We start from the raw sequence: 45,569 nt of genomic DNA, 5'->3' as shown, positions 1-45,569 counted from the left end.
GCTTCAAGACGACAGCAAGTGCGAGTTCATCTGTGTGATCGATAACCAGTTCACTCGCTCCTGCGAGCTAGCGGATCTCGTCTTGCCCGACTGCACGACGGCGGAACGCTGGGACCTGGTTCCCAGCGAGTACACCGGCGACATGGCATACCTGATTGCTTGTGAGCCGGCCATCGAACCGCTCTACGATTCGAAGTCTGGCTACGACATCTTCACCGGTATCGCCGAGAAGCTTGGGATCAAGGAAGAGTTCACGGAAGGGCGCGATCTCGAAGGCTGGGCCCGCCACCTTTACGATGAGGGCCGCAAGGAGGTACCCACGCTTCCCGAGTCGTTCGACGACTTCGTTCAGAAGGGCGTCCACCGCTACTACGCCAACGAGGAGAACCCTGAGGAAGGCACCTACGTTGGGCTCAAGGAGTTCCGCGACGACCCCGTCGCCAACCCGCTGGACACACCGTCGGGGAAGATCGAGATCTTCTCCAAGGAACTGTGGGAGATGAGCAAAACCTGGGAATTCCCCGAGAATCGCCCCGGCGACAAGGTATCCGCTATCCCCGAGTATGTTGCGACGTGGGAGGGCGCAGAGGAGGCCATGGCCAAGGACGCCAAGTATCCGATCCAGCTCATCGGCCACCACTACAAACAGCGCACTCACTCCACCTACGGCAACCTGCAACGCAACAACGAGCTGCACCCGCAGGCCGTGTGGCTGAACCCCATGGACGCCGAACAGCGAGGCATTAAGAACGGCGACATCGTCGGGCTGTTCAATGACCGCGGACGGGTACACATCCAGGCGAAGGTCACGCCGCGCATCATGCCGGGCGTCGCATCGCTCCCGCAGGGTGCGTGGATCAAATGGGACAAGGACGGGATCGACCACGGCGGCTCGGTGAACGTGCTGTCGAGCATGCATCCCGCCCCTGTTTCGAAGGGCAATTGTCAGCACACGAACCTCGTGCAGGTGGAGCTCGTCAGCTCTGAGCCGGCACCTAAGAAAGCTTGAGGAGACGACTGATGCTGGGCTTTCATTTTGATGCAACTGTCTGTAACGGCTGCAAGGCCTGCAATATGGCCTGTAAAGATAAACACGACCTCCCCGAAGGCGTGAACTGGCGACGCATCGCCGAGTACACCGGCGGAACGTGGCAGCAACACGGCAACACCTACACCCCCAACGTGTTCTCCTATTACACGTCCATTGCCTGCAACCACTGTGACAACGCGGTGTGCATGGAGGTGTGTCCGACGACGGCGATGAGCCGCCGCGACGATGGCACGGTGTACGTCGACGAGGATAAGTGCGTCGGCTGTCGCTACTGTGAGTGGGCGTGCCCGTACTCCGCGCCGCAGTTCAACCCGGAGACGGGGCACATGAGCAAGTGCGACCTGTGCGCCGACTACCGCGAGACCGGGCAAGATCCGGCGTGCGTGGCGGCCTGCCCGGCGCGGGCGCTCGATTGGGGCCCGATCGAGGAGCTGCGAGAGAAGTACGGCGACCAGAGCGCGTTTGAGCCGTTGCCCGATCCGAGCATCACAAAACCGAACCTCGTGATTACTCCGCACCGGGATGCGCAACCATCTGGGATGGGCACCGGCCGCATCGCGAACCCGAAGGAGCTGTGAGATGAACCTCCACGAACTCCCGATGATCTTCTTCACCGTCATGGCGCAAATGTCGGTGGGTGCGTTCCTGGTGCTGGGCGTCATCCAGTTGTTTGGTTCGCTGCGGCACGATTCCAAGACCATCGACCGCGTTGCCGACCCTGCGCTCTACGCCATCGGCCCGACGCTCGTGCTCGGCCTGATCGCGTCGATGTTCCATATGAACGACGTGTTCCACGTGCTCAACGTGTTCCGCGGCTGGCAGTCATCGTGGTTGTCGCGCGAGATCATCTTCGGCATGGGCTTCGCCGGCCTTGGCTTCCTGTTTGCCCTCATGCAGTGGTTCAAGTGGGGCAGCGCTAGGCTGCGCCAGGTGATCGCGGCGATCACGGCGCTCGTCGGCATTGGGTTGCTCGTCGTGATGAGCATGATCTACTACTCGCTGCGCACTGTGCCGGCCTGGCACTCGTGGTTCACCCCGGCGCAGTTCATCATCACTGCTGTGCTGCTCGGATCGCTCGCGGTGGGTACCGCGTTCATGCTGACGACGGTGTTTGGCCAGAACAAGAAGAAGGTCGACATCGACACCACCACCGATGCCACCGACGAGGCCACGGTGAACAGCCTCGTCGCTTCGTCGCTGAAGGGCATTGCTGTGACGGTGATCGTCGCTGGCTCCGCGCTGCTCGTGATGATGCCGATTTACCTGCAAAGCCTGGCCCAGATGGGTGAGATCGGTGCGAGCTCACTGGAGGCCTACTCTGGGGCGCTGTTTGTGCTGCGGCTTGCACTCGTCGCGGTGGGCGCGGGCCTGCTCGCCATCTTCATCTACGGTTTCGCGAAGCCGCACGCCAACCCCACGCCGCTCACCATCTGCGTCGCCGCCGCGCTGGCGCTCGTATTCGTCGGTGAGCTGCTCGGCCGCATGCAGTTCTACGAGGCGATGGTCAGGATTGGGATTTGATGCGCCAGCACGCAGACGCATTCGCCGCCACGTGGACGGCGCTCGCGAGCGTGGTGGGCACCGAATGCCCGGCTGAGCAGACCGTCAACGTGTTCCGCGATCCGACGATGCTCGCCGCCTGGCCGCTGGCCGACGACGCCGCCGCTGGGCTGGGCGGAGAGCGCACTCGGAGCGGCATCGACGCGCTGCGGGCGTCGTCGGAGACGATGCAAGAGATCGACGACGACCACTTCCAGCTTCTGCGTGGGCCGGGCATCCCCGCGGCGGTGCCGTGGGGATCGGTGCACCTGGGCGAAGAGCAGCTGCTGTTCGACGAGGAAACCTTCGACGTCCGACGCATGTACCAGCGTTTCGGGCTGCAAGCTCCGAAAATGAATGTCGAACCCGACGATCACGTCTCCCTGGAGCTGGAGTTTCTGAGTCAGCTCCTGGTACGCGGCATGCAGGCAGAAGACAAGGGCGACGCCAGCGCCGACGAATACTTCGCCGCGCACGACGAGTTCTGCCGCGACCACGTGTTGCGGTGGGTGCCCACCTTCTTTGACCAACTCACCTCGGCGGCCCAGACGTCGTTCTACCGAGGCATCGGGCTCCTGGGCCAAGACGCGCTGGCCGCAGCGAAGAGGCTTGTCGTAGCCGAATGAGCGTCGACGGCGTCATCACCTGGGCGCGGCTGTTTGGGGCCGGGCGCGTCGTCGAGCTGTGGAGCAGCGACGCGCCGCCGCCCGTGCGTGGGCAGCGCGGTGCGGTGCCCATCTGCTGGCCGGGAAACCTCGTCGACGCGCCGCTGCACCTGCCGCTGGAGATGCTCGCACTTGGCGTTGCGGACGTGCGCATCGCGCCCGACGCCGATGACGCTGGGCTCACGTCGCGTATCGAGCAGTGGCGCACGCTGTTTGCCCTGGTGGGTCGGGAATTGGGCGAGCCGGAGCCCGGCAAAGCGAAGCGCGACGTACTGCAGGCCGAGGCGATGCCGACGGTGCAACGTCGCTCGTTGTTCGGGCTCGGGGGCCGCACTGGGGAACCAGCAGAGCCCACCTGGGAGCCAGACCGCTCTCAAACCGACCATCAACGCTTGCGCTCCGCGCTGCGCGTGCTCGCTGGCGATCCGCCCCACCCGGAGGTGCCCGACGACGCACCCGGCCCAGGCGTGCAACTCGCAGCAGCCGGCTGCACGGCGCAGGGACAATGCGTGCAGGCGTGCCCGCAAGGAGCGCTACAGCTCACGCACACCGACGCAGCCAGCACGCTCCACTTCGACGTGTCCCTGTGCGACGGGTGCCGCCGCTGCATCGAGTTTTGCGATCAGCGGGCGCTCACCGTCGAGGCCCCCGCGCCTTGGAGCACTCTCCTCGACGGCGAGCCCGCGCCGCTCATCACCGTCGCCACGCGCACCTGCGAGCGCTGCCGAGTGGCCTTCCGCCCGGAGGCTGACGAGACGCTGTGCCCGGTGTGCGCGATGCGTCGGGCGAACCCGTTCGGCTCGACGCTCCCGCCTGAAGCCATCGAGCGGCTGCGACGGATGCGGGAACAACAAGGCCCGATGGCGTAGCGTGAAGCCATGACCGACGATCTCGCACAACACATGCACATCGCGGCGGCATCGCGTGCCGCCATGTGGGGTTGGTGCGCCCGCATCCTGAGCCGCCCGACGCCTGACCTCGTGACTGACCTGCGCGAGGGAATCGTCGCCGATGAACTCGTCGAGCACACGCAATGGTTGGGGGAGAGCGTCGACGTCTCCGGCCTCGAAGCCACACTCCGCGCGCATGCGCGGCGCTCCGTGAACCGCAGCGAAGCCGACGACCTTGCCGACCTGGACGAGGACTGGCAGCAACGACGCGCCGACGATCTCGCCGCCTGGTGCTCAGGTGCAAGTGCGGAGGCCGCCCGCGAGGCGGCGCTGTGGAGCAGCGGGCAGTTGGCTGAGGCGCGGACGCTGCGCGCGGAACAGCACCAGGCGCTCGCGCCGCAGGTTGATGCCTTGACCAAGTGGTGTGTGCGGACGCACACGGAAACGCAGGTGCTCGTGATGAAGGTGCTGGCCGAGATCGTCGCGCTCCACATCGGAGTGGAAGTAGGCCGGGATGTGCGGGGTCTTTTGCACGAGGACCCGAAGCGCCGGTTATTGCTGGGTGGCTGAGCCGGGCGTGGCACACTGGTAGGCATGCGAATCGCGCAAATGGCTAACTTCGTCGGCCCGACGTCCGGCGGGATGAAGGTGGTCATCGAGCAGCTCGGACGCGGCTATATCGAGGCCGGCCACGAGCGCGTGTTCGTGTCTCCAGGCAAGCGCGACGAGATCGTCGAGGACGAATCCGGCATCCACGTGTTCGTGCGGTCGCCGCGTATCACGAAGCAGTACCGCATGATCTCGAAGCCTTGGCGCGCGCTCGACGTGCTGGACAGGTTCCGTCCCACCACCATCGAGGTGTCGGACAAGTGGACGCTCTCGCCGGCGGGCCGGTGGGCGAAGAAGCGCGCGGTGGGTTCCGTGCTGTTCAGCCACGAGCGGCTCTCCGACATGCTCGCGATGTGGATCAAGCGCTCGTTCGGCGTGGAGGCCGCCGTGGGTGCGATGAACCGTCGGTTGGCGAAAGAGTTCGACGCCGTCGTGGTCACCAGCGAGTTCGCCGCCGAAGAGTTCTCGAACACCGGCGCCAACCTTGAGCGGGTGCCGCTGGGTGTGGACCTCGCGACGTTCCGCCCCGAGGTGGGCGCACCCGCCGACGACGGCGTGCTCAAACTCTGCTACGCGGGCAGGCTGAGCCACGAGAAGTCGCCGCAGCTCGCCGTGGCGACGGCAGTGGAGTTGCACCGTCGGGGAAGGCCGGTGCGGCTCGACCTCTACGGCACCGGGCCGGACAAGGCCGAGCTCGAGGAGATCGCCGGCGACGCGCCCGTGTTCTTCCACGGTTTCGTGGACGGGCGCGACGAGCTCGCCAAGCGCTACGCGGCGGCGGACATTTCGCTGTCGGTGTGCCCGGCGGAGACGTTTGGGCTAGCCGTATTGGAAGCGCTTGCCTCGGGAACCCCCGTCGTCACGTCGAACCGCGGCGGGGCGCACGAACTGGTGGACGCGACGTCGGGCGCGTGGGGAGCGCCGGACCCGAAGTCGCTGGCGGATGCCGTCGAGCGGCTGGTGCCCAACCTCGGCCCAGACCTGCGGCAGGCGGCCAGAGCCCGAGCGGAGCAGTACAGCTGGCGGCGCACCATCGAGCAGATGCTGGCGCTCCACGAGCGACTCGCCGACGAAGCTCCGGCCCGATCGCTGCGCGGATTCACGAGGAGGAAGCATGCGTAAACGCACGGCAATGCTCGGTGTGGCTGGGGTAATAGGTGCGGCGGTCGGCACGGTGGCTGCCTTCGCGCCGGCACCGACAGGGCGGGGGGATACCGTCGAATCCATCGCGGATGCGGCCGCCTCCGGCGGGGAGGAGGGCATCGACCTGGTGAACGCAGCGATTCGCGCGGTCGCCGAGGCCTTCCCGGTGCACTCGGCCTGGCATCTGTGGGAGTCGCCCACGACCTCGCTTCGCCACGGGCGCGGGCGCTCCCCGCAATACAACACGGTGCTGCTGCTTGTGTTGCGACGGTTGGGTTTCGACGTGCGCCTCGTGCACGCCGCGCGAGTGCGCGGATTCTCCAGGCCATGGTTCCTGAGCGGGCACACCTGGGTGAAGGTGTGCGTCGACGGCAGGTGGCTGGACGCTTGCGCGTCGTCTGTGTCAAACAAGGCAGGCGAGATCAACTTCGTACCGCTCACCGACGAGCTGCCCGTGTTCATCCGCACGCGCTGGGCACTGGGGCTTGCGCTGACCCCGTTCGTCGTGGCGATCGTGTGGTGGGCCTGGCTCACCGGAAAGCCAGTGCCCACGTGGGTGTATGGGGAGCGCGACGAGCCGTAATGGGAGCTTTGTTGTAGGGCTGGCTAGGTGCTTTGTAGCCAGATCATATCTGGTGTAAAAAACTATAGACAGGCTTCGCATCTTCGCATATCCTTTCGCTAGAAGTTGCCCCAGAGGGGGCGGCTCAGAGTGAGTAAGGACCAATGATGATTCGAAAGCTGCTCATTTCTGCACTTAGCGTGCTGTTGATTGCCCCCGTGGCTGCAGAGGCTGCTCTGCATTTGTATGCAGATAGTGATTACAAGACCTGGCTTGGGTCATTCAGTAACAAGATGTCAAAGCCACGGAATATGTCTTCTGGGGCCAATGACCGCCTCAGTTCTTTTAAGAATGAGACCGGCTACTATGTGGCTTTCTATCATGATGCTAATGGTGGAGGGCGCTGCTTTACGGGGGACCCAAAATCTAAAGCTGCTTGGTTCGGGTTCTGGGATGACAATAAGGTTTCCTCCTTTCAGTTGGGGCGTTCCTGCGGATGAGTGACGCTTCTGCTCAGGCCATCGAGGTGCGGGAGCTTTGCTTCTCGTACCCGATGGCCGCTCAGCCAGTGATTGCACTGGATAACGTTGAATTGGATCTCTCGCAAGGTGAGATTGTCTGTCTGCAAGGCGCCAGTGGTTCAGGGAAGTCCACGTTGTTGGCATGTATCGCCGGTCTTGAAGAGCCTGACTCGGGCACCATCAAGATCGGAGATCAAGAAATCGTTGGCCTCTCCGCGAAGCAGCGAACGAAGCTGCGACTCGATACCGTCGGTCTAGTTTTCCAAGATCATAACCTCGTTGCACAGTTCACAGCACGAGAAAATATTGAAATTGTGTTGCGTACCCAGGGAGCTCAGCGAGCATCGGAAAAGGCTGAAAATCTGCTCGAACTTGTGGGGATTAAAGATCTTGTGGATCGTCTTCCGGCGCACATGTCAGGCGGTCAACGTCAACGAGTGGGAATTGCTCGGGCTTTGGCTGGAGAGCGTCCCTTCCTTTTGTGTGATGAGCCGACGGGAGCATTGGATTCGAAGAATTCTGAATCTCTATTTAAGCATCTTCGCGATTTAGCGCATGGTCAAGGTATTGGTTGCCTCGTCGCTACGCATGATCCAATCGCTAAGAAATATGGTGATAGGGTAATAGAAATGCGTGATGGGTGTGTATTATGAGGCCATCAGTTCGCCTAATTCCGTTGTTATTGAGGGCCAGGGTGCTGCAAATTCTGTTGCTATCCACCGCTGTTGTAGCTTTTATTGCATCGCTGGCCTGGGGTGTTCTGCAAGCCTTACAGCTGTCCCCAGAGCAATTGGCTGCGAAATATCTTGGTGAAGCTGATGTTCTCTATCAGTACTATGTAGATGAACAAGATACTTCATCGGTGTCAGATGCGCCAATGCCTACTTGGTTACGAGATCTAGATCCTCATATAGAGCATTCCAGTCTTATCGCACTGCGTTCAGCAGAGGGGAAGGTGGTAGATGATGTCGAATATTATGAGATAAATCCCCGTTCGTTTGCATTGGAAGGTCGTTTTCACGTCGATGGTGATCATTTGCCTAACTCTCCCGGTGAATGTCTCTCGAATCTGAGCCAGACAGTTTGGGCACCGACGGTGGGGTCATGGCAGTTGGAGATTGTAGGCACCCTGCAAAACGTGTACAGCCCGAGCCAACATCTGATGTTGTGCGTGCCTGGAACTTGGAACACCTGGGATGTTCCTGCCAGTCAATCTTTTGTACGTAGTCTTGACACCTCGTATTACATTAAAGGCGACGAAACCTCTATACGCGAGACCGTGGCTTCAGTAGTGCAACGTCACGAAGCTTTGCCAGCGAATTTCACATGGAGATCACATTTTCTTGAGGGCCCCCGTACAAACGCCAAAGAGTTTCTCGGTGTTGTGAGCGTTGCAGCGCTCGTCGTGTTCAGCGTTCCGCTCATCTTTAGTACTCGAGCGGCGAGCTGGGTTGGCAAGGTGCAAATCGTGCTTTCGCAGGCAGGTATTTCTTCCAAGATTGTGCGCACAGCTGGAATATCGACGGTGTGTGTAGGCGCCACGGCAGCATCCATCGTCGCGTCGCTCACAGGCAGCCTCGTAGCACTCGTTGCGCGCCCGGTCTTAGGTCGCCTGAGTGGGGGATTACCACTTGGTCCGTGGAGCCTTGATGTCATGCTGGTGTTGGCGGTGATGTTGTTCTCCGTCGGGGGTGCACTGATAGGCTTTCTGTTGGGCATCATGCGAGATGAGCGGCAACTTTCCATGCGCAGCCGGACTGCCGTCGCATTGAGTCACAAAGGCGCGCGTGCTTTCCAAATTCTAACTGCTATGTTTGTCGTTATAGCGGGAGCAGTGCTGTGGACTTCTGACGGCAGATTTTGGCCAATGACGATAGGCATCTTGCTCATGGTGGCCGCAAGCGCTTGCGCGGCACCACTTCTTGGCATAGCGCTGGGTATGCGCTTTGCGAAACATACTGCTTCACCGGGCGCGCTAGCGGGCAGGCTTATCGTCGAGGACGGTCGACGTTGGGCCACCGTGTTTGCCAGCCTTACCGCCGTAGTTTCGGTGGTGTGCGCAGTATTCATCAACATTACGGCGTCCGTCGCCGCTCAAACGGAGCTTCTGAAATCTCCAGTACCGCGAGGCGTGGTCGTCGTCGATATGCCCTCGGAAGAGGAAGGCGGCCACAAACTCCTTGAGCAAATGGAGCGATCCGTCGGTATCACGCACAGCGCAGAACTCACCCAAACCTCGTATGTTGTGGACGGAGAGGGAATAATCCTCTTGGTTGCATCGCTAGCGGATGCGGAAACCATCTTGGGTCAGCTTCCCGATGAAGCCAAGCAGTCACTTATGCGCGGCAGCGTACTGCGTGCGGGTGCTACAGATGGACCCATTACCGTGCAGGCCCAGGACGGTTCAACCCTCGCGAGCAGCGTCGTAGGATATAAGCCTGAGACAGGGCGTGGACTCGCGCTGGGGTACGGATATGCGTTGCAATCATCCTTCCCAGAGGAGCCGGAATCCCGCACCATGTGGGTGTACACCGGGATCGACGATGAGGTGGAGTCTCGTCTTGCTGAGTGGCCGACTACGTCGGGCAATAATGTCGTCTCTATGCACAGGTACCTCGCTCAAACCGGCGGACTTCCGCTGTATCTTGCAGGGGGCTTCGTGGTGCTCGCTGTTGCCAGCATCCCTCTGTGTCTGTGGACGATGCGGAGGGAAGTGGAAGGGCTTCGTCCTCTTGCCAAAGGATTGGATGCCATAGGTTTGCCCTTTGCATGGATTTGGCGGGTGCTCTGCGCCATTGGAGGGTTGCTCCTAGCCGTCCCGCTGGCGCTGGGGTTGCTTGCAGCAGTTCTATCAACGGGGTTGCTGGAGCTGCTGTATCCGCCTGTATTTGACTTAGCGGGAGTCGGATGGCTGGGTGTTGCTGTCGGGATTTTGACCGCAGCCGTCGTGGTGTTCCTTGTCGCCACTCTCTCCGCGCGAGGAGTGAGAAAACGTCGGCGAAGCGAAGTGATCTGAGCTCCAAGAAACGCCGTGCGGCGCCCCCAGGTGGGAGCGCCGCACGGCGTTGTTACGAGTTGATGCCGAAGGTCAGGCGAGCGCAGCCTGCGCGTTCTTGGCCTTATCGAGGCGGGAGGCGACGTCGTTCCAGTTGACGACGTTCCACCAGGCGTCGACGTAGTCGGCCTTCACGTTCTTGTACTGCAGGTAGAAGGCGTGCTCCCACATGTCGAGCTGCAGCAGCGGCACCTGCGACGACGGCAGGTTGCCCTGCTGATCGTAGAGCTGGTGCACGAGGAGCTGGCCGCCCAGGGTGTCGAGAGCGAGGATGGCCCAGCCGGAGCCCTGGATACCGAGCGCCGTGGCGTTGAACTGCTTCTTGAAGCCTTCGAAGGAGCCGAAGCCCTCGGTGATGGCGTCGGAGAGGGCACCTTCGGGCTCGCCGCCACCGTCGGGGGACATGTTCTTCCAGAACACGGAGTGATTCACGTGGCCGCCGAGGTTGAAGGCGACGTCCTTGGCGAGCTTGTTGACGGTGCCGAACTCGCCCTTCTCGCGCGCCTCGGCGAGCTGCTCGAGCGCGGTGTTGAGGCCCTTGACGTAGGTGGCATGGTGCTTGCTGTGGTGCAGCTCCATGATCTCAGGGGCGATGTGGGGGGCGAGTGCGCCGTAGTCGTAGTCGAGGTCAGGAAGAACGTAGGTCATTGCCAATATCCTTTCGAGGGGCGTTCACTGGCTACAACCTCCACCCTAGCCGGAATATTCCCCCGCCCAAGTGGTTCTAAGCACACGGAAGCCCTTCGCAGAGGCCACTTTCTCCGTCGGCCATCCCCCGTCGGTGAGCCAGCGGGCAAGCGAATCGCCACCCAGATTCTTACTAACCACCATCCACGCCGTGCCGTCGGGACGCAGCTTCGGCAGCCACCTGAGCAGCAGCGCGTGGAGGGCAGCCTTGCCGATGCGAATCGGCGGGTTCGACCACATCTCGTCGAACGGGCCATCCGCATCCGTCCCTGCCCGCACCCGATCCGCCACTCCGTGCGCCTCCGCATTCATGTTCGTGAGCGTTACGGCATGCGCATTCACATCGACGGCATCGACGGTGACCTTCGGCGACGCGACGGCCAACCCCACCGCGATCGGACCAAACCCGCAGCCCAGGTCCAGAATGTGCCCCTCCGACGGCGGGTCTACCTCGCGCAACAGCACGCTCGTGCCCGGGTCCAGCCGGGTTCCGGAGAACACCCCGCGTGCCGTCGTGAACGTGAGGTCGTTGCCAAAGATGGTGGCGTCAATGGTGCGGGTGACGAGCGGCTCGTCGGGGGTCTCGAAATAGTGACTCATGATGGCTCCTCGAGGGATCGAACGGCGCGGGCCGTGGCCGCGCGGGCGGCGAGCTCGTCGTCGGGCGGATATCCGATCTCTTCCAGCACCAACCCGTGCGCGGGCATCACGAGCACCTCGTTGTGGCGCTCAGGGTGCGCGGCGACGCGCTCCAGCCACGTCTCGTCGCGAGCCCCGCCGGCCACCGCCAGCAGTGCCCCGACGAGTGAGCGCACCATCGAGTGACAAAACGCGTCGGCGAGCAGATGAATCTCGACGACGCCATCCTCGCGCTGGGTGGCTCTCAGCTCGCGGAGTTCGCGGATGGTGGTGGCGCCGTCGCGAGGCTTGCAGAACGGGGCGAAATCGCGCAGACCGAGCAGCAGGGGGGCGGCGTTGTTCAGGAGCTCGACGTCGACGCCGTGCCGCAGCGCGACGACGTGGCCGCGCTGCAGTGGGTCGGGCACCCGATCTGCGGGCAGCACCCGGTACGAGTAGCGGCGCCAGATGGCAGAGAAGCGCGCGTCGAAGCCGTCGGGCGCGGGCGACACGTTGCGCACGACGATGTCGTCGGGCAGCACCTTGCGTAGACGCCGGCGGAGGTCGTCGCAGATCGTCGGGGACGGGCGTTCGACGTTGAGGTGACACACCTGCCCGCGGGCGTGCACGCCGGCGTCGGTGCGGCCGGCCACGGTGAGTGACGATGGCTCGGCGCTGCGGAGCACCTTGCCAATCCATGTTTCGAGCTCGCCTTGCACCGTGCGCAGGCCAGGTTGCGCGGCCCAGCCGTGGAAGTCGTGCCCGTCGTAGGCGAGGTCGATGCGGAGCCTCATGGCCGGCGCTCGTACGTGAGGTCGAACACCTGGCGGCCCGCGGCGAGCCCGCGCGCCTCGAACTTCGTGACCGGGCGCTCAGCAAGCCGTGGCGCCCAGCCGTCGTGCACGTTGCGCAGCAGCGGATGATCGTCGAGCTGTTCCCGCATCCAGAGCGCGTAATCCTCCCAGTCGGTGGCCAACCGCCAACACCCACCAGGGCGCAGCTTGGCCGCGACCACGTCGCCAAACTGACGCGAGACCAGCCGCCGCTTGTGGTGACGCGCCTTGTGCCACGGGTCGGCGAAGAACGTCCAGACCTCGGTGAGGGAGCCGTCGGCGAACAATTGCCGGAGGCCCTGGGCGCCGTCGGCCATCACGAGCCGCACGTTCGACACCTCTTCGCGGGCGAGCCGTCCCACCGTCGACGCCACCGCCCGCTCGAACACCTCGAAGGCGACGACGTTCGCCTCCGGGCGCCCGGCAGCCATGGGGACGAGGGAATCGCCGGTGCCGGAGCCGATCTCGACGATGAGCTCGCCCTCGCGCCCAAACGTCGCGGCCCAGTCGACGCTGGCGCCGTCGGCGATGGACGTCTCCAGCTCGCCGGTGGGCACGTCGACGATGAACTCGCTGCCGTGGCGCTCCAATGCGGTGCGCTGCGAATCATTCATGCGGGAGCTGCGGCGCACGAAGCTCACGATGTCACGGTGGGGGCGGGCGGAAGTCACCGCACCACTGTATCGAGAACCGCCTGGATCAGCGCAGGGGAGCAGGTAGGCTCGAGGTAACCAAGGAGGCATCCGTGCGTACTGTGTTGAACATCATCTGGCTCGTATTCGGCGGCATCTGGCTGGCGCTGGCTTATTTCCTGGTGGGCCTGGTCAGCTGTCTGTTGATCGTCACCATCCCCGTGGGGGTGGCGTTCATGCGTATGGCCGCGTATGTGTTGTGGCCGTTCGGGAAGCGCGTCGAGAGGAAGCCGAGCGCTGGGGCGTTCTCTACCGTGATCAACGTGATCTGGTTCATCCTGCTGGGGTGGGCGCTCGCGCTGGTGCACGTGGTGACCGCGCTCGGTCAGGCGGTCACTATTATCGGCATCACCAACGCTGTGGTGAGCCTCAAGATGATTCCGGTGAGCTGCTTCCCCTTCGGCAAGCGCATCGTGAGCGCCTGACGCCGACGCGCCTCAGCGCAGCTCGTCGGAATCTAACCAGATGGTGACGGGGCCGTCGTTGACGAGCTCCACATCCATCATGGCACCGAACTGTCCCGTTTCGACGTGCGCGCCGAGGGCGCGCAACTCCTCAACGAAACGCTCGAACAACGGGCCGCTGACCGGCCCCGGTGCGGCCTTCGACCATGACGGGCGCCGGCCCTTGCGGATGTCCGCGTAGAGGGTGAACTGGCTCACCGCCAGAATCGGGGCATCCACATCGCTCGCGGAGACTTCCCCCTCGAGGATGCGCAGAGTCCACAACTTCTTCGCGAGCTTCGCGGCGATTTCGGGGGTGTCGTCGTGCGTGATGCCCACGAGCAGCACGAGCCCGGGGGAGGGGAGCTGGCCCACTACCTCGCCGTTGACGGTGACCTTGCCGATCTTTGCTCTTTGTACCACGATGCGCATGCGCCACAGGGTAGTACCAGAGCGATCCGCGACTGAGCGCACTCCAGATGACGAAAACGGGTGCCAGAGGGCCAAAATCTGCATCTGGAGTGCGCTCAGTCGAGCTCGCGAGTTATCCACAGATTCGAGTTCGGATGCAAATTTCGGGCGTGTCGCTGCCACAACGTAAGGCATGGACGAACAACTTGCTCATGTACTTGCCGATGAGGGCGTGATCGACATCCGCCGCTACCGCCACCTACGTGACCGCGTGAGGCGCGCGGTGCAGCGCGGGGAACTCGTGCGCGTGCTGCAGGGAATCTATGCCCCCGACTTCTCCTTGTCGTCACGAGTGCTCGCGCTCCAGCAGTGGGACCCCGACGCGATCGTGACGGGTGCGACTGCGGCGAAAGCAACGTGGTGGCCAGACCATCCCACCGACACCGTGCACGCCAGCTCCAGGCGACACATGCGATCCGCACCGCCTGGGTTCGAGATCCGGCGGCGAGACATCCCAGAGGAACTCGTGATCGAGCGATCAGGGATTCGCTACGCAGCACCGCCGCTGGCGGTGCTGCAGATGATCCCTACAGACGGGGCCAGCGCCATCGATGAAGCGCTCAGGCGAAGGGCGGTGCGGGTTGGGGATCTCATCGGCGCGTTGCGCCTCATCCCTGGGCGGGACGGCAACAAGGAAGCGGCGCGGCTGCTGATCGATTCCAGGGATGAGCCCTGGTCGTATCTCGAGCGGCGGGGGCATCAGCTCCTACGCGAGGCAGGGATTGGCGGGTGGAGGAGTAACTACCTCATCAACTTGGCAGGTGAGGTCATCTTCGCAGACGTCGCTTGGCCTGGGCTCAAGCTCATTGTGGAGTTCGACGGCTGGGAGTTCCACCGAGACTACGCGCAGTTCGTTGCCGACCGCCGGCGAGACGCAGAGCTGATTCGCCGGGGCTGGACGGTGCTGCGCTTCACCGCCGCGAGCATGGACACGCTCATTGACATCGTGAAGGACGTCATGGCGCGCCTTCGGCGCGCCTGAGCGCACACCAGATGGCAAAAACGGGCCCCAAAGCACCAAAATCCGCGTCTGGCGTGCGCTCAGTCGCGGATGAGGCCGGTAGCGTGCGGGTATGCGAATTCTGGTACTCGGCGGCACAGCGGAAGGGCGGGCCATCGCGGCGGCAGCGGTGGACGCTGGATTCGACGTAGTGTCGTCGCTCGCAGGGCGCACGAAGCAGCCCGTCGTGCCGGCCGGGTCTGTGCGCGTGGGCGGATTCGGCGGGGCGGAAGGGCTCGCGCAATTCTTGCGTGACGAGGACATTCGCGCGGTTATCAACGCCACCCACCCCTTCGCCGCGCAGATGGCGCGCAATGCCGTGGCTGCTTCGCAAGCCACGGGTGTACCGTTGGTGCGGCTGCTGCGCCCGAGCTGGGTAGCGCGCGATGACAACTGGATTTGGGTGTCGTCACACGCCGAAGCCGCCGCGGCCGCTACCGCCAACGGTGGCGCGGTCTTCCTAACCGTCGGGCGCCAGCACTCCCTCGAATACGCCGAAGCCCTGGCGGAACGCGACGTGGTGTGCCGCGTGGCCTTCGCCGGAGAGCTGCCCTGGCCGACTCATTGGCGGGTGCTGGAAGAACGTGGGCCGTTCACCCTCGATGGCGAGCGTGCGCTGATGCGAGCCCATCGAATTGCCGTGCTGGTTACCAAGGACGCCGGAGGCGAGCACACCGCAGCCAAGCTCGACGCCGCCCGCAAGCTGGGCGTGCAAGTGGTGATGCTGCGACGCCCCGAGGTGGAGGGTGACATCGTTAGCAGCGTCGACGAGGCACTAGCCTGGCTCAGTTCGAATGTTCAGAGGTAGGGGCGAGAATCTCTCCCGCCACGGCACCGATCACGGTGATCGCCGGTGGGCGGATGTCGGCTTGTACGGCTACTTCCGCGATGGTGGCGAGCGTGCCGTGCACGACGCGCATGTCGTCGCTAGCGGCGTCCTCGATCACGGTGGCAGGGGTGTCGTCCGCGAGGCCCGCGGCGCGCAGTTCCGACGTAATCTCCGGCAGGTGCTTCACCCCCATGAGAATGACGAGGGTGGTGTGCGTTTGTGCGAGCGCCGCCCAGTTCACGTCGGAGCGCTCATCGCCAGGGGGTACGTGCCCGGACACGACACTGAACCCGCGCGACAAGGCGCGATGCGTCACCGGGATGCCTGCGAGCGCGGGTGCAGCAACACTGGACGTCACGCCGGGAATCACCTGGACGGGCACGCCGGCAGCCACGCAGTGCTGCCACTCCTCGCCGCCACGGCCGAAGACGAAGGAGTCGCCGCCCTTCAACCGCACCACCACCTTGCCTGCGCGGGCGTGTTCGACGAGCAGCTCGTTGATCTCCGACTGCGGAGTGAACTTGCCGCGCGGCACCTTGCCCACAGGAATGCGCTCGCAGTCGTCGCGGCACTCGTCGAGCGCAGCCAGCGGCGCGAGACGGTCGTAGAGCACGACGTCAGCGGCACGCAGCGCGCGCAGCCCGCCGACGGTGAGCAGATCGAGGTCTCCAGGGCCGCCGCCCACGAGCGTGACCGTTCCAGGTGCGAATTCCATTAGATGTTCCTTTCGTGGCAGGCTGCGATGAATCGCTGGGCCAAGGCCGGATGCCCTGCCCAATGCACGTGGAGATAGCTGGCGTGTACCGAACTGGTGGCGACGCCGTCGCGATGCAGGCCGGGGAAGTCCCAGCCTGTTGGCGACTCAATCTGCGCGGCAGTGCGGTGGTGTTCGTGCCCCACCACCTGGGTGCCGGCGGCAGCGAGGGGAGAATCGACGAGGGCCACCGCGTCGCGATACCCCATCTGCAGGCGCTTACCCATCGCCGCCCGCAGCGGCAGCGCTCCCGCCATGGGCACACCGTCGAGGGATTCGCCCAGGTAGAGCATGCCTGCGCACTCCGCGACGGTGGGCACCCCGTCGGCCACGGCGCGGCGCACGTCGTCGAGCAGCGAATGGTTGGAGGCGAGCTCCGTCGCGTGCATCTCGGGGAAACCCCCGCCCAGGTAGAGCCCTGCGGTGCCCTCGGGCAGGTGCGGGGACGACGTCGGATCAAACTCTTCGACGATGCACCCGCCGGCTTCCAGCAACTCCACCGTTTCGGCGTACCGGAACGTGAACGCCCGCCCGCCCGCGACTGCGACGACGGGCCTGCGCGCGCTGGGGGCGTGCACCACGTCAGTGGGATCCCATGCCTTGTGAGGAAGGGGTGGTGCGGTGCGGGCGAGGCTGAGCAGGGCGTCGAGATCGATGTGGGCCTCGATGAGATTGAAGAGCCCGTCGAGCCGCTCGGCGGCGTCGGGTCGCTCGGCTGCGGGCACCAACCCGAGATGTCGCGACGGGGCCTCGACGGACTCGTCCTTGGGTAGGAAACCCAACACCGGCACGTCGACGCTGCCCATGGCATCACAGATCTCAGAGCGTTGCCGTGGTGAAGACACCTTGTTGAAGATCACTCCCGCCACGCGTACTCGCGGATCAAACGCGGCCAGGCCCGCCACCGTCGCGGCGATGGTGCGCGACGTGCGCGACGCGTCTGCACACAGCACGACGGGGGTGTCGGTGAGCTGGGCGACGTGCGCGGCAGAGCCCTCGCCGTGACGCCCGACCCGGCCGTCGAACAGCCCCATCACGCCCTCGATGACGGCCACGTCCGCAGGCGCGGGGACGGTGGCGCCGCGCAGCAGCAGCTGGGGGACGAGCTCGGGCGAGCACAGCACTGGGTCGAGGTTGCGCGATGGGCGCTTCGTGGCCAGCGCGTGGTAGCCGGGGTCGATGTAGTCGGGGCCCACCTTCGCCGGCGCCACCACCAGGCCGCGACGGTGCAGCGCACCCATGAGGCCGATGCTCAGCATCGTCTTGCCGTGTCCCGATGCCGGGGCGGCCACCAGTATCCGGGGAAGGGTCACCATTCGATGCCTGCCTGTCCGCGTTGCCCCTTATCAAAGGGGTGTTTGACCTTCACCATTTCCGTGACGAGGTCGGCCACCTCGACGATCTCGTCCGGGCAGTTGCGCCCGGTGATGATGACGTGTTGGCGGCCAGGGCGGGTACGCAGCACGTCGGCGACCTCTCTCGGATCCACCCAGCCCCAGGTCATCGGGTAGGTGAACTCGTCGAGCACCCACAGCCGGTGACGCTCGTTGCGGATGCCCTCCGCGACGTGCCGCCAGCCCTCGGCTGCGGCCTCCGCACGCTGCTCTTCGGAGTACGGGGTGCGAATCCACGACCATCCCTGACCCAGTGTTTCCCACTCGACGGCGCCTCCGCCAGCTTCAGCCAACGTCGTGAGCGCGAGGTGCTCGCCGGTGCGCCACTTGCCCGACTTCACGAACTGGAACACACCCACCGACTCACCCTGCGCCCAGGTGCGCAGCGCCACACCCATGGCCGCCGTCGTCTTGCCCTTGCCCTCGCCAGTGTGCACGAGCACGACGGGGCGGCGTCGCAGCTCGGCAGTGGTGGGCTCTCTACTCGTTGGCACCTAGCAATCCTTGCATAACCTCACCTTCGCTAGGCTCACGGGCATGGCTGGGATTTTGGTGGCAGGCACCTCCTCGGATGCTGGTAAGTCGCTCGTCGTGACGGGACTATGCCGTGCGCTGAGGCGTCGCGGTATCGACGTCGCGCCGTACAAAGCCCAGAACATGAGTAACAACTCGATGGTCTGCGCCGACGGAGCGGAGATCGGGCGGGCGCAGTACCTGCAGGCGCTGGCCGCAGAGGTGGAGCCGTCGTCGGCGATGAACCCCGTGCTGCTGAAGCCGGGCACCGACCGTCGCAGTTTTATCGTGGTGCGCGGCCAACCCGGCGGGGTGCTGGAGTCCGGGCAGTACGCCACCGGCAGGCGAGCGCTCGCGGGCGCCGCGTGGGAGGCTTACGACGAGCTCGCCGCGCACCACGAGTTCGTGGTGTGCGAGGGCGCCGGAAGCCCAGCGGAGATCAACCTCCGCGCCGGAGACTACGTGAACATGGGATTGGCGAGGCGTTTCGCTCTCCCCGTGGTGCTGGTAGGGGACATCGATCGCGGTGGCGTACTCGCGTCGATCTTCGGCACCTGGGGGCTCCTCGACGACGAAGACCGCAGCCTGCTCGCCGGGTACATCATCAACAAATTCCGCGGCGACGACACTATCCTCGCGCCCGGCCTTGCCGAGCTCACCTTGCGCACCGGGCTGCAGCACCTCGGCACGTTGCCGTGGCTGCCGGGGGTATGGCTCGATGGGGAGGACACCCTCGCCGTCGGCCGGTGGCGCGCCGAAGCATCGCGCGACGGCAGCCTGCGCGTCGCCGTCGTGCGCCTGCCGCGTATCTCGAACGCCACCGACGTTGATGCGCTCGCGCAAGAACCCGGGGTGGAAGTGCTCGTCACCACCGACCCCCGCGCGGTGCTGAGCGCAGATCTGGCGGTGTTGCCCGGCTCGCGCTCCACTCTCTCTGACCTGGCTTGGCTCCGCGCGGAAGGCATCGCTGACGCCATCGAACAACGCGCTGCGCAGGGCCTCCCGGTACTGGGCATCTGTGGCGGATTTCAGATGCTCGGCCACGCCATCCGCGACGGCGTGGAGGCCGGTGAGACGGACGATGGCCTCGGTCTGCTGCCGGTGGACACACAGTTCCACGACGAGAAAGTGCTCGCCCGCACTTCGTCGGCGTGGCGGGGACACCACGTTGATGGCTACGAGATTCACCACGGCATCTGCGCGCCGCGTCCGGGCGCGGAACCCTTCCTTGACGGCGTGCACGAGGGCTCCTGCTGGGGCACGATGATGCACGGCTCGCTCGAATCCGACGAGTTCCGCCGCGCATTCCTTGGCGAAGTGGCCGCGCGCACGGGGTCGCCCTGGGCGCCCGACCCCACTGCCCCCGGCATGGCCGGGCGGCGCGAGCAGATGATCGACACGCTCGCCGACGCCTGCGAGGAACACCTCGACATCGATGCCCTGCTGCGTGTGGGTAGACTCATTGACGACAACTGATCGTCAGTCGATCGACGCCGAAGGAATCCGGTGCAAATCCGGGAGCGGTGCCGCCACTGTAACCACGCCATGTGGAAGCCAGGAACTTCGGATCGGCTGGGTCGAACGGGCGAAGCACCCGAGGAGGCCACGTGGAATCTGCAGACATGCCTACGCTTGCTGGAGTAGGAGTAGGGCCGGGAGATCCGGCGCTCATCACGCTGCGCGCATTGCAGGTGCTCGACGCCGCCGACGCCATTCTCGTTCCCGCCACGGAGGCGCGCGAAGGCACCGTCGGTAGGGCCGAAAGTATTGTGATGGAACACCTTCCCCACAAGGCCGAACAGATTCACCGTGTGCCGTTTTCGATGGCGCAGCGCCGCGGCGTGGACGAACGCAGAACCAACGCGTGGGAGGCGTCCGCAGCCGTCGCACTCGACGCGTTCGCAGGTGGCGCCCAGCTCGTCGCACTCGCCACGGTGGGGGACCCGTCGGTGTTTTCGACGTTCTCGTACCTGTGCGACGTGGTACGCCGCCAGCGCGAGGTGAGCGTAGAAGTGGTGCCGGGGATCACGGCCATGCAGGCCATCGCCGCCCGCAGCCGCACTCCGTTGGTGGAGGGGCAAGAAATCCTCGCGCTGGTGCCCGCCACCGTAGGCGAGGAGGCGCTGCGCCAGGTGTGCGAGGTGGCTGACACCGTCACCATCTACAAGGGCGGACGCCAACTCGCCGCGCTGAAGGATGCGCTGGCCGAGCAGGGCCGGTTGGAGGGAGCCCTCATCGGCACCGACGTCGGCCTTCCTGACGAGCGCATCATCCGCCTGGCCGAGCTCGACGAGCGCAAGGCCCCCTATTTTTCGACGGTGCTCGCGCCGGCATCGCGCACGAAGACAGGAGGACGACTATGAGCGGACTACGCCTTGACCCAGCAGCTGGGCTCGTGGTGTTTGTGGGTGCGGGGCCGGGCGCCGACGACCTCATCACCCTGCGCGGCGCCCGCGTCATCGCGGAAGCGGACATCATCATCTGGGCTTCCTCCCTCGTGCACCCGGGCATCGTCGCCGGCCACAAGGAAGGCGCGGAAGTGATCGACTCCGCGTCGATTCCGTTGGAAGACCTTGTGCCGCTCTACACGCGAGCTCGCGACGAGGGGATGCTCGTCGCGCGCGTCCACACCGGCGACCCGGACATCTACGGAGCCACCCAAGAACAGCGCGACCTCTGCGCGCAGATCGGCATCGCCACCGAAACCGTGCCCGGCATCTCCGCATTCAGTGCCGCGGCCGCGCGGATGGACGCGGAAATTACCCTCCCCGAGGTGGCGCAGTCGCTCATCCTCACCCGGTTGGAGGGCGGCAGAACCCCCATGCCAGACGGCGAAACCGTGCGCTCCTTCGCGGCTCACGGCACGACGATGGCGCTCTACCTCTCCGCGGCGCGCAACAAACAGCTGCAAGAAGAGCTGCTCGCCGGCGGCTACCCCCCGGACACCCCCTGCATCATTGGCTACCGGGTCACGTGGCCCGACGAGCAGATGTGGCGCTGTGAACTCAGGGATTTATCGGCGACGATGAAGGCCAACAAGCTGTGGAAACACACCGTTGTGCTCGTGGGGCCGGCGCTGTCGACCACGCGCGCCGCGAAACGCTCCCACCTGTATCACCCAGGCTTTCGGCATGAGTATCGCCCGGCCGACAGCGAGGCGAAACAGTCCCTTCGCGCCGAGGGCGCAACCACCTACAACCTGGAGGAAGACCGTCGATGATTACTGTGTATGGACACCTTGGGGCACCCAGCGACGAGCTTCGTCGCGCCACCGCTCACGCCGATGTCGTGGTGGGCGGCACCAGGCATCTCGATGAGCTCGATGTGCCCGAGCCCAAACGCATCGTGCTCGGCGCGCTCACCCCAGCGGTGGAACGCATCCGTGAGCTGCCGGAAGACACCGACGTAGTGGTGATCGCTTCGGGCGACCCGCTGTGGTTCGGCGTGGTGCGCAAGCTTCGCGCGTTCGGGCTTCGCCCCCGCGTGGTGACGGCAGCCTCGTCGGTGGCGGAGGCCTTTGCGCGCGTCGGACTGCCCTGGGACGACGCCATCACTGTGTCCGCGCATGGCCGGCCCGTCGACGCGGCCATCACCGCCGCGCGCCGCTTCGCGAAGGTGGCGGTGATGACCGACCCGCGCGAGCCGCTCTCCGCGCTCACCGAGCCCCTCGCCGGTCTCGACCGCACCTACGTACTCGCCGAGCGCCTGGGGGAGAGCGACGAGCGCGTGCGCGTGCTCGACGGCCCCACCCTGGGAAATCTCGACGATGTCCGTCACCCGAACGTTGTGCTCGTGTTGGAGCACCATCCCGACGCGGATTGGGACGATGACGCCGTGGTGAGCGCCCAGCCCCGCCCCGCGGCGGCGCCGAGCGTCGCGCACGAGCGCGTGGGCGACGACGGCTGGGAGGGCCTGCGCATTGGCCAGGTGACGGGCTCGGATGCCGCTCGCCGCAACGCGGATCGTATCGAGCAGGCGCTGGGTGTAGAGACCGTGCGCTTCGACGGCGCCGCCACCCAGGGGCTCGTCGAGGCCTTCAACTCCTGTGACATGGTGATCTCCCACCTGGCGCTCGGTGCTACCACCCGCATCCTGGCGCCCATGCTGGCGTCGAAGAAGACCGATCCGGGCGTCGTCGTGGTCGATCAGGGCGGCCATTTCGCGGTGCCCCTGGTAGGCGGCCACGTGGGTGGCGCGAACCTTCTGGCAGAACAGGTGGCGACCGCACTCGGCGGCCAGGCGGTGGTCACCACCGCCACGGATTCACTGGGCATCCCCGCGCTCGACACGCTCGGCTGGGCGCACAGCGGCGACGTGGCTGCCGTCACCGGAGCCATGCTCGACGGGCAACCCATCCGGTTGGTGCGTGACGCGCTCTGGCCGCTGCCGCCGCTGCCCTCGAACGTGTCGGAGGAGCTACCGGAAGGCACGCAGCCGGCGGGGGAAATCGTCGTGACGGATCGCGACGAGCAGGCCTTGGAATCACCGACGGTGCCGCGCGTGGTGCTGCACCCCAAGTCGCTCGTGGTGGGTATGGGCTGCAACAAGGCGGCCCCCGACGCTGAGGTACACGGCCTGTTCGAGCAGACCCTCGCCGACGCTGGCCTCTCGCCGCACAGTGTCACCGCACTCACCAGCATCGACGTGAAAGCCCACGAAGGTGCCCTCGTCCGGCTGGCGAAGAAACTGGGCGTGCCGTTCGTCACCTACGAGGCGGCGGAGCTTCGCGATCGCGACGTGCCAACGCCGTCGACGGTGGTTGCCGACGAGGTGGGCACCCCCAGCGTCAGCGAGGCGTCCGTGCTGGCGCGTGGCGCGTCGATCGTCGTGCCGAAGCAGAAGAACACGGAAGCCACCTGCGCGATCGGGCGTCTGCCCGCGCGCGGCGAGCTGCGTGTCGTGGGACTCGGCCCTGGCTCGCGTGACCTCCTCACGCCCATGGCGCGGCGCGCCATCGAGACCGCCTCCGTAGTGGTGGGGTACATCCCGTACGTGCGTCAGATCAAGGACCTCATCTCGCCGCACGCCGAGGTGGCGGCCACGAAGATGGGCACCGAGGCGCAGCGCACCGCGCTGGCCATTGAACGCGCCAGGGCCGGGCACGCGGTGGCGTTCGTGTCGTCGGGTGACCCGTCCATCTACGCCATGGCATCGCCCACCCTGGAGACGGGCACCGAGGGCATCGACGTGCGCGTTATTCCCGGCGTCACAGCGGAGCTCGCCGCGTCGGCGTTGCTGGGCGCGCCCCTCGGGCACGACCACGTCACCATCTCGCTGTCCGATCTGCACACCTCGTGGGAAGACATCGAGCGACGGCTGGAGGCCGCCGCGGAGGGCGACTTCGTGGTGACGCTGTACAACCCGAGGTCGCGCAAACGTACCCGCCACCTGCCTCGCGCGCTCGAGATTCTGGGTGCGAAACGCCCGGCGACAACGCCCGTGATGGCGGTGTACGAGGCATACCGCAAGAAGCAGCGCATCCGATGGGGCACGTTCGAGACGTTCGACCCGGAGTGGGTGGACATGCACACCATCGTGATCGTCGGCTCATCCAGCACGAAGGTGGTTCCCACAGGCGATGGTGAAGAGGCCATCGTGACGCCGCGCGACTATCAGTGGATGGGCAAAATACAAGGAGGTAACTGCTGATGAAGATCGCTGACGTGACCGGCGACGTGCCACTCATTATCGCCGCCCATGGCAGCCGTGACGCCGACGGCGTTGAGGCCTGCCGCGCCCTGGTGGATCGGGTGCGATCCATGCTGCCTGGGCGACGCGTGACCCTCGGGTTCGTAGAACTCGCGGAACCCACCATCGCTGAGGCGGTGCGCGAAGCGCTCGACGGGCGCGAGATCACCGGCGACACCGACGCCGTCGTCGTCCCCCTCATGCTCGCCACCGGCGGGCACGTGCGGCAAGACATCCCGGAGGCCTTCGACGAGGGGCGCGGCGACGCTGATGTGCGCTACGCGAAGCCGCTGCTGCCCAGCCCGCTGCTGCTCGACGCGTTGCTGCAACGAATGCGCGAAGCGATGGACACCTGGCGTGCCAAGGACACGGTGGGGGTGCTCGTCGGGCGAGGCAACCTAGTGACCGAAGCCAACGCCGAGCACTACCGCCTCACCCGCACCGTCATGGAGGAAGGCGAGCTCGCCGACGTGGAGCCAGCCTTCGTGCAGGTGTCGCGCCCATCCATCCCCGAGGCGCTGCACAAGGCGTTGGCCGCAGGGGCGACGCAGATCGTCGTCGGGCAGCATTTCCTGTTCCCCGGCAAGCTGCGCACGTGGACCTTCGACCAAGTGCAGGCGTGGGCCGAGCAGCACCCCGAGGTGGAGGTGCGCGTCGCCGAAGTTATTGGAGACTGCGACGAGCTCGCCCAGCTCGTGGTGGATCGTTACGCGGAGCAGCTGGACGCCGAAGGCGTGGATGACGGGGCGCCCGGCTACCTATCGAGCCTCTCCCTCGCGGGCCGCGACGTTCTCGTCGTTGGCGGCGGAGCCGTGGCAGCAAGGCGCATTCCCGCGCTGCTCGCCGTCGGCGCCAAGGTGCGAGTGGTGGCACCCAACGTGGGCATCAAGGTTGGCAGGCTCGCGGCGAGCAACGCGATCGCCTGGGAGCAGCGCGCCGTTCGTGCCGACGATGTGGCCGACGCCTGGTACGTGCTGGCGGCCAGCAACGACCCTGCGGTCAACCAGATGGTGGCGGAGGAAGCCGAGCGCCGGCACACATTCTGCGTGCGGGCGGATAAATCTCTAGAAGGATCCGCCGCCACCCCGGCGACCGCGTCTGCGGGCGGGCTCACCGTCGCAGTCGTAGGCGACCGTAACCCCCGACGCTCCGTCAGCGTGCGCGACGCGCTGCTCAAAGCACTGCAGGGCTGAGCGAGGCTAACCGACGCGGGCGAGGATGTCGCCCGCTCGGTTCACCACCACAATCTCTACCTCGACGGGGGAGCCCTTGAGCACCTCGAGGGCTTCGTTGCGGGCAGATACTGCGATGAGGTGGGGCAAGTTGATGCCCTCCTCGTCGGCGAGCTGCACGGCGTGCGCGACGGTGCGCACCTCCGCGATCTGAGCCTGCAGCGCCTCACTGGCGTCGGCGCTAGCAACCAGCTGCACCAAGTGGGCGGGCTGAATTTGCGTGCGGTGAGAGTGCAAATCCAGATAACCCGCCGCCAGCTTCGATAGCTTCGCCACGCCCCCGACGATGGTGAGGCGCGGCAGGGGATGCTTACGCAGGTACTTCAGCACGGCGCCCGCGAAATCTCCCATGTCGAGCAGCTCGATGCCCGGGTACAGCTCCTCGGCCACTCGCTCCGACGTGGAGCCCGTGCAGGCCGCGGCGTGCCTAGCGCCCCTGGCGCAGGCGACATCAATGCCGCGGTGGATGGAGGCGATCCATGCCGAACAGGAATAGGGCACCACCACGCCCGTCGTGCCGAGCACGCTGAGCCCGCCCAGCACCCCGATGCGGGCATTCCACGTGCGCTCCGCGACGCGTTCGCCGTCGTCGATGCTGATGGTCACCTCGACGTCGGCGTTCACGCCATGGCGATGCGCCACGGAAGCGAGGTTGTCGGTGATGTATTGCCGGGGCATGGGGTTGATGGCCGGCTCGCCCACCTCGAGAGGCAATCCAGGCAGCGTCACGGTGCCGACGCCCGAGCCCCCTACGAAACTCACGCCTGCACCGTCCGACGTGCGCCGCACCGTGGCACGCACCACCACGCCGTGGGTGACGTCAGGGTCGTCGCCGGCATCCTTCGTGATAGCCGCCATCGCCTCGCCGTCGCTCAACCGGCTCTGGGTGAGCGCAAACGCTGGTGTGCGCCCGCCGGGCAAGGTGATCTCGACGGGGTCGGGGAAGTCGCCGGTCAGCAGAGCTTCGAAGGCCGCCGTGGCGGCCGCGCACGCACACGCGCCCGTCGTCCAGCCGGGGCGGAGCTCGGAATGCTCCAGCTGTGCGGCACGCCCGCGGGGACGCAGCGCGTCGCGCCCCTCCGCGGCCAATCGAGCCTGTTCGTCAGCGGTCATTCGTGGTTTCGGCTGCGCTGGCCATGGCGTTCACGGCAGCCACAGCCATCGCCGAGCCGCCGCGGCGGCCCAACACCGTGAGGTACTCCAGGCCAAGGGTGTCATCGACCAGCGCCTGCTTGGATTCCGCCGCACCCACAAACCCGACGGGGATGCCGACGATCGCGGCTGGGCGTGCGCCGGTGGCGTGGCACACCTCCAGCGTGCGGAAGAGCGCGGTGGGGGCGTTGCCGATCACGACGATGCCGCCGTCGAGCAGCCCATCGTGCTGCCACAAATCCACCGCGGCCGCAGTTTTCGTCGTGCCCTGCTCCTCCGCGAGCTGCACCAGGCGCGGGTCTTTGATGTGGCACACCACCTGCGCGCCTTCAGGCAGCCGTGAGCGGATGATGCCGGTGGCCACCATCGACGAGTCACACAGGATGGTCGCGCCGGACTCCAACGCAGCCAGCGTGCGCGAGGCGACGTCGGGGGTGAACGCCACCATGTCGGCGATGGCGGGATCTGCCGCAGCGTGCACCATTCGCACGACGGCGGGTTCCACGTCGGCGGGGAAACGTTCGAGGTTCGCCTCTTCACGGATGATCTCGAATGAGCGCCGGTAGATGTCGGAACCGAGCTTCAGATAGTCGTACTGCACACCGTAACCGTAGCGTGTGAACCGTTAGGGCGGGATACCGGCTGTCTGCGAATTGCCGTGGTATAGGCTTAGCCTCACTACTGAATCTCTGGTGAATTTGCGAGGAAGCTGGTGAAGCCAGCACGGTCGCGCCACTGTGATCGCCCCATCGGGGCGTTAGTCAGGAACTCGCCACCAGACCTAATTCGGGACGCGTAATCCCGAGGAAAGGATCGTGCACGATGCACATCGCAGAGGGCTACCTGCCGGTGGCCCACGCCGTCGGATGGAGTGTGGCAGCGGCGCCCTTCATCATCCATGGAGCTACGGCAGTCATCAAAGAAACCCGCAAGAACCCCGAAAACAAACTGCTCTTGGCCGCCGCCGCAGGATTCACCTTCGTGCTGTCGGCCATCAAGCTGCCCAGCGTATCGGGTAGCTCGTCGCACCCGACGGGCACAGGTCTAGGTGCGGTGCTGTTTAAACCGCCCGTGATGGCCTTCCTCGGCGCCATCGTCCTACTCTTCCAGGCCCTGCTCCTCGCCCACGGCGGCCTCACCACGCTCGGCGCGAACGTCTTCTCGATGGCCGTCGTCGGCCCCTGGGTTGGCTACGGGGCGTGGGTGCTCGTGCGGAAGCTGGGCGGGTCGAAGGACATCGGCATCTTCTTCGCCATGGCCCTCGCAGACCTCAGCACCTACTGCGTGACGTCGCTGCAGCTGGCGCTCGCCTACCCCGACCCGACGAGCGGGCTCGGCGGTGCTGCCGCGAAGTTCCTCAGCGTGTTCGCCATCACCCAGATCCCGCTCGCCATCATGGAGGGCCTCCTGGGCGTGATCGTGTTGCGCTTCCTGACGCGCGTCGCCACATCTGACCTCGTCCGTCTCCACGTACTGCGTGCCGAACCGAAGGAGCCCGTCCATGTCTGAGCGTCGTTTCCCTTGGGTGAGTGTGATCTGCGCGTTGGGCATCGTTGTGCTCTTCGCGGTGTCGTTCAGCCTCGGCGGCAAGACTGTGCAGGAGGGCGAGGAAGGCTTCGTCGGCACGGACTCCGTCGTGGTGGACATCATGGACGAACAAGGCGCTAAGCCCTGGTTCCAACCCATCTTCGAGCCTGGCTCCGGCGAGTTGGAGTCGGGGCTGTTCGCGCTCCAGGCAGCGGTGGGTGCGGGCATCGTCGGGTTTGCGTTCGGCAACCTGCGCGGACGCAAAGCGGCTCGCGACGAAGATGGCGCCGTCGGCGAGCCACGCACGATAGACGCCGACTGACCGTGGCCACACTGGCGCTCGATGACGCCGCTTGGGCAAGCCCCTGGCGGCGTCATCGCGTAGGTGAGAAGGTGTTGTGGAGCGGGGCCCTCGTCGTGACCGCGCTCGCGGTGCCTTCAATCTGGGCCACCGTCGCAGCAGGGGTGGTGGCGCTCGCGCTCATCCTAGGGCCGGCGCGCATCCCCGCATCCATGGTGGTGACCGCGATGGCGGTGCCCTTCGGTTTCATCTGTGTGGGAGCCATCTCCGTGCTGTGCTCGGTAGGGCGAGACCCTGTCGATGCCTACTGGAGCCTAGGGCTGCTCTCCGTCGGCCCCGAATCGGTCAGCATGGCGTGGCGACTATTCCTGCACGCCATATGCGGCACCCTTGCGGTGATGCTGCTAGCGCTCACCACGCCGATGTCCGACCTGCTCAACTGGATGGAGCGTCACAAGGTTCCAGGCCCCCTGGTGGACATCGCCTCGCTTACGTACCGAATGCTGTTCATCCTGCTCGACACCGCCACGTCGCTGCTCGACGCCCAGCATCGACGCTGCGGACGCGTGACGTTGCACAGCGCCGGCGCAGTGACCGGCACCTTGCTGCTGCGCGCGTGGGATCGTGCCCAGCGGCTGGAGCAGGGCCTCACCGCACGAGGCATGGAGGAAGGGCTGCGCACCACGGCGCTGCCAAGGCAACGCAATTGGGCGATGCTGGGCGGATGCGCGCTGACCGTCGCCGGCATCTGGATACTGGGAGTGTGGTTGCCGTGGCGATGAAACTCGAGGCACGCGGGCTCACGCTGGATCATGGCGGCCCGACGGTGCTCTCCGCGGTTGATCTCTCCGTCGAGGCAGGAAGCCGGACGCTGCTCATCGGCGCCAACGGCTCGGGCAAGACCACCTTGCTGCGCGCGTTGTGCGGCAGCCTGCGCCCCGCTGCGGGAGACATCTTCGTCGACGGCGAACTGCTACAGCACAACCGTACTGCACTGCGACGGCACCGCCAGCGCGTTCAGCTCGTGCTGCAAGACCCCGACGAGCAACTGTTCAGCGCCGACGTGCGCCAAGACGTCTCGTTTGGGCCAACCAACCTGAACATGGAGACCGATGCCGTGCTGCAGCGCGTCGACGAGACCCTCGAATTGCTATCCATCACCCACCTCGCGGATCGGCCCTGCCACCAGCTCAGCTACGGCGAACGCAAACGCGTCGCGCTCGCCGGCGCCGTGGCCATGCGGCCCGATGTGCTGCTGCTCGACGAGCCCACCGCCGGCCTTGACCCGGCAGGCGTGGAAGAGATGCTGGACATCTTGCAGCGCCTGCAGGCGCTGGGTACGACGCTCGTCATGTCCACCCACGACCTCAACCTGGCCCTGCGCATAGCCACGCAGGTTGCCGTGGTGGCCGGTGGAAAGCTCACGGTGGGGGAGCCCGTCGGTGTGCTGAACGACGTCGACCTGCTCGCCTCGGCGCGGCTCACGAGGCCGTGGCCGCTCGAACTCGCGAGCCAGCTGGGGCTCGATGCGCGCCCGCGAACCCTCGACGAGATGGTGCGGTGCCTGAGATGAATCAGCGTTGCCAGGCCCACTGCGTGATGGTGCGCAGCGGCTTCCAGCCACGGAACGAGCCGATGGTGTCGCCCACCTCCACCGCGATGCGCATGAGCTCCCCGCCGTGGGTGGCCTGCGCAGCAGCAAGCAGGAGTTCTGCCTCGACGGTGACCCCATGCGCCACCAGCCTGCCCCCCGCTTTCAGCCGATCCACGCACTGGGTGAGCACACCGTCGCTCAATCCGCCGCCGATGAACACCGCATCCGGCTGGGGGAGTCCCGCCAGGGCGTCTTGCGCGTCGGCGGCCACCAGCTCGCCTCTATCGGCCACCTTGAAACGGTGCAGATTCTCGCGCGCGTTCGCCAGGCGCTCGGGGCGGCGTTCGACGCCGATACCTGTGGTGTCAGGCAGCGCCCGAAGCCATTCGACGAGCACGCTGCCCGCACCGACGCCGACGTCCCACAGTCGCTCCTTCGGTGACGGGCGCAAGTGCGCGAGCGCGGCGGCCCTGGCCACGCGCTTGGTGATGAGGCCATCGTGGGCGAACGCGTCGTCGGGCAGACCGGGAACGGGAGAGAAAGCGTGAGTCATCGCGGGTATTGTGCCACGGATTCCGGTTGGCCGGATTTACTGCACCACGGCGACGCTGACCTGGGAGAAGGTCTGGAAGACTTCGCCGTGAACGTGCGGGCTGCCACGCCGCCGACGTTTGTGCAAGAGGCACTCATGCGCGCGGTCTCGACGTGGGCTGCGTATCCCGACCCCGCGCCGGCGATTGCTGCGATCGCCGGCAGGTGGGGAGTGCCGCAGGAGATGGTGCTGCCTACCAGCGGAGCAGCGGAGGCGTTCACCCTCGTGGCGCGCGCGTTGCGGCCCCGCAAGGCAGTGGTGGTGCACCCGCAGTTCACGGAGCCGGAAGCGGCCTTGCTGCGGGCCGGGCATCACGTGTCGCGTGTGTTGCTCGATCGCCCCTTCACGCTGAATCCGGGTGACGTGCCCGACGACGCCGATGTCGTCGTCGTGGGTAACCCCACTAATCCCACCGGGGTGTTGCACCCGGCGGACGTGCTTCGACGGTTGGCCCGCCCTGGGCGGGTGGTGCTCGTCGACGAAGCCTTCCTCGACGAAGTGGGCGACGACCATTCCCTCATCGCGCCCACGATGCCTGGGCTCCTGGTGACGCGCTCCCTCACGAAGGCGTTCTCGATCGCCGGTGTGCGGGCGGGCTATGCGGTGGGGAACCCGGATCTGATCGCGAGGCTTCGCAGTGAGCAAACGCCGTGGTCGGTCTCCTCGCCCGCCATCACGCTGATGCAGGCGTGCATGTCCGACGAAGCGCTCGCCTTCGTGCGTGCCGAGGCAGCATCGATTCCGGCGGCGCGGAACGACCTGGTGCGGCGTCTCGAAACGCTCGGGCTGTGGGTGGCGCCGTCGCAGAGCCCATTCGTGCTGGTGGACACCTCGTCGATGGGGGCTGGATCGCTGCGCGAGCCGCTCGCCAAGCAGGGGTTTGCGGTTCGTCGATGCGAAACGTTTCCGGGGCTTGGGCCTAGTTGGCTTCGGTTGGCCGTGCGCACCCCACGAGCCCACGAGCGCCTCGCTGCCGCGTTCGCTGCGGTGCAGGCGGAAGGAGATCAGCCATGAAGTGGCGTGCGTTGGGCTTGGCGCTGGGGCTCGTGGCGGATCGTGTGTTCGGCGACCCCGCGCGGCATCACCCCGTCGCGTGGTTCGGCGCGGTGGCCAGTCGAGTCGAGGAGCACACCTACGCCGACGACGTGGACGCCGGCGGGATGCACGTCGCGGCACTGCTCGCCCCGCTCGCGGTGGGTGGTGCCGTCGTGGAATGTGCCGGGCGCCGCTGGCCGTGGGTGCGGGTGGTTGCCACCGCCTGCACAACCTGGGCCGTCGTCGGCGCCACCAGCCTGGCCAAGGAAGGACGCATCATGGCCGACGCCCTCGACGCCGACGATCTGCCTCGCGCCCGCGAGCGACTGGGGCATCTGTGCGGCAGAGATGCCGACGCGCTCGACGCGCCGGAGCTCGCTCGAGCCACCATCGAATCGATGGCAGAGAACACGGCCGACGCCGCCGTCGCGTCGATCTTCTGGGGTGCGACGCTGGGCGTGCCAGGCATGCTGGTGCACCGCGCGGTGAATACCCTCGACGCCATGATCGGGCATCGCAACGCCCGTTACGAACGGTTCGGGAAAGTGGCTGCGTGCCTCGACGATGTGCTCGATCTGCTGCCCGCCAGGGCCACCGGCGTGCTATTTGCGGGGCTCGCGCCTGCCGTGGGTGGCGATGCACGTCGAGCGTGGCGAGTGTTGCGACGCGACCATGCCAAGCACCCGAGCCCGAACGGGGGCTGGTGTGAATCAGCGATGGCGGGCGCGCTGGGCGTGCAACTTGGCGGTCGCAACATTTACTACGGGGGGCGGGTCGAGGAGCGAGGGCTGCTTGGTGATGGTCCGCGCCCCGACGCACATGCCGTGCGTCGATCGACGAGGCTCGTCTCACTCGCGACGTTTGTGGCAGGGGGTATCGCGTGCGCGGTCCTGGGCGCCAGGAGTGCTCGTTGACCCTCCACATCGGCCATGAGCTACGCTTTCTACCCAGAATCTTCGTGCGACATTGCGCGGATTTTGACCGATTGGCCTCCCTGTTCTAGGGTAGGTAGCTGTTGCGCATCCTGCGGGCTGGCTCACGTGCCCTGGGACGCAATCCCAAGGCAAGAAGTACACAAACTGGAAGTTGGTCTGCGTCCGTGACTACGTACACCCCCAAGCCAGGCGAAATCGCCAGGAACTGGTATGTGATTGATGCCGAGGATGTTGTCCTCGGACGTCTCGCGGTAACTGCCGCAACGTTGCTGCGTGGCAAGCACAAGGCCACTTTCGCCCCGCACGTCGACGGCGGCGACTTCGTGATTGTCGTCAATGCGTCGAAGATCGCGCTCACCGGCGACAAGGCTCAGAAGTCGATGCGCTACTCTCACTCCGGCCGTCCGGGCGGATTGAAGCAGTCCTCCATCGGCGAGCTGCTGGAGAAGAACCCGCGCAAGGCTGTCGAGCGCGCGGTTTGGGGCATGCTGCCGAAGAACAAGCTGTCGCGTCAGCTCATCGGCAAGCTCAAGGTGTACGCCGGCCCTGAGCACCCCCATGCTGCGCAGAAGCCGCAGCCGTACGAGATCACCCAGATCGCCCAGTAACGAGAGCGCAGAGACATATATATGAGCACTGAAGTTGTCGAGGAGACCGTGAGCGAAGAGATCACGCCGTTCACCGATGAAGAGAATCGCGAGATCGCCTACCGCTCCGATTCCAACCCGGCCGCCGCTGAAGGCGCCCAGTCTCGGCCCGCCGTCGTGGCCCCTGGTCAGGCCGTCGGCCGTCGTAAGCAGGCTATCGCCCGCGTCCGAATCATCCCCGGTTCCGGTTCGTGGTCCATCAACGGCCGCACTCTGGAAGACTACTTCCCCAACAAGCTGCATCAGCAGGCCATCAACGAGCCCTTCGTCGTCGCCGGCCTCGTCGGCTCCTACGACGTCGTAGCCCGCATCGTGGGTGGCGGCCCGTCAGGTCAGGCCGGTGCGCTGCGCCTGGCTATCGCCCGCGCGCTGAACGCCGTCGACGCTGAGGCTTCGCGCCCCGCACTCAAGAAGGCCGGGCTGCTCACCCGCGACGCCCGCGTGCCCGAGCGCAAGAAGGCTGGTCTCAAGAAGGCCCGCAAGGCGCCTCAGTACAGCAAGCGCTGATCAACGCTCATTCGATGTGGGGCAGGTCCGGCAAGGGCCTGCCCCACAGTTGTTTTCGGCGACGGTCGTGCCTCGAGGCGCGGGTATCGCCAGAGAAACTGCAAAACTCGCCATTAGTGGTAAGGCTCACGCTCAGCTCCCGCGTGAGGGCATCCACTGATGGTGAGTTTTGCAGTTTTGGCCGTCGACACCGCTGCGGTTTCAGGGTGGGTGACGGGCGGCTCCTCGCCAAGAACGCGGTATCGCGAGTACTGTTGCGTTTTATGGCACGTCTTTTTGGAACCGACGGCGCTCGCGGCACCGCCAACGTCGAGCTCACTGCGGAATTGGCGCTCGACCTTTCCGTCGCCGCTGCGCACATCTTGGGTGAAGCCGGAGCGCTTCGCAGCACAAAACCTTTCGCCGTGGTAGGGCGCGACCCGCGTGCCAGCGGCGAGTTCCTCGAAGCCGCGGTTGTGGCCGGGCTGGCCTCGGCGGGCATCGACGTGGTGCTCGTCGACGTACTACCGACGCCAGGCGTCGCGTTCCTGGTAGACGAAATCAATGCTGACTTAGGTGTGATGATCTCCGCTTCACACAACGCGATGCCTGACAACGGCATCAAGTTCTTCTCCCGTGGTGGTGTGAAGCTTGCCGACGACCTCGAGGACGCTATCGAATCGCACATGGGTGAGGAATGGACGCGCCCCACGGGCGCGGCGGTTGGCCGGGTTCGCTCCGATGTCAGCCTCCACCAGAAGTACGTCGATCACCTGACCAACTCGCTCGGTGACACCTCGCTGGAGGGGCTCACCGTCGTAATCGATACGGCCAACGGCGCGGCCTCGACCACCGCGATCGAAGCGTTCCAGGCCAAGGGCGCGCAGGTCATCCCGATGCACAACCACCCAGACGGCATCAACATCAACGACAAGTGTGGCTCCACCCATATGGAGTCGCTCATGGCGCGCGTCACGGAAGTGGGAGCCGACCTCGGCATCGCCCTCGATGGGGACGCCGACCGCTGCCTCGCTGTCGATGCCGATGGCAACCTCGTCAACGGTGACCAAATTTTGGCGATCCTCGCGGTTGCCATGAAGGAAGAGCACCGCCTCATCTCGGACACGCTCGTCGCCACCGTGATGAGCAACCTCGGCTTGGTGAAGGCCATGCGTGAGCACGGCATCCGCGTCGACCAGACCAAGGTGGGCGACCGCTACGTCCTCGAATCGATGAACGCCAACGGCTTCGCGCTCGGCGGTGAGCAGTCCGGGCACGTCATCATCAACGAGTTTGCGAACACCGGCGACGGCACCCTCACCGGCCTGCACCTGGCGGCTCGGATGGTGAAGACGGGCAAGCCGCTTGCTGAACTCGCCAAGGTTATGACGGTGTTCCCGCAGGCGCTCATCAATGTCCGGGGCGTCGACAAGCTGCGCGCAGGCGTCGATAACGATGTCAACCGCGCCGTCGCAGACGCCTCCATGCAACTGGGCGACACCGGCCGTGTGTTGCTGCGGCCGTCAGGCACGGAGCCGGTGGTGCGCGTCATGGTAGAAGCGCCCACGCAGGAAGAGGCCGACTCCATCGCGGAGTCGCTCGCCGACGTCGTCCGCGAACGACTCACGCTCTAACGCCCACGAGAGCCACACACCAACACAATCCAACAGGGAAGAGGAATCAACTGATGCAAGCCGAACCAGCGGTACAGCGCGCACTCCTGCGCCTGGCCGAACTCGACTCCGACATCGCTCGCGTGACGCATCTCGCGAAGTCGCTGCCGCAGCATCAGGCAATCGCCTCGCTGATGGAACAGCGTCGGGAACTCTCCGACGAGTTCACCGCAGCCACCACCAACGCCGACGACCTGGATGTTGCCGCGCGTCGTGCGGAATCCGATCTGGTGCCGGTGCGGGCCCGGCTCGAGCGTGACCAGCAGCGCCTCGACGACGGCAGCGTCACCGATGCGAAGGCCGTGCAGGGGCTCGTCGCCGAGATCGAACACCTCACCGGGCGCATCGCGACGTTGGAAGACGAGCAGCTGGAAGCGATGACCCGGGCCGAGGAAGCCGCGAAGCACCGCGACCAGCTTGCCCAGAAGAAGGAAGCCGTCGAGCAGGAGTTGCGCGACGAGGTCACCGCCAGGGATACGGCCGTGGCGGAACTCAAAGCGGAGGCGGTCGGTGTGACGCAGTCTCGTAAGGAGCTCGCATCGAAGCTGCAGGGCCCGTTGCTCGATCTTTACGAGAAGATTCGCGCGGCGTCGGGTTCGGGCGCCGGGGCCCTCACCGGCGGGCGATGCGGGGGCTGCCAGTTGCAGCTGAACGTGTCGGACCTCAACGACATCCAGCAGGCGCCCGCCAACGCGGTGCTGCGCTGCCCGGAATGCGACCGCATCCTGGTGCGCACCAAGGAGCAGTGAACCTGCCATGCGCCACCATCGCCTCAACGAAGTGCCGGAGAAGGCGCGCTCCGCGATAGCGAAGCTACAGCGCAAGCTGGAGTTGCCGCTCGAGTTCCCGAAGGCGGTGCTCGACCAGGCAGAGCAGCTGCGCCAACACCCACCTGCGTGCGAGGAACACGTCGACAGGACCGACATCGAGTTCGTCACGATTGATCCGGCATCGTCGATGGACCTCGATCAGGCGATGCACATCGCACGGGAGGACGACGGCTTCGTCGTGCACTACGCGATCGCTGACGTGGGGCACTGGGTGGAGCCGGGCTCGCCGATCGACGTCGAGGCACATCGTCGCGGGCAGACCCTCTATGCACCGGGGGCCCGTGTTCCGCTGCATCCGCCGGCGCTGTCGGAGGACGCGGCGTCGCTCTTGGCGGACGACCGGCCTCGTCCGGCGGTGTTGTGGAGCCACCATCTCGACGGTGAGGGCCGGGTGCGGGAGGCTACCGTCGAGCGCGCGCTGGTGCGCAACCGAGCGAAGCTCAACTACGACCAGGTACAGGCCGACGTCGACGCCGACCGCGCGCATCCGAGCGTCGCGCTGCTGCCCGAGGTGGGCAGGCTGCGCCAGAAGCTGGAGCAGGAGCGGGGCGGCATCTCCCTCAACCTGCCGGAGCAAGAGATCGTCGAGATTGAGGACGCCTGGAGCCTCACGTTTCGCACGCTGCACCCCGTCGAGGATTGGAACGCGCAGATCTCGCTGCTGACGGGGTTTGTGGCCGCTCAGATGCAGATCGACGGCGGCACCGGCGTGTTGCGCACCCTCCCCGCAGCCGAGCCAGAATCCGTCCGACGGCTGAAGCGTGCGGCGGCCACTATCGGCGTGCCATGGGATGACGCGGAAACGTACCCTGACTTCGTGCGACGCCTCGATCCGAACGATCCCCAGCAACTGGCTGTGCTGATGAAGTGCACCGTGTTGTTCCGCGGCGCCGACTACCGCACGTTCACAGGTGGCGCGCCCGACGGCGACCTCGCTCAGGCTGCGCTCGGCGCCCCCTACACACACACGACGGCACCCCTGCGTCGACTGGTCGACCGCTACGTGCTGGAAATCTGTCTCGCCCATGCCCAAGGCCAAGACATTCCGCAGTGGGCGCTGGATGGGCTCGACGATCTCCCTGAGCTAATGCGTGAGTCGGGCAGGCGTGCGCGGGCGTACGAGCGCGGCGTGATGGACATCGCGGAAGCGCTGGTGCTCGTGGGCTGCGAGGGGCAGATGATGGAGGGGGTTCTCGTCGACGTGAATCCCAAGAATAAGCGTGGCGTCGTGCAGATTTTCGAGTCGGCGGTGGAACTAGCCGTGACGGCCAAACCGAGCGACGTCGGCGAGGTGATTCGCGTGCGGATCGACCGCGTCGATGTGGAGCAGGGGAACGTGAAACTGACTCGGGTGAACTAATCACTGCACGCGAGCGAACGCCTCGACCTGCTCAATCTTGCCGACGACCTGGATGAGGTCACCTTCGTTGACGATGGTGTCGCTCACGATGGGCATCCAGCCCAGCGACGGCGACTTCACGGCCACGGGCTTCACCTTGTATTTCCGCCAGCAGAGCGCTTCGTCGATGGCGCCGCCCGCAAGAGCTGCCGGTACCTCGGTGCGAACGAGGGCGAAGTCGGTGCCGATCTCGATGAAGTCGAGCAGCGCGCCGCGGACGCGGTGGGCGATGCGTCTGCCCATCTCCGTTTCCGGGTAGACGACGTGGTGGGCGCCCAGCTGGCTGAGAATGCGGCCATGGGGGATGCTCGTCGCCTTCGCCCACACGTCGGGCACACCCATGTCGAGCAGCAGCGAGCAGGTGAGGATGCTGGCCTCGAGCTTCGACCCGATGGAGACCACGACCTTGTCGAACTCGGCGAGGGAGAGTTCCTGGAGGGCGACCTCGTCGGTGGTATCTGCCTGGACCACATTGGTGAGCTGGCCGTTGAAGCGCTGGACGACCTCTTCGTCGGCATCGATGCCGAACACCTCCGCGCCGATGCCCATGAGCTCCAGGGCTACTGACGCGCCGAAACGCCCGAGGCCGATGACGGCGACGGAGTCTGCGCGCTTGTCGTGGACGGAGCGCCTAGAGAGTCTGTTAACCAATGATCGGCCTTTCCTTGGGAAGCTGATAGTGCCGCTTCGTGGTGGGTGCTGCGAGTGCCGTGGCGACGGTGATGGGGCCGAGCCGCCCCACGATCATAAGGGCGATGAGGACCAGCTGGCATGCGGGGTTGAGCTGCGCAGTGATCCCCGTCGACAGCCCGACGGTGCCGAACGCGGAGATGGCTTCGAACAGTGATTGGTCGAGCGAGAACGGCGAGAGCACGAGGAGCGCGAGCGTCGCTAATCCGACGACGGCGGAGGCGAGCAACGCGACGGTGATCGCCTGCCGGTGCAGCGAGCGGGACAGGCGACGGCCGAAGATGTTGACGGCGCTGTCACCCCGGATTTCTGCCCAAGCGATGAACAGCAAGACGAAGAACGTCGTGATCTTGATACCGCCTGCGGTGCCCGCTGGGCCGCCGCCGATGAACATCAGCATGTCCATGCCGAACAGCGTCGAATCGTGGAGTGAGCCGATGTCGACGGAGTTGAAGCCGGCGGTGCGGGTCTGGACGGCTTGGAACGCCCCGGCGAGGATGCGGGAGTGCCAGGGGAGTTCGCCCAGCGTCTTTGGGTTGTTCCACTCGAGCACGATGACGTAGAGCGACGAGAGCACGAGTAGCACCGCGGTGCCGAACAACACCATGCGGGTGTGCATGGTCCACCGGTGTGGATGCCGGTACGCCCTGGCGAGTTGGTGCAGCACGGGGAACCCGAGCCCGCCGACGATGATGGCGCCCATGATGGGAAGGCAGATGCCCCAGTCGCCGACGAAGGGCGTCATGTTGCCGGGGAACAGCGAGAACCCGGCGTTGTTGAACGACGACACCGCGTGGAAGAGCCCGTACCAGATGGAATCGCCGACGGAGTACCCCAGCGTGAGCAGTCGGATGATGAGCAGTGCCATGACGATGCCCTCGATCACGAGGCCGGTGACGAGAACCCGTCGCAGTAGTGGGCGAAGCCCGCCGACGGAACCGTGCGCTTCGGTCGCCGCCGTGATGCGGCTGCCCAGCGAGACTTTCCCCATCACGCGCAGGCTCAGCAGCGTCGCGAAGCTCATGACGCCGAAGCCGCCGATTTGGATGAGGACCATGATGACGACGTGCCCGAATGGGGTCCAGTACGTGGGCACGTCGACGTCGGACAGCCCCGTGACGCACAGCGCCGACGTGGCTGTGAACAGCGCCGGTAGGAGAGGGATGCCGCCGGGGGACTGGGTGGAGATGGGGAGCATCAACAGCCCGGTGCCAAGGATGAGCGCCAGTAAGAAACCGAACAGGATGGTGCGCGTCGGACGCGAGCCCCTGAAGGGAAGAGCCACGAATGATGAGTGTACGCCGTTGTGGGTGCGACGCTGCTATGCGGCGTCGATAGAATGGTCTGTTGGACGAGTCGGCCGGGTGATCGCGGCCCTGATACAGGGCTGAGGAAAGTCCGGGCTCCGTAGAGCAAGGTGGTGGGTAACGCCCACCCGGGGTGACCCGCGGGATAGTGCCACAGAAAACAGACCGCCCGGCAACGGGTAAGGGTGAAACGGAGGTGTAAGAGACCCCCAGCGTCCCAGGTGACTGGGGCGGCTTGGTAAACCCCACCTGGAGCAAGACCAAGAAGGCCGGTTCCACCGGCTGCGGACACCGCCAGAGCGCTGCTCGCGCGAGGTGCCCGGGTAGGTTGCATGAGCGACGCGGCAACGCGCCGCCTCAGATAGATGATCACCGACAACAGGACCCGGCTTACAGGCCGGCTCGTCCCCTCCTCGTCGTGGTATCACCCTTGGTGGACGGTGTTTTGCGTTGTCAGACCGCCTTTCGGGGACTGTTAGGGATTGTGTGGAAACGTACGGAAATGTACGAGAACGTAGCGCAAAACGAGGGAGCTCGTGGTCTCGTAGCGCACACGCAGCGCACGCGGTCGGGTGGGCTTCGGGTGCAGCGTCTCTAAGAGCTGTACAGGCCGACTCGTCACCTCCTCGTCGTGGCGGTTGGGCGCTGCTCATTCCGCTGGTTGAGTAGCGAGCGAAGCTCGCGTATCGAAACCACACCCGCCTAGGTGGCAGATTCCCGTCCATGTTTGGGCGCATTTCTGCCACTGAAGCTCATCTGGGGTTATCTCGACTCGCTGCCTTCGGCAGCGGCTCAATCATCGGGGGGTGTCCCTATGTTGTTTGTCAAGCTGCGAGGGTGACGGGTTTGGGGTTGGGCGAGGGTGTTGGTGGTTGGTAAGGGGTGCCGTCTCGGAGCATGGCGTAGATGACGTTGCATCGTCGGCGGGCGAGGCAGATGATGGCGGCGTTGTGGCGTTTCCCTTCGGCACGTTTGCGTTGGTAGTAGGTCTTGGATGCGGGGTCGCGGGTGGAGGCGATCCAGGCGGAGTAGAAGAGGGCGTTCTTGAGGCGTTTGTTGCCTGCTCTGGATGGGTATTCACCGCGGATGGAGGAGCCGGAGCGTCTGGTGATAGGGGCGATGCCGGCGTAGGCGGCGAGATGGCTGGCGGTGGCGAAGCTGGAGCCGTCGCCGATGGCGAGGAGGATCTGTGCGGCGGTCTTGATGCCGATGGTGGGCATGCTCATCAAGACCTTGGAGAGAGGGAAGTCGGCGAGCATGGCTTCGACTTCTTGTGCGACGGTGGCGCGTTGGGTCTTGAGCTCGACGACTTGCGCGGCGATGCGGGGGATGATGCTCTCGACGGCGCGGGTGGCGGGGACGGTCACGGTTTGTTCCTCGAGTGCGGTGAAGATGCGGTCGATGAGCTGGCCTGGATTCCGGTAGCGGTGGGTCCGGGCGTAGCGCAGGACGCGGGTCTTCCCGGCCGTGGCGAGACCGGTGGGGCCGGCGTATTTGATCAACAGGTTCAGCGCGAGTTCGCTGCTGAGGGTGGTGCCGGTGAAGACCCGTTCGAGGGCGGGGTGGATCTGTGTGAGCAGCGAACGGAGCCGGTTCAGCGCGCGGGTGCATTCGTGGGCGAGGTCTTCGTCGAAGCCGGAGAGGACTTTCAACGCGGACAGAGTTTCGCTGTTCTGATCGACCTGCCGGAGTGTGTGGGGCATGGTACGGGCGGTGTCAGCGATGATGAATGCGTCTTTGGCGTCGGTCTTTGCCCGGACGGGATAGAGGTCGGCGGCTTTGCGCATGGCCAGACCGGGCAGGTAGGCGACCTCGCAGCCAGCGTCACGGGCGACTGCGACCGGGAGCGCGCCGATTGTGTTGGGTTGATCGACCACCAGCAGTACTCGGCCGTGGTCGAGTAGCGTGGTGAACAGTGCGCGGAGTTTGGCCTCGTCTTGTGGGAGGGGTTTGTCGAAGATCTTCTTCCCGGTGGGATCGAGCGCGCAGGCGTGGTGCTCGGTCTTGCCGACGTCCAGGCCAATGGTGATTGCAAATGGTGTCTTCCATGGTGGCTCTCCTCAATGAGAGTTTCTGGCTGGTCGCAGTCGTGACACCCACTGCCGGCACCCACGTTACGGTGAGACCTCAGCAATGCTGGGCCGTGTCCCTATCAGCGGTCAACGAGTGTCTCTCGGTCGGGTGGCAACACCCCCCGGACCATCAATGGCAGGGCGAGACAGCCATGCCCGACCGAGCGACCAGATCCCCGACGTTCGAGGACTCTTCCAAGGTAACGGGTGTGCGTCGGCTAAAGGATTGGGTGCCCAGCCTTGGCGGTTGAGTAGCGGGCGTAGCTCGCGTATCGAAACCGGATTTGCTGGGCTCGGCCCCTCTTGCCATCAGTCGTGGGCTTTTAGGGGAGGGGAGAGCTGGGAGCGTAGACCCGAACCGAGTGCCTTGTTTCGGGCGATACGGCCAAGATTGCCGTGAACGTATGGGAACCCGCCTGGCGAACCACCTAGAGCTATGCCTTGCCTAAGTTGGATTGTGTGAGGCACAATGGATGTGTGGAGTTGAGGTTCACACAGGCGGCTCGCAAGCACCGAGTCGGCAAAGCCCACGTCCGCCACGTCGTGGCCACAACCGAGCCCACACCGACCACCACCAAACGCGGTGACGCGGGATGGCTCTACATCGGAGTCGACGACCGAGAATGCGAACTCGAAATCATCGCCGTCGAAATACCCGAAGGCCTCCTCGTCATCCACGCCATGCCTACGGCGCTGAGAGGATACTGACATGCGTGAAGCACCCAAGGTGACCCTGGATACCCCCATTGGGTCCGACGTTGATCTCGACACTGAAGATGTGCGCACCAGTACCGGGCGACGTCTGACGGATGAGGTGGTGGGGGAGTTCGTCGAGGCAGCCGCAGAAGCCCGTAGCGCGGGGCGGCCGTCGCTGAGCGCTCCCGGCGTCCACTCTCCATCCGTCACTGTCCGTCTTCCAGAGGAGCTCAGCGCCAAGCTGGATCGCGCGGTCGCCAGCACCGGAAAACGACGCTCCCAGATCGTGCGTGAAGCCCTCGAAGCGGCACTCGTGTGACTATCAATCTTGAGCAGGGCGCCAGCGCAGAATTGGTCCCTTAGGTGATATATCGCGTTGTTGGGGCATGTTTAGGGAATGCGAGCGTGCTTTTGGAAAGGTGCGGACCGACGAGATGCGCAGCAGCCTCCAGGGAGAACCCCTTGGACGCGGCAACCTGACTGTGCAAGTCCCTCAGCTTGAACACTTCGAGTTCTTGCTTGAGCTGCGCATTCGCCTTGGTCGCCTTCTCCAGCTCCGACAGGTTGGCCTTCTCGGCCTTTGCCTTCAGCTTGTCATAGTCAGCGAACTTCGTCCGCTCGCGAGCCAGCCGGTCACCCAGAAGCGCGTTGAGCTGCTCCTGCGACGTGATCGGCTGAAACTCGGGCTTCGCCTGCTCGGGCTGGCCATGAGAAACCCCGCAGGAACACCTACTGGGCCTGGCGTTGGTGGCTGCCGAGGGCGCCGACTCCTCCACGCCCGAAGGTGCAGGTTATTCAGACCCGGTGCAACGCCGGTTGCTGACACCCAAGCTTGAGTGGGGTAGAGTAGTGCAGGCAGGAGCCGCAGACCCGGGATGTAGTTGAAACAGGACTACAGCAAAACCGGAGCGTCACGGCTCCTGCATTACTGCAGGCTTTCGAGATGGCCATCCCAGAAGGCCCAGAGCTCGAAGCCGGGATTGCCTTCGGGCGCGAGCTTCCGCAAGCTACGTAGTTCCTTGGTGGCTGGACGAATGTCCCCGAAGTCGACCATGAAGATGCGCATACCCTTCACGAGATTGTACTTGATGTAGCGCTTCATCGTCCCCGGCTTGCCTGTTCGCTTGAGTTCGAGGAGGCAACCCGGCTCCTATTCGAAGTCGCTTTGAGCTGGAATGCGACCGGTTGCGTCTACGCCCCCTTGGGGTACCCATCGCAGTATTTCGTGTTCATCCGCGATGAACGCCTCCTCGAACTCGATCTCGTGCGGCTTCATCTCCGCTCCCGTCGTGTCGAAGGGGAGCGCGTCTTGGATGGTGCCGTCACCAAGCTCACGCATCTGCGCCAAGATGTTCTTCAGGTTCGGCTCGAGTCCCTTCTCCTCGCAGGCCTTCCGAGCCTCCTCGTAGAGCGCCTTCTACTGCCGCTCAGCGTGAGACGGCTCCCAATCGTCGAACACCTCAGCCATAGTGCAGCCGCAATTGTCGTGATACCTCTCACCCAGCGAACGAGAACCGCGAGGTGTAGTCAGTGCGAGTCGCGAGCATTGCGCAAAACGCGCACGGGTGACCACCACTCACCCGTCGCCAGCGCTGACCATTCGCCGCATACACGTATTGGCTTCAGCTCGTTGTTCGAGCGTCTGAGAATATTGGCGAGTAAGTCGATGCGCTCAGCTGGAGAGGACCACGCCGATGATGACCGTAAGTGTGATCGCCGAACGCGGCGACGGTGTGTGGGTTCTTGAATCTGATAACGGTGCTGTCAGCCAGGCGCACACACTCAGCCAGGCGGAGGAAGAGATGCGTGAGCCAGTCGCTCATCTTGTTGGAATGCCCGAGTCCGAAATTGAGATCGCCCTCGAAGTCATCAGACCAGAATCGCTGGGGTGGTAAATCCCCGCGTTGGGGGTGGCAAATCATCGCGCTAGGGGTGGTAAAACCTCGCGCTGAGGGTGGCAAATCCTCGCGCTGTAATCGTAGTATGGGTTCATGACACTGTCAGAACGCGAGGTCCCACGCCATGCCGTGATGCTAGCCCGGGAGATTCTCGAAGATTCCCCACTGCTCGTTGTGCAGGGCGCAAGGCAGGTGGGGAAATCAACGCTGTTGAAGCAAGCCCTCTCGTCAAAAGATGCTCATTTCATCTCTCTGGACGACACACTTGAGCGTAGTTTTGCACAGCTGGACCCAGCCTCCTTCCTGGCTCAGCAGCCGGAAAAGACGTTGGTCATTGACGAAGCGCAGAGAGTGCCATCTCTTGCTCTCGAGCTGAAGCGCACGATCGACGCTGATCGTCGCCCGGGTCGATTTGCAGTGACCGGGTCATCCGATTTGCTCCGCACGCCTGGGGTTTCTGATTCCCTTGCTGGGCGCGCCGAGTTTCTACGCCTGTACCCATTCACGCCCGGAGAGATGATCGAGCGTGCCCATCCAGAGGATTGGGTTGCATGGATCCTCAATGGTGCAGAGAACGTTGCTGGGGGCGCGTCAAGTCAGGGTTTCACGAGCGGCGAGACGCTTCGACAGATCGTCGTCGAAGGTGGTTACCCGGTACCTGCTCAACGCGACGGAGAGCGGCGAAAAGCTCGTTGGTTCGACTCGTATCTCAGCTCCTTAGTGCAACACGATGCCGCTGAACTTGGGGCGGGAGATTTCCCTGAGCATCTGTCTGCGCTCTTGCGGTACTTAGCGGCACAGGGCCAATCGGAGCTTGTCAAAGCGAAGACTGCGAGGGCGCTAGGCGTGAGCGAGACAGCGCTCACGAGTTACTTGAGTCTTGCAGAGCGCATGTACCTCATCGACTCCACTCCTGGCTGGGGCATCGGATTTACCAACCGCACTGTGAAGCGCCCCAAGGTGGCGATCGCTGATTCAGGGCTGGCGTGTTTCCTGGCGGGGCTCACCGTCGATAAAGCCCGGGCTGCCGGTGGTGCAGAACTGTTTGGCGCTGTGCTGGAAGGGTTTGTAGCGACGCAACTGCGCGCTCAGGCTGCTTGGTCGAAGGAGCGCTACACCGTTCATCACTTCCGCGAACGAGACCGTGAAGTAGATCTGCTCGTTGAACTTGCGGACTCTCGGCTGGTTCTCATCGAGGTGAAGGCGGCGGTGTCCGTGGACGAGCGCGCATGGCAGAACCTGGATGCTGTCGCTACGCGCCTGGGTGATCGAGTGGCCGCACGGGTTCTTTGCTACACAGGCTCACGCGCGATAACCCTCAATCGCGGTGATGGTCCTCCTCTCTACGTGCTGCCCGTCGCCACGCTCTGGGAGCATCCTTGAGCTGGTAGTCGGGGGACCTTGTAATCTGCAGAGCTTTTGGCGCTCAAGATGATTTCGACCCGCTGCCTTGGGCAGCGGATCAAGCATCGGATGCGGCGTGTCGAAACCCGTTGCTGCTGTCTCTTATACACATCTGACGCTGCCGACGACTCCTTACGTGTAG

General features: G+C 65.1%; 51 protein-coding genes, 1 other RNA gene and 1 riboswitch. Of the genes, 35 read left to right on the top strand and 17 right to left on the bottom strand.

Features of this window, described 5'->3' with window-relative positions; translation table 11 throughout:
* The 11 genes from Q0X68_RS06830 to Q0X68_RS06780 form a co-directional block, all read left to right on the top strand.
* Positions 1–1,009, top strand: a 1,009-nt coding sequence (locus Q0X68_RS06830; protein WP_297749384.1) for a molybdopterin dinucleotide binding domain-containing protein, incomplete at its 5' end; no start/stop codon positions are given.
* 11 nt (positions 1,010–1,020) lie between these two features.
* A complete protein-coding gene (locus tag Q0X68_RS06825; protein WP_297749381.1) occupies positions 1,021–1,629 on the top strand; it encodes a DMSO/selenate family reductase complex B subunit in 609 nt (202 codons plus the stop codon).
* A 1-nt stretch (position 1,630) separates the two neighbouring features.
* A complete protein-coding gene (locus Q0X68_RS06820; protein WP_297749378.1) occupies positions 1,631–2,572 on the top strand; it encodes a DmsC/YnfH family molybdoenzyme membrane anchor subunit in 942 nt (313 codons plus the stop codon).
* Positions 2,572–3,216 carry a molecular chaperone gene (locus Q0X68_RS06815; RefSeq protein WP_297749375.1) on the top strand — a complete coding sequence of 215 codons (645 nt, stop codon included), beginning with the start codon at positions 2,572–2,574 and terminating at the stop codon, positions 3,214–3,216. Before Q0X68_RS06820 ends, Q0X68_RS06815 begins: the two co-directional genes overlap by 1 nt.
* Positions 3,213–4,124, top strand: a complete 912-nt coding sequence (locus Q0X68_RS06810; RefSeq protein ID WP_297749372.1) for a hypothetical protein — start codon at positions 3,213–3,215, stop codon at positions 4,122–4,124. Before Q0X68_RS06815 ends, Q0X68_RS06810 begins: the two co-directional genes overlap by 4 nt.
* Positions 4,125–4,133: 9 nt before the next feature.
* Positions 4,134–4,715 (top strand): hypothetical protein, encoded by a 582-nt coding sequence (locus tag Q0X68_RS06805; protein WP_297749369.1) that lies wholly within the window; start codon positions 4,134–4,136, stop codon positions 4,713–4,715.
* Between the two features lie 15 nt (positions 4,716–4,730).
* The gene (locus Q0X68_RS06800) at positions 4,731–5,876 is read left to right on the top strand and encodes a glycosyltransferase (RefSeq protein WP_366127914.1); all 1,146 of its coding nucleotides are present in this window, start codon (positions 4,731–4,733) and stop codon (positions 5,874–5,876) included.
* Positions 5,869–6,480 carry a transglutaminase domain-containing protein gene (locus Q0X68_RS06795; RefSeq protein WP_297749366.1) on the top strand — a complete coding sequence of 204 codons (612 nt, stop codon included), beginning with the start codon at positions 5,869–5,871 and terminating at the stop codon, positions 6,478–6,480. Before Q0X68_RS06800 ends, Q0X68_RS06795 begins: the two co-directional genes overlap by 8 nt.
* A gap of 143 nt (positions 6,481–6,623) precedes the next feature.
* Positions 6,624–6,959 (top strand): peptidase inhibitor family I36 protein, encoded by a 336-nt coding sequence (locus Q0X68_RS06790; RefSeq protein ID WP_297749363.1) that lies wholly within the window; start codon positions 6,624–6,626, stop codon positions 6,957–6,959.
* On the top strand, positions 6,956–7,633 hold the full coding sequence (locus tag Q0X68_RS06785; protein ID WP_297749360.1) for an ABC transporter ATP-binding protein: 678 nt from the start codon (positions 6,956–6,958) through the stop codon (positions 7,631–7,633). The genes Q0X68_RS06790 and Q0X68_RS06785 overlap by 4 nt, the downstream gene beginning before the upstream one ends.
* A 41-nt stretch (positions 7,634–7,674) precedes the next feature.
* Entirely contained in the window at positions 7,675–9,996 is a 2,322-nt protein-coding gene (locus Q0X68_RS06780; protein ID WP_297749357.1) for a hypothetical protein, read from the top strand.
* Between the two features lie 72 nt (positions 9,997–10,068).
* Here the strand turns inward: Q0X68_RS06780 and Q0X68_RS06775 are convergent, their stop codons facing one another.
* Genes Q0X68_RS06775 through trmB form a run of 4 tightly spaced genes read right to left on the bottom strand, consistent with a single transcriptional unit; the run spans position 10,069 to position 12,844 of the window.
* A complete protein-coding gene (locus Q0X68_RS06775; protein ID WP_297749354.1) occupies positions 10,069–10,683 on the bottom strand; it encodes a superoxide dismutase in 615 nt (204 codons plus the stop codon).
* Between the two features lie 45 nt (positions 10,684–10,728).
* Positions 10,729–11,322, bottom strand: coding sequence for a class I SAM-dependent methyltransferase (locus Q0X68_RS06770; protein WP_297749352.1), 594 nt, complete (start codon positions 11,320–11,322; stop codon positions 10,729–10,731).
* Entirely contained in the window at positions 11,319–12,134 is an 816-nt protein-coding gene (gene truA / locus Q0X68_RS06765) for a tRNA pseudouridine(38-40) synthase TruA (protein ID WP_297749349.1), read from the bottom strand. Before truA ends, Q0X68_RS06770 begins: the two co-directional genes overlap by 4 nt.
* The gene (gene trmB / locus Q0X68_RS06760; protein ID WP_297749346.1) at positions 12,131–12,844 is read right to left on the bottom strand and encodes a tRNA (guanosine(46)-N7)-methyltransferase TrmB; all 714 of its coding nucleotides are present in this window, start codon (positions 12,842–12,844) and stop codon (positions 12,131–12,133) included. The genes truA and trmB overlap by 4 nt, the downstream gene beginning before the upstream one ends.
* Positions 12,845–12,918: 74 nt before the next feature.
* Here trmB and Q0X68_RS06755 point away from each other — a divergent pair, with 74 nt between their 5' ends.
* On the top strand, positions 12,919–13,290 hold the full coding sequence (locus Q0X68_RS06755; protein WP_108869998.1) for a YccF domain-containing protein: 372 nt from the start codon (positions 12,919–12,921) through the stop codon (positions 13,288–13,290).
* Between the two features lie 12 nt (positions 13,291–13,302).
* On the opposite strand, the gene dtd is transcribed toward Q0X68_RS06755, so the two are convergent.
* Entirely contained in the window at positions 13,303–13,740 is a 438-nt protein-coding gene (gene dtd / locus Q0X68_RS06750; RefSeq protein ID WP_297749341.1) for a D-aminoacyl-tRNA deacylase, read from the bottom strand.
* 172 nt (positions 13,741–13,912) lie between these two features.
* Between dtd and Q0X68_RS06745 the strand changes: the two genes are divergently transcribed.
* Both Q0X68_RS06745 and Q0X68_RS06740 read left to right on the top strand, forming a co-directional pair.
* On the top strand, positions 13,913–14,761 hold the full coding sequence (locus Q0X68_RS06745) for a DUF559 domain-containing protein (RefSeq protein WP_297749338.1): 849 nt from the start codon (positions 13,913–13,915) through the stop codon (positions 14,759–14,761).
* 91 nt (positions 14,762–14,852) lie between these two features.
* Positions 14,853–15,587, top strand: a complete 735-nt coding sequence (locus tag Q0X68_RS06740) for a cobalt-precorrin-6A reductase (RefSeq protein WP_297749336.1) — start codon at positions 14,853–14,855, stop codon at positions 15,585–15,587.
* Here the strand turns inward: Q0X68_RS06740 and cobA are convergent.
* The 3 genes from cobA to cobO are packed head-to-tail and all read right to left on the bottom strand — an operon-like array spanning position 15,565 to position 18,250.
* Complete coding sequence (gene cobA, locus Q0X68_RS06735) at positions 15,565–16,323, bottom strand: uroporphyrinogen-III C-methyltransferase (RefSeq protein WP_297749334.1); 759 nt, start codon at positions 16,321–16,323, stop codon at positions 15,565–15,567. The two genes, Q0X68_RS06740 and cobA, sit on opposite strands and share 23 nt — an antisense overlap.
* A complete protein-coding gene (locus Q0X68_RS06730; RefSeq protein ID WP_297749331.1) occupies positions 16,323–17,678 on the bottom strand; it encodes a cobyrinate a,c-diamide synthase in 1,356 nt (451 codons plus the stop codon). Before Q0X68_RS06730 ends, cobA begins: the two co-directional genes overlap by 1 nt.
* Entirely contained in the window at positions 17,672–18,250 is a 579-nt protein-coding gene (gene cobO / locus Q0X68_RS06725) for a cob(I)yrinic acid a,c-diamide adenosyltransferase (protein ID WP_297749328.1), read from the bottom strand. The genes Q0X68_RS06730 and cobO overlap by 7 nt, the downstream gene beginning before the upstream one ends.
* A 43-nt stretch (positions 18,251–18,293) precedes the next feature.
* On the opposite strand from cobO, the gene Q0X68_RS06720 reads away from it, so the two are divergent.
* From Q0X68_RS06720 to Q0X68_RS06700, 5 genes are all read left to right on the top strand, one after another.
* On the top strand, positions 18,294–19,745 hold the full coding sequence (locus Q0X68_RS06720) for a cobyric acid synthase (RefSeq protein ID WP_297749326.1): 1,452 nt from the start codon (positions 18,294–18,296) through the stop codon (positions 19,743–19,745).
* Positions 19,725–19,853: riboswitch (cobalamin riboswitch) on the top strand. Its footprint overlaps the gene before it by 21 nt.
* A gap of 38 nt (positions 19,854–19,891) precedes the next feature.
* On the top strand, positions 19,892–20,632 hold the full coding sequence (gene cobI, locus Q0X68_RS06715; RefSeq protein ID WP_297749396.1) for a precorrin-2 C(20)-methyltransferase: 741 nt from the start codon (positions 19,892–19,894) through the stop codon (positions 20,630–20,632).
* A complete protein-coding gene (gene cobM, locus Q0X68_RS06710) occupies positions 20,629–21,489 on the top strand; it encodes a precorrin-4 C(11)-methyltransferase (RefSeq protein ID WP_297749324.1) in 861 nt (286 codons plus the stop codon). Before cobI ends, cobM begins: the two co-directional genes overlap by 4 nt.
* Positions 21,486–23,918, top strand: a complete 2,433-nt coding sequence (gene cobJ / locus Q0X68_RS06705) for a precorrin-3B C(17)-methyltransferase (protein ID WP_297749321.1) — start codon at positions 21,486–21,488, stop codon at positions 23,916–23,918. The genes cobM and cobJ overlap by 4 nt, the downstream gene beginning before the upstream one ends.
* Positions 23,918–25,150, top strand: coding sequence for a CbiX/SirB N-terminal domain-containing protein (locus Q0X68_RS06700; protein WP_297749318.1), 1,233 nt, complete (start codon positions 23,918–23,920; stop codon positions 25,148–25,150). Before cobJ ends, Q0X68_RS06700 begins: the two co-directional genes overlap by 1 nt.
* A 6-nt stretch (positions 25,151–25,156) precedes the next feature.
* Here the strand turns inward: Q0X68_RS06700 and Q0X68_RS06695 are convergent, their stop codons facing one another.
* Together Q0X68_RS06695 and Q0X68_RS06690 are read right to left on the bottom strand one after the other, a co-directional pair.
* Positions 25,157–26,302, bottom strand: a complete 1,146-nt coding sequence (locus Q0X68_RS06695) for a cobalt-precorrin-5B (C(1))-methyltransferase (RefSeq protein WP_297749315.1) — start codon at positions 26,300–26,302, stop codon at positions 25,157–25,159.
* The gene (locus Q0X68_RS06690; RefSeq protein ID WP_108869973.1) at positions 26,292–26,942 is read right to left on the bottom strand and encodes a precorrin-8X methylmutase; all 651 of its coding nucleotides are present in this window, start codon (positions 26,940–26,942) and stop codon (positions 26,292–26,294) included. The genes Q0X68_RS06695 and Q0X68_RS06690 overlap by 11 nt, the downstream gene beginning before the upstream one ends.
* 221 nt (positions 26,943–27,163) lie before the next feature.
* On the opposite strand from Q0X68_RS06690, the gene Q0X68_RS06685 reads away from it, so the two are divergent.
* The 4 genes from Q0X68_RS06685 to Q0X68_RS06670 are packed head-to-tail and all read left to right on the top strand — an operon-like array spanning position 27,164 to position 29,742.
* Positions 27,164–27,850 carry an energy-coupling factor ABC transporter permease gene (locus tag Q0X68_RS06685; protein ID WP_297749310.1) on the top strand — a complete coding sequence of 229 codons (687 nt, stop codon included), beginning with the start codon at positions 27,164–27,166 and terminating at the stop codon, positions 27,848–27,850.
* The gene (locus tag Q0X68_RS06680) at positions 27,843–28,190 is read left to right on the top strand and encodes an energy-coupling factor ABC transporter substrate-binding protein (protein WP_297749307.1); all 348 of its coding nucleotides are present in this window, start codon (positions 27,843–27,845) and stop codon (positions 28,188–28,190) included. Before Q0X68_RS06685 ends, Q0X68_RS06680 begins: the two co-directional genes overlap by 8 nt.
* Before the next feature lie 2 nt (positions 28,191–28,192).
* Positions 28,193–28,951, top strand: coding sequence for a cobalt ECF transporter T component CbiQ (gene cbiQ / locus Q0X68_RS06675; RefSeq protein ID WP_297749304.1), 759 nt, complete (start codon positions 28,193–28,195; stop codon positions 28,949–28,951).
* Positions 28,948–29,742 (top strand): energy-coupling factor ABC transporter ATP-binding protein, encoded by a 795-nt coding sequence (locus Q0X68_RS06670; RefSeq protein ID WP_297749393.1) that lies wholly within the window; start codon positions 28,948–28,950, stop codon positions 29,740–29,742. The genes cbiQ and Q0X68_RS06670 overlap by 4 nt, the downstream gene beginning before the upstream one ends.
* A 1-nt stretch (position 29,743) precedes the next feature.
* Here the strand turns inward: Q0X68_RS06670 and cbiT are convergent, their stop codons facing one another.
* Positions 29,744–30,316, bottom strand: a complete 573-nt coding sequence (gene cbiT / locus Q0X68_RS06665; RefSeq protein ID WP_297749301.1) for a precorrin-6Y C5,15-methyltransferase (decarboxylating) subunit CbiT — start codon at positions 30,314–30,316, stop codon at positions 29,744–29,746.
* On the opposite strand from cbiT, the gene cobC reads away from it, so the two are divergent.
* From cobC to Q0X68_RS06630, 7 genes are all read left to right on the top strand, one after another.
* Positions 30,308–31,369, top strand: coding sequence for an Rv2231c family pyridoxal phosphate-dependent protein CobC (gene cobC, locus Q0X68_RS06660; protein WP_297749299.1), 1,062 nt, complete (start codon positions 30,308–30,310; stop codon positions 31,367–31,369). The genes cbiT and cobC overlap by 9 nt on opposite strands.
* Positions 31,366–32,304, top strand: a complete 939-nt coding sequence (cbiB, locus tag Q0X68_RS06655; protein WP_297749295.1) for an adenosylcobinamide-phosphate synthase CbiB — start codon at positions 31,366–31,368, stop codon at positions 32,302–32,304. Before cobC ends, cbiB begins: the two co-directional genes overlap by 4 nt.
* Before the next feature lie 185 nt (positions 32,305–32,489).
* Entirely contained in the window at positions 32,490–32,933 is a 444-nt protein-coding gene (rplM, locus tag Q0X68_RS06650; RefSeq protein WP_297749292.1) for a 50S ribosomal protein L13, read from the top strand.
* 21 nt (positions 32,934–32,954) lie between these two features.
* A complete protein-coding gene (rpsI, locus tag Q0X68_RS06645; protein ID WP_297749289.1) occupies positions 32,955–33,479 on the top strand; it encodes a 30S ribosomal protein S9 in 525 nt (174 codons plus the stop codon).
* Positions 33,480–33,742: 263 nt separating this feature from the next.
* Positions 33,743–35,092 carry a phosphoglucosamine mutase gene (gene glmM / locus Q0X68_RS06640; protein ID WP_297749286.1) on the top strand — a complete coding sequence of 450 codons (1,350 nt, stop codon included), beginning with the start codon at positions 33,743–33,745 and terminating at the stop codon, positions 35,090–35,092.
* Between the two features lie 53 nt (positions 35,093–35,145).
* Positions 35,146–35,880: a zinc ribbon domain-containing protein gene (locus Q0X68_RS06635; RefSeq protein WP_297749283.1), complete on the top strand. Its 735-nt coding sequence runs from the start codon at positions 35,146–35,148 to the stop codon at positions 35,878–35,880.
* 7 nt (positions 35,881–35,887) lie between these two features.
* On the top strand, positions 35,888–37,321 hold the full coding sequence (locus Q0X68_RS06630) for an RNB domain-containing ribonuclease (RefSeq protein ID WP_297749280.1): 1,434 nt from the start codon (positions 35,888–35,890) through the stop codon (positions 37,319–37,321).
* Here Q0X68_RS06630 and Q0X68_RS06625 read toward each other — a convergent pair whose 3' ends face one another.
* Together Q0X68_RS06625 and Q0X68_RS06620 are read right to left on the bottom strand one after the other, a co-directional pair.
* On the bottom strand, positions 37,322–38,011 hold the full coding sequence (locus tag Q0X68_RS06625; RefSeq protein ID WP_297749277.1) for a TrkA family potassium uptake protein: 690 nt from the start codon (positions 38,009–38,011) through the stop codon (positions 37,322–37,324).
* The gene (locus Q0X68_RS06620) at positions 38,004–39,335 is read right to left on the bottom strand and encodes a TrkH family potassium uptake protein (RefSeq protein ID WP_297749274.1); all 1,332 of its coding nucleotides are present in this window, start codon (positions 39,333–39,335) and stop codon (positions 38,004–38,006) included. The genes Q0X68_RS06625 and Q0X68_RS06620 overlap by 8 nt, the downstream gene beginning before the upstream one ends.
* Positions 39,336–39,402: 67 nt before the next feature.
* Between Q0X68_RS06620 and rnpB the strand changes: the two genes are divergently transcribed.
* Positions 39,403–39,766, top strand: an RNA gene (gene rnpB / locus Q0X68_RS06615) — RNase P RNA component class A.
* A 415-nt stretch (positions 39,767–40,181) separates the two neighbouring features.
* Here the strand turns inward: rnpB and Q0X68_RS06610 are convergent.
* Positions 40,182–41,387, bottom strand: a complete 1,206-nt coding sequence (locus Q0X68_RS06610) for an IS110 family transposase (protein WP_297749390.1) — start codon at positions 41,385–41,387, stop codon at positions 40,182–40,184.
* A 519-nt stretch (positions 41,388–41,906) separates the two neighbouring features.
* Between Q0X68_RS06610 and Q0X68_RS06605 the strand changes: the two genes are divergently transcribed.
* Both Q0X68_RS06605 and Q0X68_RS06600 read left to right on the top strand, forming a co-directional pair.
* Positions 41,907–42,137 carry a hypothetical protein gene (locus tag Q0X68_RS06605; protein WP_297749271.1) on the top strand — a complete coding sequence of 77 codons (231 nt, stop codon included), beginning with the start codon at positions 41,907–41,909 and terminating at the stop codon, positions 42,135–42,137.
* A 94-nt stretch (positions 42,138–42,231) separates the two neighbouring features.
* Complete coding sequence (locus tag Q0X68_RS06600) at positions 42,232–42,444, top strand: ribbon-helix-helix domain-containing protein (RefSeq protein WP_231974614.1); 213 nt, start codon at positions 42,232–42,234, stop codon at positions 42,442–42,444.
* Between the two features lie 40 nt (positions 42,445–42,484).
* Here the strand turns inward: Q0X68_RS06600 and Q0X68_RS06595 are convergent, their stop codons facing one another.
* The 3 genes from Q0X68_RS06595 to Q0X68_RS06585 form a co-directional block, all read right to left on the bottom strand.
* The gene (locus Q0X68_RS06595) at positions 42,485–42,901 is read right to left on the bottom strand and encodes a hypothetical protein (protein ID WP_108869942.1); all 417 of its coding nucleotides are present in this window, start codon (positions 42,899–42,901) and stop codon (positions 42,485–42,487) included.
* Positions 42,902–43,050: 149 nt separating this feature from the next.
* Entirely contained in the window at positions 43,051–43,227 is a 177-nt protein-coding gene (locus tag Q0X68_RS06590; protein ID WP_159087288.1) for a hypothetical protein, read from the bottom strand.
* Positions 43,228–43,275: 48 nt separating this feature from the next.
* Positions 43,276–43,464 (bottom strand): hypothetical protein, encoded by a 189-nt coding sequence (locus Q0X68_RS06585; protein ID WP_159087287.1) that lies wholly within the window; start codon positions 43,462–43,464, stop codon positions 43,276–43,278.
* Between the two features lie 355 nt (positions 43,465–43,819).
* On the opposite strand from Q0X68_RS06585, the gene Q0X68_RS06580 reads away from it, so the two are divergent.
* Both Q0X68_RS06580 and Q0X68_RS06575 read left to right on the top strand, forming a co-directional pair.
* Positions 43,820–44,020, top strand: coding sequence for a hypothetical protein (locus Q0X68_RS06580; RefSeq protein WP_108869938.1), 201 nt, complete (start codon positions 43,820–43,822; stop codon positions 44,018–44,020).
* 96 nt (positions 44,021–44,116) lie between these two features.
* Entirely contained in the window at positions 44,117–45,406 is a 1,290-nt protein-coding gene (locus tag Q0X68_RS06575) for an ATP-binding protein (RefSeq protein ID WP_108869936.1), read from the top strand.
* The last annotated feature ends 163 nt before the right edge of the window (positions 45,407–45,569 follow it).

It is taken from the genome of uncultured Tessaracoccus sp. (assembly GCF_947286155.1).
Lineage (GTDB): Bacteria > Actinomycetota > Actinomycetes > Propionibacteriales > Propionibacteriaceae > Arachnia.
This window is presented reverse-complemented; position numbering and strand designations above follow the sequence as displayed.

Bases quoted from the DNA above. Each gene is read 5' to 3' on its own strand.
- dtd (WP_297749341.1), bottom strand. From the start codon at position 13,740: ATGCGCATCGTGGTACAAAGAGCAAAGATCGGCAAGGTCACCGTCAAC.
- cbiT (WP_297749301.1), bottom strand. From the start codon at position 30,316: ATGACTCACGCTTTCTCTCCCGTTCCCGGTCTGCCCGACGACGCGTTC.
- Q0X68_RS06700 (WP_297749318.1), top strand. From the start codon at position 23,918: ATGAAGATCGCTGACGTGACCGGCGACGTGCCACTCATTATCGCCGCC.
- Q0X68_RS06825 (WP_297749381.1), top strand. From the start codon at position 1,021: ATGCTGGGCTTTCATTTTGATGCAACTGTCTGTAACGGCTGCAAGGCC.
- Q0X68_RS06635 (WP_297749283.1), top strand. From the start codon at position 35,146: ATGCAAGCCGAACCAGCGGTACAGCGCGCACTCCTGCGCCTGGCCGAA.
- cobI (WP_297749396.1), top strand. From the start codon at position 19,892: ATGCCTACGCTTGCTGGAGTAGGAGTAGGGCCGGGAGATCCGGCGCTC.
- cobA (WP_297749334.1), bottom strand. From the start codon at position 16,323: ATGGAATTCGCACCTGGAACGGTCACGCTCGTGGGCGGCGGCCCTGGA.
- cbiB (WP_297749295.1), top strand. From the start codon at position 31,366: ATGAAGTGGCGTGCGTTGGGCTTGGCGCTGGGGCTCGTGGCGGATCGT.
- Q0X68_RS06740 (WP_297749336.1), top strand. From the start codon at position 14,853: ATGCGAATTCTGGTACTCGGCGGCACAGCGGAAGGGCGGGCCATCGCG.
- Q0X68_RS06590 (WP_159087288.1), bottom strand. From the start codon at position 43,227: ATGAAGCGCTACATCAAGTACAATCTCGTGAAGGGTATGCGCATCTTC.
- Q0X68_RS06730 (WP_297749331.1), bottom strand. From the start codon at position 17,678: ATGGTGACCCTTCCCCGGATACTGGTGGCCGCCCCGGCATCGGGACAC.
- glmM (WP_297749286.1), top strand. From the start codon at position 33,743: ATGGCACGTCTTTTTGGAACCGACGGCGCTCGCGGCACCGCCAACGTC.
- Q0X68_RS06745 (WP_297749338.1), top strand. From the start codon at position 13,913: ATGGACGAACAACTTGCTCATGTACTTGCCGATGAGGGCGTGATCGAC.
- cobJ (WP_297749321.1), top strand. From the start codon at position 21,486: ATGATTACTGTGTATGGACACCTTGGGGCACCCAGCGACGAGCTTCGT.
- truA (WP_297749349.1), bottom strand. From the start codon at position 12,134: ATGAGGCTCCGCATCGACCTCGCCTACGACGGGCACGACTTCCACGGC.
- Q0X68_RS06795 (WP_297749366.1), top strand. From the start codon at position 5,869: ATGCGTAAACGCACGGCAATGCTCGGTGTGGCTGGGGTAATAGGTGCG.
- Q0X68_RS06680 (WP_297749307.1), top strand. From the start codon at position 27,843: ATGTCTGAGCGTCGTTTCCCTTGGGTGAGTGTGATCTGCGCGTTGGGC.
- Q0X68_RS06630 (WP_297749280.1), top strand. From the start codon at position 35,888: ATGCGCCACCATCGCCTCAACGAAGTGCCGGAGAAGGCGCGCTCCGCG.
- Q0X68_RS06820 (WP_297749378.1), top strand. From the start codon at position 1,631: ATGAACCTCCACGAACTCCCGATGATCTTCTTCACCGTCATGGCGCAA.
- rpsI (WP_297749289.1), top strand. From the start codon at position 32,955: ATGAGCACTGAAGTTGTCGAGGAGACCGTGAGCGAAGAGATCACGCCG.
- Q0X68_RS06775 (WP_297749354.1), bottom strand. From the start codon at position 10,683: ATGACCTACGTTCTTCCTGACCTCGACTACGACTACGGCGCACTCGCC.
- Q0X68_RS06790 (WP_297749363.1), top strand. From the start codon at position 6,624: ATGATGATTCGAAAGCTGCTCATTTCTGCACTTAGCGTGCTGTTGATT.
- Q0X68_RS06685 (WP_297749310.1), top strand. From the start codon at position 27,164: ATGCACATCGCAGAGGGCTACCTGCCGGTGGCCCACGCCGTCGGATGG.
- Q0X68_RS06575 (WP_108869936.1), top strand. From the start codon at position 44,117: ATGACACTGTCAGAACGCGAGGTCCCACGCCATGCCGTGATGCTAGCC.
- Q0X68_RS06670 (WP_297749393.1), top strand. From the start codon at position 28,948: ATGAAACTCGAGGCACGCGGGCTCACGCTGGATCATGGCGGCCCGACG.
- Q0X68_RS06810 (WP_297749372.1), top strand. From the start codon at position 3,213: ATGAGCGTCGACGGCGTCATCACCTGGGCGCGGCTGTTTGGGGCCGGG.
- Q0X68_RS06585 (WP_159087287.1), bottom strand. From the start codon at position 43,464: ATGCGTGAGCTTGGTGACGGCACCATCCAAGACGCGCTCCCCTTCGAC.
- Q0X68_RS06695 (WP_297749315.1), bottom strand. From the start codon at position 26,302: ATGACCGCTGACGAACAGGCTCGATTGGCCGCGGAGGGGCGCGACGCG.
- Q0X68_RS06815 (WP_297749375.1), top strand. From the start codon at position 2,572: ATGCGCCAGCACGCAGACGCATTCGCCGCCACGTGGACGGCGCTCGCG.
- cobM (WP_297749324.1), top strand. From the start codon at position 20,629: ATGAGCGGACTACGCCTTGACCCAGCAGCTGGGCTCGTGGTGTTTGTG.
- Q0X68_RS06580 (WP_108869938.1), top strand. From the start codon at position 43,820: ATGATGACCGTAAGTGTGATCGCCGAACGCGGCGACGGTGTGTGGGTT.
- Q0X68_RS06720 (WP_297749326.1), top strand. From the start codon at position 18,294: ATGGCTGGGATTTTGGTGGCAGGCACCTCCTCGGATGCTGGTAAGTCG.
- Q0X68_RS06805 (WP_297749369.1), top strand. From the start codon at position 4,134: ATGACCGACGATCTCGCACAACACATGCACATCGCGGCGGCATCGCGT.
- Q0X68_RS06785 (WP_297749360.1), top strand. From the start codon at position 6,956: ATGAGTGACGCTTCTGCTCAGGCCATCGAGGTGCGGGAGCTTTGCTTC.
- Q0X68_RS06770 (WP_297749352.1), bottom strand. From the start codon at position 11,322: ATGAGTCACTATTTCGAGACCCCCGACGAGCCGCTCGTCACCCGCACC.